The sequence below is a fragment of the Curtobacterium sp. 18060 genome (assembly GCF_902706105.1).
GTDB lineage: Bacteria > Actinomycetota > Actinomycetes > Actinomycetales > Microbacteriaceae > Curtobacterium.
Map to the genome: position 1 here is coordinate 1 of NZ_CACSJV010000011.1, position 55,721 is coordinate 55,721.

Consider the following 55,721-nt stretch of genomic DNA (forward strand, 5'->3'; position numbering starts at 1 on the left):
CGGCTCCCCCGCGCGGTGGAGCCGACCACCCGCCCAAGTCCCGCCGGATGGCGGAGGCGCCCCGTGCCTCCCGGCCAATAGCGTCGACGCAGGCGGCGCAGGCCGTCGCGAGAGGGGTACGACATGCTCACCATCGAAGGGGTGACCAAGCACTTCGGCGACCGCCGGGTGCTCGACGACGTGGGGTTCACGGTCGGCAACGGCCGCCTCACCGGGTTCGTCGGCGGCAACGGCGCCGGCAAGACGACCACCATGCGGATCATGCTCGGCGTGCTGCAGGCCGACGCGGGATCCGTCTCGATCGACGGCACCGCGGTCCGGCCCGCCGACCGCCGCCGCTTCGGCTACATGCCCGAGGAACGCGGGCTGTACCCGAAGATGCCGGTGGCCGAGCAGATCACCTACATGGCCCGGTTGCACGGCGTCGACAAGCGCGCGGCGACCACGCGGACCACCGAGTTGCTCGAACGACTCGAGCTGACCGGCCACGCCGACGACCCCGTCGAGAAGCTGTCGCTCGGCAACCAGCAGCGGGTGCAGATCGCCGCGGCCCTGGCTCACGACCCCGAGGTGCTGGTGCTCGACGAGCCGTTCTCGGGCCTCGACCCGATGGCCGTCGACACGGTGCTGGGCGTCCTGCGCGAGACCGCGGCGCGCGGGGTCCCGGTGCTGTTCTCGAGCCACCAGCTCGACGTCGTCGAACGGCTCTGCGACGACGTCGTCGTGATCGCGGGCGGCACCATCCGTGCTGCCGGCCCGCAGGACGAACTCCGCAAGCAGGCCGGGCCCGCCGCCTGGGAGCTGCTGGTCGACGGCGACGTCGCCTGGCTCCGCGACGAGCCCGGTGTGACGGTCCGCGAGTTCGACGGCGGCTACGCCGTCTTCGAGGCCGACCCGTCCACCGCCCAACACGTCCTGCAGCGGGCCGTCCAGCAGGGCACCGTCGGGTCGTTCGCCCCGCGGGTCCCGCGGCTCAGCGAGGTCTTCCGGGAGGTCATCCGATGAACGACTCCTTCGTGCAGGCCGTGCGGCTCGTCTCCGCACGCGAGATCCAGGCACGCATCCGCAGCAAGGCCTTCGTGGTCTCCGCCCTCATCCTGATCGGTATGGTCGTCGCGTCCATCGTGGTCGGCGGCATCGTCGGCAAGGCCACCGCCGACGACACCACGCCGGTCGCCGTGGTCGACAGCGTCTCGCTGCCCACCACGAGCGGGCTCGACGTCACGAAGTCCGGTTCCGTCGCCGACGCGGAACGGCTCGTGCAGAACGGCGACGTCGACGCGGCGATCGTGCCGTCCGACGACCCGCTCGGCTACAAGGTCGTCGGCCTCGACGAGGCCCCGACCGACGTCGTCTCCGCGCTGAGCGTCACACCGCGGATCGAACTGCTCGACCCGGACGCGCTGCCCGGCGGACTCGTCTACCTCATCGCCATCGCGTTCGGCGTCGTGTACTTCGCCTCGGCCGTGACCTTCGGCCAGTCGATCGCGCAGAGCGTGGTCGAGGAGAAGTCGACCAGGGTCGTGGAGATCCTGATGTCCGCGATCTCGGCCAGGGCGCTGCTCGCCGGCAAGGTCCTCGGCAACAGCGTGATGGCCTTCGCGCAGATCGTCGCCGTGGCGATCGCCGCGGTCGTCACCCTGGCGGTGACCGGGCAGGACAACATGTTCTCGATGCTCGGCCCGAGCATCCTGTGGTTCGTCGGGTTCTTCGCCGTCGGCTTCGTGCTCATCGCGTCGCTGTTCGCCGCGGCGGCCGTGCTCGTGTCGCGTCAGGAGGACGTCGGCAGCGTCACCACGCCGGTGATGATGCTCGTGATGATCCCGTACATCCTGATCATCGTCGCGTACAACAACCCGACCGTGCTCGGCATCATGTCGTACGTGCCGTTCAGTGCACCGATCGGCATGCCGATGCGGATCTTCCTCGGCACGGCCGAATGGTGGGAGCCGATCCTGTCGCTCCTGATCGTGGTCGCCGCGGTGGTCGTGGTCGTCCTGGTGGGCGCCCGCGTCTACGAGAACGCGCTGCTGCGGACGGGCAGTCGCGTGAAGCTGACGGAGGCGCTGCGCGGCTGACGCCGCCGGCCCGGCAGATCGGACGGGAGGCCCGGATCACGTGAGCAGATCGGCTCACGTGATCCGGGCCTCCCGTCGTCAGTCCGCGCGCACCGAGAAAACGTCGCCCGGCTGGCACCCGAGCTCCTGGCAGAGCCGGGTGAGCGTGGAGAACCGGATCGCGCGTGCCCGGTTGTTCTTCAGCACCGACAGGTTCACCACGGTCACCCCGACCCGGTCGGCGAGCTCGGTCAGCGTCATGCCCCGAGCGGCGAGCAGCTCGTCGAGGTGGCAGACGACCGCGTGACCGTCCTCCTGTTCCGGGGGCATCAGACCAGCCCGGACTGGTCGCGCACCATCCGCTGCGAGGCGGTCAGGGCGAACCGGAAGCAGATGACGACGAGCAGACCGAGGTACACCGGCACGAACTGGTGGTCGACGTCGGGCGTCGGGAGGCGCCCGTCCCAGCCGAGCCCCGACACCACCCAGTTCCACCCCATCCGGCGGACGAACTGGGGCACGAACCCGGCCACCAGCACCGCAGCCGCGAGCCAGTCGAGGATGCGGGTCGTCGACCGATCGAACAGCCCGCCGCGTGAGATCTTCCACGCCACCGCCGCCACCAGGGCGATGAGCGCACTGACGAACAGGACCTCGAGCGCGTCACCGACCCGGATGTACCCGATCGCCCCGGCCGGCACGTCCGCGATCGGGGCCCGGAGCACGAGGTGTTCGGCGGTGACGGTCGCACCACCGGGCGGCTGCGGGACCTCGCTCGTCGCGGTCATCCGGACGGGCACCGACACCGTCCCGGAGCTGAGCGAGCGGACGAGCAGGTCGACGTACCGCCAGACGACGAGCGCGATGCCGATCACGCAGCAAGCGACGTAGGCGAGGTAGGAGTTCCGCCCGCGGGGCGGTTCGTACACGGGTGCGGTCATGGCGTCTTCCCTGTCGATCATCGATACCATCGAATTTCGATACAACGATAAACGATGGGTCAGACCGGTGCAAGACCCGTCCCGCTCCGACCTACAGCAGGCCGAAGACCGCCTGCGCGCCGAGGCTCGTGCCCGCCACGAGCACCCAGAGCGCGATGCCGAGCAGCATCGGACGGAAGCCGGCACGTCGCAGCGCCGCGAAGTCCGTCGAGCACCCGATCGCCGCCAGGGCCACCGTGATGAGGAACGAGGCCGCGGTCGAGAACTCCGGGGCAGCGTCAGCCGGCAGCACCCCGACGGTCCGGAGCAGCACCACCACGAGGAACCCGATCAGGAACCACGGGACCAACCGGAACACGCGGAACCCGCTGCGCGACCCCGTGTCGGGCGCGAGCTGCTCGCGGGAGGCGCGTCGGGCCTCCAGTCCGGCCAGCCCGATGACGATCGGGATGATCATCAGGGTCCGCACCAGCTTCACGACGACCGCCGTGTCGGTCGCCTGGCGACCGTAGACCGTCGCGGTGGCGACGACGGACGACGTGTCGTTCACCGCAGTGCCCGCGAACACGCCGAAGGCGTGCTGGCTGAGGCCGAGGGCGTGGCCGAGCAGGGGGAAGGCGAACACCGCGGCGATGTTGCAGAGGAAGATCGTCGACATCGCGTAGGCGACGTCCGCGCTGACCGCACCGATGACGGGCGTGACGGCCGCGATCGCGGACGCACCGCAGATCCCGGTCCCCACGCCGATCAGGGTGCGGAGGGCGCTCGACACCCGCAGCAGACGGCCGATCCCCCAGGCGGCACCGAGGCACACCACGAGGGTCGTCAGCATGACCGGCAGGGTCTCGCCGCCGATGCGCAGGACCTCGCCGATCGACAGCTGCGCGCCGAGCAGGACCACCGCGAACTGCAGCACACGGCTCGACGAGAACTTCACGCCGGGAGCGAGCACGGCGAGGCTGCCTCCGGTGCGGCGACGGACGAGCCAACCGAGCACCGCGCCGATCAGGACGGCGGGGACGGGTCCGCCCACGACCGGGACGACCGATCCGATCAGGGTCGCGACGAGGCCGATCGCGACGGCGACGGCGACACCGGGTGCGGCGGTGCGGGCGAACTGCATGGGAACAGCATCTCGTGCTCGCGGCCGTCGTGCGGTCCAGCCGGGCAGGATGGTGCGGTGGAGTACTCGGGCGAGCGGTGGGTGCAGCGGCTGCGCGACGGCGAGATGCCGAAGCGGTGGCCGTTCCTGGTCGGCCTCACGATCGTCACGGTGGCCGGCGGGATCGGGGTGTACTTCTCGGCGACCCACCTCGACGGCATCCTGCACTCGGACGCCCGACGCCCCTTCGCCGTGCCGTTGTTCTCGGTGCTGCTGCTCGGGTTCGGGCCCGTGGCCGCGGTGCTGTCCTGGCTGCGCGGGCGGCGCGACCGCGTGGTGCTGGACCGGATCCGCCGGAACGGGACCTCGACGCGCTTCCACCTGCCCGTCCTCCGCTCGGGCCCGTACGCCGCCGACGACTTCCCGGACCCGAGGCCGGAGCTGTGGACGGTCGACGCGGCGGGTCTCCACGCGTGGTCACCCGAGCGCGACGATCCCGTGTTCGACCTGGTGTGGGACGACGTCAGGACGATCGAGCTGGCCTCGACGGACGTCCGCGGACAACGCACCGACACCGGGATCTGGATCGTCACCGAGGCGGTGGGTCGGTTCGTGCTGCTGCCGCGCGCAGTCATCGGGCGGCCGTTCGGCGCGAGCGTGACGAAGATCCACATCCTGATGCAGGTGCTCCGGTCGCTGCGGCGCGAGTTCGATCCGCGCCACGACACCGGGCGCTCCGGTCGAGCCGCGGCCGATCGATGACGACACCCGACGAGCAGTGGGTGCAGCGGCTGCGTGACGGCGAGATGCCGAAGCGGGGGCCGGTCCTGCTCGTGGCCGCGGTGACGACGGCCGCGGGGCTCGGCGTGCTCGTCGCCGAGTTCGCGTCGCCGGATTTCCTGCGCGGTCTCGACAGCGCCCGCACACAGGCCAACTTCGTCCTGTGGCCGCTGTTCGTCGCCGGGTTCGGCCTGCTGCTGGCGGTGGTGACCTGGAGCGCCGGTCGGACCGATCGCCGCACCCTGGCACGGATCCGGGAACGCCACACGCCCCGGTTCCACCTGCCGGTCTCCGCGTCGGGGTTTCGGGCGACCGACGACCTGCCGGGCCCCCGACCCGAGATCTGGACCGTCGACGCGTCCGGTCTGCACGCGTGGGCGCCGTCGCGGGCGGAGCCGGTGTTCGACCTGCCCTGGACCCACATCCGGAAGTTCTCCGTGGCCACGAAGGACGCACGCGGACAACGGGTCGACTTCGGCGTCTGGATCAGCACGACGGTCGGCGAGGACGTCGTGGTGGAGCCACGACCAGCGCTCGGACGCGGGTTCGAGGGCGGCCCGGACAAACTCGCGACGATCGTTCGGGTCCTCCGCGCACTGCAGCGCGAGCTCGGCGGTCGGGGTGCTGCCGCCGATCAGCCCTGAGCGGTCGGGACCTCGCCGGTCATGTCGACGCGCTCGGTGCCGTCGTTCCAGATGTACGTCGCGGTGGTGCGACCGGAGGCGTCAGCGTTCGCCTCGTTCGCCTTCGCGTACGTGTAGGTGACCTTGATCGAGGCGTCGGCCAACCGCTCGATGGCCGGCTCGAACGCGTACTGCTCGGAGGTCGCGGTGCCGAGGTACCGGCCCTGGTGGAAGAGCAGGATCGCGTACGGCGAGCCAGCGGTGCCGAACTCGGGCGCGACGACGGACCAGGACAGTGAGGCGCAGGCGTCGTAGCCGGTGTAGTCGGCGTTCGCGGCGTCCCACTTGGTGTCCTCGAGGCCGGCGGGCGACGGCAGCGCAGCGATCCCGGCGGCTGCTGCCTCGGAGCCGGTCTCGGGACCACAGGTCGGGGTGGGCGTCGGTGTCTGGCTCGGCGTGCTCGTCGGCGTCGGGGTGGCTGCCGTGTCCGTCGGCGCCGCGGTCACGGTCTCGGTGACGGTCGGGGTCGCGTCGCCACCGTCCCCGCCACCGGAGCAGCCGGTCAGCAGGGCGACCACGGCGGCGCCGGTCAGGATCAGGGCAGTCTTCGAGGTACGCACCACTCCACGGTGCACCGGCGGCGGTGTCGGCGCTCGCATCGTTACCGGCCCGTAGTCTGCTGGCATGCGGGGAGAGGGCATCGGGGCATCGGTGGGGACGGTCGACGTCATGGACGACGTGCTCCCCGGCCCGCACGGACCGGTCCCGATCCGGCGCTACCGACCGAAGGCCCCGGCAGCCGCTCCGACCCTGGTCTGGCTGCACGGGGGCGGGTTCTTCCGGGGCGACCTGGACCTGCCCGAGTCGGACGCCGTGGCCCGGGCACTCAGCGCCCGCGGCATCCCGGTGGTCACCGTCGACTACCGCCTCGGTCCGCTGCCCGGCATGCCCTGGATCGGGCGGACGGGCCCCCGAGCACGCCGACGTGCACCGCATGCACGCGACGAGGTCGTGGCGGTGCTCCGCTCACTCGCAGAGGAGTGTCCGGCCCGCACGGACCGGTCCCGATCCGGCGCTACCGACCGAAGGCCCCGGCAGCCGCTCCGACCCTGGTCTGGCTGCACGGGGGCGGGTTCTTCCGGGGCGACCTGGACCTGCCCGAGTCGGACGCCGTGGCCCGGGCACTCAGCGCCCGCGGCATCCCGGTGGTCACCGTCGACTACCGCCTCGGTCCGCTGCCCGGCATGCCCTGGATCGGGCGGACGGGCCCCCGAGCACGCCGACGTGCACCGCATGCACGCGACGAGGTCGTGGCGGTGCTCCGCTCACTCGCAGAGGAGTGTCCGGCCGGCCTGGTGCTCGGTGGCGCGAGCGCTGGAGCGTGCCTCGCCGCCACCGTGATCCCGGCCGGACCCGCGCTGGCCGGCGCCGTGCTCGCGTACGGTTTCTTCCACGCGCGGATACCCCGCGACCCAGCGGTGCAGCGTCTCGTGCGCGGGCACCGGCGGATCACGCACGCTCCACTGTTGCTCGACGCCGCGAACCGCACCTACGCCGGGCCGCTCGGCGCCGGAGCGTTCCCGGCGCCGGAGGACCTCAGCACGTTCCCGCGCACCCTGGTGCTCGACGCCGAGCGGGACACGATGCGCGCATCCGGCGACCGGTTCGCACGGCAACTCGGTGCCGCGGGGGTCGATCTCGAACGGCACGTCCTGCCCGACAGCCGGCACGCGTTCCTCAACCGACCGGGCAGCATCGACTTCGCGGCTGCCGTCGACCTGATCGCTTCGTGGGTGGTCCGACAGCCCGTCTGAGCGTTCGAGCGTGTGCGACCGTCGGACATTCCGGTGACGCCACGACGAACCGGACGTATTCTGCAGTCGGAAGCAACGGCGGTTCCGAACACCCTTCGCCACGTTCACCGTCGTGGCGTCCCGCCTCTGCGACGAAGAGTCCTACCGTGACCGAACACCTCATCGAGTACGTCGCCCGTGACCGCACGGGCATCACCGCCGTCGTGACGACCACCAGCGTCATCGACGTCGACACCGTGATCCAGCACATCCGCTCCGGACACACCGGCTACTACGTGGCCGCCGACTCCTGGAAGCGCACACCGGTCCGGAGCATGTCGTTCATCGGCGGCACCTACCTGTTCGCGAACTGGGACGGCTCGAAGCGGAACATGCTGCACGACCTGGCGTTCCGGTCGCCGGCGGGCGCGGTCCGGACAGAGGAGCCGACGGAGACCCGCTTCGCGCGCTTCCTCAGCGCGGTGTTCGGCCGCCGACTGCCGCAGCCCTGACCCCCGCCTACCCTGCCGCTGCCGCTGCGCACGTCCGTGAGAGCATGACGGGCATGCAGAAGGGGGAGCACATGCTCGCGAAGGACGTGTCCGACAAGCGGTTCCGACCGACCAAGTGGCGGGAGGGCTACGACCAGGGTGAGGTCGATGCGTTCCTCGACCGGATCCAGACCACCCTCGCCGGGTACGAGCAGGGGCGGCCGGTGGATCCGCTCACGCCGGATGACGTGACCGCCGTGCGATTCCAACCGACGAAGTTCCGCGAGGGCTACGACCAGGACCAGGTCGACGACTTCCTCGACGAGGTCGTCATCGCGCTCCGCCAGCACGCGGTGCGCTGAGACCGACACCGACGCAGAACGACATCCCCGTCGTCGTGCGACAACGGGGATGTCGTTCCGGGTCGATCCCGGCAGTCGATCCAGCCCTCAGACCTGCGCGCCCTCCAGCGTCGCCGCGAGCGGGTCGAAGTCCTCGGGCAGCGACGCGATCGGCGCGACGGTCGACTCGACCTCGATGAACGAGCGGGCGGCGATCGACTCCTCGACCGCGACCATGGTGTCGAGCACGTGGTAGCCGACCTCGCCGGTCGCGATGTGCGAGCCGCCGCCACGGATGGCCCGCGCCATGTCGAGCACGCCGAGCCCACGGCCGACGGTGGGCTCCTCGTCGAGCAGCACGTCCCACTCCTGCGAGAAGGGGAACGTCGCGTCCGCGGTCAGCGGTCGCGCGATCCGGATCGGGTGCCCGCCACCGAACGTGTTCGGGTCGGGCAGGACGATCGTGCCCTCGGTCCCGTTGACCTCGAACACGCCGTGCCGGAACAGCGGGGTGTCGAACGACAGCAGCGACTGTGCGTTGCCACCCTGCTCGAACGAGGTCAGGACGGAGACGTGGGTCGGCACCTCGACGGGGAACGAGTCGCCCGCGTTCGGTCCGACGACCAGCTGCCGCGTCGACCGCGACTGAGACCCAGTCGCGACGACGGAGTCGATCGGTCCGAGCAGGTGCACGAGCGCCGTGAAGTAGTACGGGCCGATGTCGAACAGCGGGCCTGCGCCCTTGGCGTAGAGGAACGACGCGTTCGGGTGGAACACGTCCGGCCCCTGCCACTGCATGCTCGTGACCGCGGTGAGCGGGGTACCGATCGCACCGGCCTCGATCGCGCGCTTGGCGGTCTGCCACCCCGGGCCGAGCACGGTGTCGGGCGCGATGCCGAGCTTCAGGCCGAGGGAGTCGGCGAGTTCGACGAGCGACGCGGCCGAGGCACGGTCCACACCGATCGGCTTCTCGCTCCACACGTGCTTGCCGGCACGCAGTGCGTCCATCGAGACGGCGACGTGCGTGGCGGGGAGCGTCAGGTTGATGACGATCTCGACGTCGGGATCGGTGAGCACGGATGCGCCGTCGCCCGAGGCCGCGACACCCCACTTCGAAGCCGACGCCGCGGCGCGCTCCGTGTCGATGTCGCCGATCCGGACGACCTCGACGTCGGGGAACGTCGTGAGGTTCGCCAGGTACTGCTCGCTGATCATGCCGGCGCCGATGAAGCCGATGCCGACGCGTCCGGTGCGGGTCATGCGGACACCTCCGATGCGGACGACGAACCGGCCGGCGCGAGCTGCGCCGCGAGCCACTCGTACGACTGCTGCACACCGTCGAAGACGTCCCCGTCGAACCCGTCGAACTCGATCACGGCGTACTCGAGCACCGTCGCCGCACGGAGGGCCTCGGCGAGCCGGACTTCGCCCTGGCCGGCCGGGGTCTGGTCGGTGGGGATCGTCGCGGTGGAGATGTCGTCGCGCATCGGACCGTCCTTGACGTGCACGGCGACGATGCGGTCGCCGAGCTCCTCGATGAACGCGACGACGTCGATGCCCGCGGCCGATGCCCAGTACAGGTCGAGCTCGAGCACCACGGCCGGGTCGAGCAGCGACGCGAGCACCTGCAGCGCGGGCTGGCCGTCGATCCGCGGCCGGAGCTCGTGGTCGTGGTTGTGGTAGCCGACGCGCAGACCGTGCTCGGCGGCCTCGACGGCAGCGGCGTTCAGTCGTGCGGCGACGCGCTCGACGCCCTCGCGGGTCGTCCACGCGTCGGGCCCGACGAACGGGTCGATGACGATCTCGAGGCCGAGTTCCTTCGCCGCCGCGAAGGTGTCGGCGTGCGACGGGGCGGTCATCACGGTGCCGTCCGGCAGCGGGATGGTCTCCTCGACCAGGAACGCGTGGCCGGTCTTCGCGGTGATGCCGTGGGCGTCGAACGCGGACTTGAGCTGCGCTGCTCGGTCCACGAACGCGAACGCTTCGACGGTGTCGAAGCCGATCTCGGCCAGGCGGCGGACGCCGCCGTCGAGGTCGGGCTCCAGCGCGGCGTTCACCGTGTAGAGCTGCAGGGAGATGGCGGGAGCCATGTCGGGTCCTTTCCGGGGGTGGTGCAGGTGACTGCCTGGAGGCGCGACTCGCGTTGCGGACGCGAGTCGCGCCTCCCGGCGGCTGGATTGGTGCGGTGCCTACCGGACCGACTTGATCGGCAGGATCACGAGGGCGCCGAGGATGACGGCGACGCCGGCACCCCAGAGCATGAGCGTGTAGTTCTGACCACCGCCGATGCCGAGCAGGAACAGGCCGACGGCCGGAGCGAGCGACTGCGGCAGCGCGTTCGCGATGTTGATGACGCCGAGGTCCTTGCCGGGGCGTTCCGGGTCGGGCAGCACGTCGACGATCAGGGCGGTGTCGATGGCAGCGTAGATGCCGAAGGCGAAGCCGAGGACGATCTCGGCGAAGTAGAAGCCGCCGACGGTGTCGACGTGGGCCAGGATCACGAGGCCGACCGCGGTCAGTGCGGTGGAGCCCCAGACGAAGACCTTGCGGCGCTGGACGCGGTCCGACACCCAACCGGAGACGGCGGCGCTGACGAGCAGGGCGACCGTGTAGAGCAGGACGCCGAACGCGACGACCCCGACGGCCTCGGCCTGCGGCAGACCGATGCGGTCCTGCATGTAGAGCAGGCGGTACGTCGTGAACATGAACGTGCCGAACGTGATGAGGAAGCGACCCCACCAGGCGAGTCCGAAGTCGCGGTGCTTGAACGGGTTCGTCCAGAACGAGCTGATCAGGTTGATCCAGCTGAACGGCTTGACCGGCGTCGTCGGCAGGTCGTCGCGTGCCACGAAGCAGTAGACGAGGATCGCGATGATCGCCAGGACACCGGGGGCGATGAAGAGCACCGGGAGGTTGCCGACCAGGTACACGGCCAGGTACAGGCCGGCGAGGATCGCGATGTTCTGCGCGAGGGCGATGACGCTCGAGGCCTTGCCGCGCTGGAACTCCGGCACGTTGTCGGCGAAGCTCGCGGTCAGCGTGGCGAGGACGGCGTTCGCCGTGACCTGCGCGAGGACCCAGGCCAGCGTGAGCTGCAGGACGTTCGGCGAGAACGCGAGCCAGGCGAGCGAACCGACGAAGACGATGACGCCGCCGAGCATCCACGGGCGTCGACGTCCCCACCGGCTGCGGGTGCGGTCGGAGATCGCGCCGAACAGCGGGTTTGCGAACAGTGCACCGAGGGCACCGAACGGCAGGACGGAGCCGACCACGGTCTCGGGGCTCGTGGGGTTGAGCTCGGTCGCCTTGATCGACATGCTCACGAAGACCGGCGTGAGCAGGGCGACGAACAGGCCGAACTGGGCGAAGCTGAGGCCCCAGAGGTAGCCGCGGCCCACACGCATCGTGCTGACGGACTGCGTGATCCCCTCGACCGAGAACGCTCGGGGCGCCGCGGCGTCCGAGGCGGTGGCACCGGCGGCTGCGGTGACCGCCGGCGATGCGGTCCCGGCGATGCCGCGGGTGGGTTCTTCCTTCGACGTCGGTGTCGACATGACTCCTCCTCGAGTCATAGGGGGCTTCGGGGCCCTCGAATACCTAGTGCTGCTAGGTGATCGGGACTGTAGCACCGGAAACCTCCGACCAGAAGTTTTTGTCCCGATTGTTGCGCCGGTACATTGGCACGCGTGACCTCCAACGATGGAATCGGCACCAGGGGCCCCTACGCCAAGGGCGTGCAGCGTCGGCGGGAGATCCTCGACCAGACGCTCGACGTCGTCGCCTCGCGCGGGATCGACGGCACCTCACTGCGCGCCATCGGCGATGCGATCGGGGTCTCGCACGCGGCACTGAAGCACTACTTCTCGTCCCGCGAAGCGCTGCTGGTCGAGGTCCTGCGGGAACGCGATGCTGCCTCGGACCGGGCGCTCGGCGACACGGCCGGGGTCTTCACCCGGCTGGCCTTCGTCGCTGACCGGAACGTCAGCGAGCCGGCACTCGTGACGCTCTACACGACCCTGCTCGGGGCGTCGGTGGAGTCCGGCAACGAGACGGCGCGGGAGTTCTTCGCCGCCCGGTTCGACGAGGCACGGGGGAACCTGGTCGCCCAGCTGCACGACGAGCTCGCGGCGTCGGGGCGGCACTCGGACGCCGACCTCGAGCAGGTGGCGTCGCTCATCATCGCGGCGTTCGACGGGCTGCAGGTGCAGTGGCTGCTGGACCGGAACGTGGACATCGCGGGGACGCTGCGGTTGCTGGAGCGGGTGTTGTAGGGGGGACTCGGAACGACACCGGGTCGACTCGGAACGACGTCCCCGTCGTCGTACGACAACGAGGACGTCGTTCCGAGTCGACGAACGACCCCTACTTCTCGCCGTCCTCTTCCGGGTTGAAGTGCGAGTCGTCCCCGACGTGCCCAGCGGCGAGGCCGTCCGGGTCGTTGGGGATGGTGTTGTCGTCGCCGAGCCCGCCCGGCTTCTCGATGCCCTCGGAGTCGTTCACGGGGGCCTTGGCGTCGTCGTCGTGCGTGTTGCTGCTGTCGGTCATGGTCTGCTCCAGTGCAGTGGTCGAACCGAGGGCGACGCCCCCGGCAGGTGCTGACCTCGGACGCTACGTGCCGCTGCTCGGAATCCACCCACCAGCCGCGTGCCCCGATCGGTCGACAGCGGAGTCGCCGCTCGGTAGATTGTTCAACAACCCGCGACGACAGGGAGTCCCCGTGACGACGATCGACCTGAACAGCGACCTCGGCGAGGGGTTCGGCGCCTGGACGATGGGCGACGACGCCGCGATGCTCGACGTCGTGTCGAGCGCCAACATCGCCTGCGGATTCCACGCCGGCGACCCGACGATCATGCTCGCCACCGCCCGCGCTGCCGCCGAGCGCGGGGTCGCGATCGGTGCGCACGTCGCCTACCGCGACCTCGCCGGCTTCGGCCGCCGTCCGGTGCACGTCACCCCGGACGAACTCCACGCCGACGTCGTGCACCAGCTCGGCGCGATGGCCGCCACCGCGCGGGTCGCCGGCACCGCCGTCACCTACGTCAAGCCCCACGGCGCCCTGTACAACACCGCGTGCGCCGACCCGGTCCAGGCCGAGGCCGTGGTCCGGGCGATCGCCGACGTCGACAGCTCGCTCGCGGTGCTCGCGCTGCCGGGTTCCGAACTCCTGCTCGCTGCCGAACGCCACGGGCTGCGCGCGGTCGCGGAGTCCTTCGCCGACCGCGCCTACGAACCCGACGGCTCCCTGGTGTCCCGCAGCACGCCGGGTTCGGTGCTCCACGATCCGGACGAGGTCGCCGACCGCGTCCTCCGCATGGTCACCGACGGGGTCGCGACCGCCGTCGACGGCTCCGAGCTGCGGGTCAGCGCCGACTCCGTCTGCGTCCACGGCGACTCCCCCGGCGCCGTCGCGATGGCCCGCGCGATCCGAGCCCTGCTGACCGAGCACGGCGTCGCGATCGCGCCGTTCGCACCGTGACCGTCCTCGACCTCCGACCAGCTGGGCGTACCGCCTTGCTCGCCACCTTCGACTCCCTGCCGCAGGTCGCCGCCTTCCGCGCCGGGCTGACCGCGGCTCGGCTGCCCGGCCTCACCGAGGTCGTGTCCGGCGCGCGGACACTGCTGCTCCGCTACGACCCGGCGACGACCGACGCCGCGAGACTCCGCAGTGCGATCGAACGGGTCGTCCCGTCCGCCGACGCCGACGCGGCGAGCGCCGCGGACCCCCTCGTCATCCCGGTGGTCTACGACGGCGAGGACCTCGACCAGGTCGTCGCCCTGACGGGCATGCGCCGCGACCGCGTGATCGCGTGGCACACCGGCCAGCTCTGGACGAGCGCGTTCTGCGGCTTCGCCCCGGGCTTCAGCTACCTCACCGGCACCGAGCCGTCACTCGACCTGCCACGCCGGAGCACGTCGCGCACCGCCGTGCCGAGCGGTGCCGTCGCACTGGCGGGCGAGTTCAGCGCCGTCTACCCGCGCGTCTCCCCCGGCGGCTGGCAGCTCATCGGCCGCACCGACGTGCCGATGTGGGCACTCGACCGGGAACCGCCGGCGCTGGCACCCGCCGGCACCCGGGTCCGGTTCGTCGACGCGGGTGCGGCATGAGCGCGCTGACCGTCCTGCAGGTCGGCTACGGCGCGGCAACGCAGGACCTGGGGCGCCCCGGCTTCAGTGACATGGGCCTCGGCGCGGCGGGCGCCGCCGACCGCGGGTCCGCAGCACTGGCCAACCGGCTGGTCGGCAACCGTCCCGATGCGGCCGTCCTGGAGGCCCTGCTCGGCTCCGTCACGCTGCGGACCGACGCGTACGTGGCCGTCGCCACCGCCGGGGCCGCCTGCCCGGTCGAGATCGAGCGAGCGGACGGCCGGGTCCGCGGTGCGGCCTCGCACGAGGTCCTGATGCTCGCACCGGGTGACACGCTCCGGATCGGTACGGCCACCGCCGGGCTGCGCTCCTACATCGCGGTCCTCGGCGGGTTCGCGGTCGAGCCCGTACTGGGCAGTCGCTCGTGGGACTCGCTCGCACGCCTCGGGCCTCCGCCGTCGTCGCCGGGTGACGTCCTGCCGATCGGCGATGCGCGCGCCTCGTGGCCGATCGTCGACGCCGTGCCGCAACCCGACGAGCACTGGCCGGACGACCCGGTCGTCCTCGACATCACCGCCGGCCCCCGCGACGACTGGTTCACGCCGGACTGGCGCGACACCCTGACCGCTCAGGACTTCACCGTCGGGTCGGACAGCGACCGCGTGGGGGTCCGCACCACGGCTCCGCAGCCACTCGTCCGCGCCGTGACGGTCGAGCTGCCGAGCGAAGGGGTGGAGACCGGTTCGCTGCAGGTCCCGCCGGAGGGCTTCCCGGTGCTGTTCCTCGCCGACCACCCGGTCACCGGCGGCTACCCCGTCGTGGCGGTCCTCACGCCGGAGTCGGTCGACCGTGCCGCGCAGCTCCGCCCGGGCGACGCCATCCGCTTCCGGTTCGTCCACTGACGACCGGCTCGCTGACCGATCCGGAACAGGTCGGCGCCACTGCGGGTTGAGTCGGACACTGCCGACGAAAGGTGCACCACATGTCGATCACCGTCCTGCTCGAGGTCCAGTTCCGGAGCGACGTCCCCGCCGACACCGTCGAGGCGGCGATCCGCGAGACGCTCGCGCAGACCCGGGCCTTCGACGGCTGCGAGTCCCTCGAGGTGCTGGTCGACGACGCCGACCCGACGCGCATGGTCGTCGTCGAGTCCTGGACGAGCGGGGCCGCCCACGACGCCTACGAGGCATGGCGGGCGACCCCGGACGGTGCCGCAGCGATCGGACCGATCGTCGCCGCTCCGCCCGTCGCGCGGACGTTCGCACGGACGATCGCGATCAGCTGACCTGCTGTGGGTCAGCCCGTGTACTCGTAGGTGCTGACCCAGTCGATGTCGAGGTGCCCGGCGGCACCCCAGTTGCCGACCTGGAACATGTACCGGTGCGCGGTCTTCGGCACGTTCGACGTGACCGTCTTGATGACCTTGCCGTCGAGCAGGTACTGCACCGACTTGCCGGGGATCCACTCGACCGAGTAGACGTGCCAGCTCCGCCAGGTCACCCCGGTGCTCATGCTCGTCGAGTTCGCTTCCTGCCCGGCGACCATCGAGTGGTGGTGGAGCATCGGCGACCCCTCGAAGTTCGCCTCCGGATAGTCGATCTCGCCGTCCGACCAGACGTTCGACGACGGCCACAGCATGAACGCTGCACCGTTCCCGTCGCCGCCGGTGGCCTTCGCGCGGACGCTGAACTTGCCGCCCACGTGCGACCACGCGCCGTTCGGGGTCCCGAAGGTCCCCGCGGCTCCGTGCTTGCCGTCGAGCGTGACGTCCATGTAGCCGTTGCGGGCGCTGACCTGCGAGCCCGAGTAGTACGTGCCGCCCGTCCCGTCCGGGTAGGGCTGCCACGAGTTCGCGTAGGTCTTCGCGAACTGGCCGTTCGCCGAGGCCGTCGTGCTGAAGTTCTCGACGAAGGTCTGCTTGAACTTGCCGACGTTGCCGACCGGGGCGGTGACCCCCGCGTAGGCAACGGTTCCCGCTCCGAGCGGTGCCGCCACGACGACGGCTCCGATGAGTGCGGCGATGAGTGCTGTCCGCCTGATCCTGCGGTGCTGCATGTGTCACTCCCTGGTGTGACTGGTGGCACCCGTTCCCCTCGGGCGCCCAGCCGGATCTCGGCTGCGCACCGAGGGTAGGTGCATTCTGCAACCGATGCAGGGGGTTGACAGCAGCACGCCGGACCGGCGACCATGCCCCTCGTTCGAGGGTCAGCGCGCGGCGTGCTCGCGTGCTTCCATGGCGTCCCAGGCGAAGCTCGCGAGCCAGTGCGTGGAGTAGTACTCCTCGCCGACGCTGGCGGCCAGACCCGAGGCCAACAGCCGGTCCGCCGCCTCGTCGAGCAGGCTCGCGAGCCCGTCGTCGTCGAGCTCACCGGCGCGCAGGGCGTCCGCGATGCGCCGGGCCGATCCCGCTCGCGACAGGTCGAGCCCGAACAGGTGCACCTGCTGCGGGTCGTTCTCGTCGCGGACCACCGTCGACTGCAGGATCGCGTCGCCCGACCGCACCTGGGCGAAGAAGCCGTCCGACCACGTCGCGAACTCGGCCGGGGTCAGCACGGCCCGCATCAGGTCGGCTTCGGCCAGCCCGGCGGACAGGAAGTCGTGCCCGCTGCGCTCCCAGGCGAACGGCCACCCGGCGTCCTCGCCGAACCACTCGCGCGCCGCCCGCTCCACCGTCGTGGCGAGCTCGTCGCGGCCGAGCGACCGTGCGGCCTCGAGCACGAGCAGCAGCCCGAACGCCGAGTTCGAGTGCACCCCGTGCCGCACCGGGTGGGCAGCGCCGTCGACCCAGCGGGTGACGAGGTCCTCGAGCACGTCGACGACGGGCGCGAACCCGGGGGCGAGCTGCCGGATGGCCGGCACCTCGGACGCGGAGACCTCGGCGGCGAGCTTCGCGAGCCAGGCCCACCCGTAGGGGCGCTCGTAGTGCGGCGTCGTGTGGAAGTAGGCGGCTTCCGTGGCCAGGTGATCCGCACTCAGGTGGGCCTGCAGGATCGCGGTGAGCCGGGCCTCCAGGTCGGCCGGCAGACCGTGCGCGACCAGACGCGCTGCGAGCCAGTGCATGTGCACGGACGAGTGCCAGTCGTACGACGTGGCGAAGGCGGGGTGCAGCTCGACCGGCAGCGCCCGGTCGTCCGGGCCGGACGTCGTGTGGTGCGCCGCGTACGGGTACTCGCGCGAGGTGTTCTCGGCGACGACGGCCGCGAAGCGGTCGGCCCACGCGGCCCGGGTCAGGTCGAGCGGGGCAGCATCAGAAAGCGACAAGGTACATGACTCCCATGTTGACGACGAGCAGGATGGCGGCGGTCGGGATCTGCGCCTTGATCGGACCGTACTTGTCCCGCATCTCGAGCAGGGCAGCCGGCACCAGGTTGAAGTTCGCGGCCATCGGCGTGACGAGCGTCCCGCAGAACCCGGCGAGCATGCCGATGGCGAAGATCGCGGCCGGGTTGCCGTCGAAGCCCTGCACCAGGACGGGCCAGCCGATGGCGGCCGTCATGATCGGGAAGGCGGCGAACGCGTTGCCCATGATGATCGTGAACAGCGCCATGCCGAGGCAGTAGACGACCACCGCGGCGATCAGGGAACCGCCGGGCAGGATCGACTTGATGATGGTGCCGACGGCGTCGCCGACCCCGGCCTGGGTGAACACGATGCCGAGGGTGGAGAGCATCTGCGGCAGCAGCGCCGCCCACCCGATGGCCTGCAGCAGACGGCCGCCCTCACGGATGGGCGTGGCGATCCCCGGCGGGCGCAGGACGAACACCGCGACGACCACGGCCAGCACCGAGCCGATGCCCAGGCCGGTCAGGGTCGCGCTGCCCTCGGCGAGCAGGGGCGTACCGCCGATCGAGACGAGTGGACCGAGCGTCGCCACGAGGACGGCGACCACGGGCACGACGAGCGCCGGGATGAAGAGCTTGTTGCCGAACCGGGTGGCGAACGCCGCACGCTCGTCCGGGCTGGTCGTCGCGAGGACGCTCGTGCTGGCGGACGGCTTCGTGGCCGCAGCGGTGGGTTCGGCCGGGCCGGCCTCCGCCCCCGTTCCGGCACCCGGGATGCTGGCGACGCGCGTGCGACTGGTGGTCCCGGTGAACCCGAGTCCGGCGAGCGCGACCATCACGAGGACGGCGATGCCGAGCACCCACGACGGCGCGGTCTTCGCGGCGACGAAGGTGCCGTAGAAGAACGAGACCCCGAGGATCCCCCAGAACGCCGCGTTGCCGAGTCGCTTCGCGTGCGAGGTGTCCGTGACGATGAGGACCGCGACCGCGATGAAGAACGCACCGATGAGCCAGTAGAGCCATTCGCTGGTGATCACGCTGCGGCTCCCTGCGTCGGGGCGTCGACGCGTGCGTCGGCGGCCATCTTGTCGAGCGTGCGGTCGAACAGCAGCAGCCGCGTGCCGTGGACCAGGAGCGCGGCGATGCCGGTCGGGATCGCCCACAGCGCCAGGTCGATGGGTTCGAGCGACAGACCGTAGGTGGCGTCGACGAAGGTCGTGATGAGCAGGATCGAGCCGACGGCGACGAAGACGTCCTCGCCGAAGAAGACCCCGACGGTGTCCGACGACGCCGAGTAGCCCTTGATCTTCTCGCGCATCCGTTCGTCGATCCGGCCGTACTTCTTGATCGCCGCGCCCTCGGCCATCGGGTGCACGAGCGGCCGCACGGTTTGCGCCGGCCCACCGATGCTGGTGAGGCCGACCGCGGCCGTGACCTGCCGGATGGCCAGGTACCCGGCAAGCAGACGACCCGTCGTGAGCTTGTCGAGCTTCGCGATCAGGCGCTTGGCCTGGTCCTGCAACCCGTAGCGCTCGATCAGGCCGATGACGGGCAGGACGAGCGCGAAGGTCGTGACGGACCGGCTCGACGCGAAGCCGTCACCGAAGGCGGTGAGGATGCCGACGGGACCGATCCCGCCGATGGCCGCGGTGACGATGCCCGCGACGGTCACGACGAGCAGCGCGTTGATGCGCAACGCGAACCCGATGATGACGACGGCGACGCCGATGAGGACGAACATGCGGGACAGTCTGGACCGCATTGTTCAACAATCGCAAGGGGGCGTTCTGCTCTGTAACACGACGGTCACACGGCGCGGGGTTCGCACCTGCGATGCCCGAGGCCGTGTCAGGATCGGGACATGACCCGAACCGTCAGCGGTGCCGACTCGACGGCCGACCGGCTGCGCACCATGATCGCGGCGGGCGAGTTCTCCCCTGGGGCGCAGCTGTCGGAAGAACGGTTGAGCGACCAGCTCGGCGTGTCGCGGAACACCCTGCGCGAGGCCTTCCGGCTGCTCGCGCGGGACCGGCTGGTCGAGCACGTGTTCAACCGTGGGGTCTTCGTGCGACGCATCTCCGCCGAGGACGTCACGGACCTGTACGCCGCCCGACGGGTGCTCGAGGAAGCCGCGGTCCGCGCGTGCTCACCGACGTCACCGGCCCTCGATGCAGCAGCTGCGGCCGTCACGGCTGCACGGGACGCTGCCGCTGCGGGCGACTGGAGTGCGGTCGGGACCGCCGACATCCGGTTCCACTCCGAGCTCGTGCGGGCGGTCCCGAGCGCGCGGATCCACGGCCTGATGGACGGGCTGCTCGCCGAGATGCGACTGGCCTTCCTGACGACCGACGACCCGGGGTCGTTCCACGCCGAGTTCGTGGACCGGAACGACGCGATCGTCGCGGCGTTGCGCGCCGGCGACCAGGCACGAGCGTCGGCGCTGTTGGCGGACTACCTCGACGATGCGGAGCGGACGCTGCGGGTGGCCGCGGACGCGGCAGGCTGACGGGAGGCCCGGTGCGGGTCCTGCCTGCGCGCTCGGATCGCCTCGACTAGCGCTGGTACCGGCCGAGGCCGCGCTTCCTGTCGCGGAGTGCGACGGCGAGCATGCTGCCGCCGAGCACGAGCCACAGGACGGCCATGATCGTGCGGAAGACACTCGGATCGATGATCGCCAGGACGCTCCAGAGCACCCCGACCGCGAGCCACAGCACGCCGACCCAGACCAACGGCCGCCCGAAGGTCGCGCGGAGGAACCGGTTGTCGCTGCTCATGGGCCGAACCCTACGCCCGGCCGTGCGACACGTCAGCCCCCGACGAGCGCCCTCACCGCGTCGATGACGATCTGCCGACGCCGCGCAGGTGCGACCGCCGCGACCAAGGAGCCGTACTCGGGAGAGGCCGAGCTCCAGAACGCGGCGAGGTGCATCACCAGGCCCAGCAGCACCGCCGGCCGGTAGCTGCGCGGCAGAACCCCGGCGCGCTGGGCGTGCTCGACCGCGGCGACGGCCTCGGCATCGCTGGCGATGACGGCTTCGAGCGCACCGTCACTCCCCCGCTCGAGGCGGTGCCACGTCGCGAGCCGTTCGACCCAAGGACGCCGGACGTACGAGTCGTGCAGGCGGGCAGCCCACTCGGCGAGGTCGTCGGTGTCGACGGGGACCTCGTCGAACATCTCGGCGACGGTCTGGGCGAGGAGCGCGTCGAAGAGCCCCTCCTTGCTGCCGAAGTAGTGGAAGATCTGCGCCTTGTTGCTCGACGACGCCGCGGCGATCCGCTCGATCTTGGCGCCGACGAGCCCAGCTGCGGCGAACTCGTCGCGTGCTGCGAGCAGGAGTCGTGCGCGCATCGCGTCGGCGGCTGGGGGCGTGAAGCGTGCCATGCAGACAACCGTATCGACCGAGTCGGCACCGCGAAGCCGGACGGCCGCGATGCCGGGCCGGTCAGGCGCGATGCCCTGAAGCACAGCAGCGAACACGACGCGCTGGTGACGTTGCACATTTCACCGGTTACCGGCAGGTTGGTGTTCATTCGGCGAGGGACGCCGATCAGGAGGGAAGACCCATGACGTCAACTACCGCCTCAGCGAGCAAGCTCGCAGTCGTTGGACTACTAGCAGCCGGACTGTGCGCACCGATGCTGGCCGCCCCGCCAGCTCAGGCAGCGACAGGAGCTCCATCGTCATCGGTCGCCTCGATCGTCCAGGATCTCGACCTTCAGGCCGTCGATGTCGAACGGGGATTAGCGCTCATCGAGAGCATTCCGGAAGCTGTACTGCTGAACGGCCAGTCTGCGTACGAGGAATGGGTAGCTGGTAACCCGACGATGCAGCGAGCGGCTCGGGCGAGCATCCTCGAGTGCACGGGCGCGATCGCCCTCATGATTGCATCGACGGCATTCCCAGTCGCCAAGATCTTGAAGATCAAACGTTTGATCAACTCACTCGGCGGTGTCACAAAGGCAGTCCGAATCATGTGGGGCGCTTCGTTCAGCTGGGAGAAGATCCGAGCCCTCGGCGGGGCCGCGGCCGCACTTGGTGCAGAGCTCCTCGGGGTCGCGGCCGTGAAGCGAGGGTGCTTCCGATGAGTCGCTGGACGCCAGCACTGATCATCCTCGGTGGAATCGCGTTGACCGCCTGCGCATGGCTCACGCTCGACCTGCTCTACTCGTGCATGGCCGCGCTCGCGACGATCACGTACGCCACCTTCGCACCGGGCATCGTGGGAAACACGCCGATCCCGCGAGGGTCAGCGCCTGACCCCAGCCAGGTGAAGAGATGGCGCGAAACGCACCCGGGCTCGACCGTGAGCGAAGCAATCGCAGCCGTCACGAAGCGCTAAGGAGTCGGCTCGGAGGCCTGTCGGGACAGCGCCTCCGAGCCCCTCCCAGTGCCGCTGGCTCCGCGCACCATGGCTGCCGGCGCGCGACCAGCGATGCATTCGTGCGCGAGAGAGTCGGTTTGCCGCGCGGAGAACGGCGCCGCGCACGAATCCCCCGGAAATGGGCAAGAATGCGTCCCCCGATCCTCCCTAGGCTCATGACAAGCGCACCACCACGCCGCAGATCCGCGGCCGGCCCAATGACGGGAGGTTCGACATGTCACAGTTCGTCCAGGAGTTCACGCAGGGCGCCATCGTCGGAGAACCCGAGGTCGTCGAGGACCGCACGTCGGTGCGCGAGGTCGCCGAGCATCCCGCGTGGAAGCGGCTGAAAGCCGCTGTCGTGTCGTTCCGTGCGCTGCAGGCGGCCGACGGCTCTGTCCCCGACCACGCGGACCACGCGACCGCTTCCGAGTACCTGGCCACGATCCTCCCGGCCATTGCCGAACTGGCCCCGTTCTTCCCGCACGATGCGGCGTACCTCGCTGCACTGCAGCGCGATTTCGCGCGCTGGGAACGCGACGGTTTCGGCGTTCCCGACTTCCTCGACGCACTGAACGAATTCCAGCCGCAACAGCACCGCGTCGACGGACTCGGCCACCTGGTCGTCTTCCCGATGGTGACGCAGAACGGGAGTTCCTCGCGGTTCGTCGAAGCCGTCCTGGTCGAGGTCATCTGGCCGGAGTTCATCGCGGAACTCGAAGCGGGCGACTACAGCAACACGCTCTTCGTCGCGTTGCGGTTCGTCGACTTCACGCCCGGGTACGACACGAATTCTGCGGTGCTGTTCCCCGAGACGGTCGCGATGCGCGAGATCCCGACGTTCACGTGGGGTGCGATCTTCCAGGACCGCGAAGCCGCTCGCTACCGCCGAGTCGTCCGTGCCGCTGCGGAGATCACCAAACTGGAGTTGCCGGACGACGCTGCAGCAATGCTCGACGACCAGGAGCTGACGGAACAGGTCTTCGTGATGTGGGACATCATCCACGACCGATCGCACATGCGCGGGGACCTGCCGTTCGACCCGTTCATGATCAAGCAGCGGATGCCGTTCTTCCTCTACTCGCTGGAAGAACTCCGCTGCGACCTGACGGCGTTCCGGGAATCCGTGCGGCTCGAGCGTGCACTTTCTGCTGTGCCGGACGCGGACCTCGACGAGGCGCAACGCGCAATCCGCGACCACGCCCGCATGGTGCAGTACGCCGTCGTCTTCGACCGCATCTTCCGGTTCGCGATCACCGGCAGCCGCGTCCGGAACTACGACGGGCTCGGCGGGCAACTGTTGTTCGCGTGGATGCACCAGCACGATGTCCTGCACTGGACGGACACGCAGCTCACCATCGACTGGGATGCCGTTCCCGACGTGATCATCGCGCTCAGTGATCAGATCAACGAGTTGTACCGGCGGTCGATCGACCGGCCGAAATCGGCGCACTGGCTCGCTGCGTACGAGATGCTGACCCGGACGCTCACGCCGCACCCGGCCTCGAGATGGGCGCGGGGACTGCCGGAGGAAACGCTCGCCGGAATGCCCAAGGGCTACACCGACGCCGTACTCGACGACGAATTCCCGCTGTCGATGTTCTACGAGGCGCTGAACAAGAAGATGGCTGCGGTCATCGCTTCGACGGCCGGCATCACCGGCTCGTCGTCGGTTGCTCCGTCCGCTGTTCCGTCCGTTCCGGACGTCGCCGCGTGAGCGCTGGCTTCCTGTCCGGTCGCACGGTGCTGGTCGCGGGCGCGACCAGCACCAGCGGCGCGGCGGTCGCGCGCGCACTCACCTCCGCCGGGGCGGCCGTCGTCGCGGTCGGCACCAGACCAGACGCACTGGAGGCCCTTCTCGCTTCCGTCCCGGGCGTCACGACCCACACGTGCGACCTCGCAGACCTCGGCGCGGTCACCGCGCTCGCGGCTGCGGTCCACGAGACGGCGGGTTCGGTCGACGGGCTGGTCCACCTGGTCGGTGGGTGGCGCGGGGGCGGCGGCATCGCCGGCCAGTCGGACGACGACTGGGACTTCTTCGACCGGGCGTTCCGCACCCTGCGGAACACCACACGCGTGTTCTACGACGATCTGGTGGCGTCCCCGGCCGGACGGCTCGCGTTCGTCTCGTCCACCGCCGTCGACTCCCCCACCGCGGGTGCCGCGAACTACGCGGCTGCCAAGGCCGCCTCGGACGCGTGGGTCCGTGCCGTGGCCCAGGGCTTCCGGAAGGACGCACCGGACTCGGCGGCAGCCACCGTGTTCGTCGTCGGCGCCCTCGCCGGTCTCGAGGAGCGGCTCGGCGACGAGGTCGTGCGGCTCTGGACGGCACCGCCGGCCGACGTGAACGGCGCCCGTCTCCCGCTCTCGGCCGCTCCAGCTGCGGCCTCGAACCTAGGATGAACCAGTGACCCTTCGACTCCACGACCTGGACCTGCGGGGCTTCGCCTCGGACAACTACGCCGGTGTCCACCCCGAGATCCTCGACGCCATCGCCGCGGCCAACGACGGCCACCAGATCGCCTACGGCGAGGACGTCTACACGGCCCGTCTCAACGAGGTGATCGGCGACCACTTCGGTTCACAGGCGCAGGCGTTCCCGGTGTTCAACGGGACCGGCGCGAACGTCGTCGGGCTGCAGTCGATGCTGCCGCGGTGGGGCGCCGTCGTGTGCACCACGACCGCGCACATCCACACCGACGAAGCAGGCGCTCCCGAGCGCATCGGCGGGATCAAGCTGCTGCCGGTCGAGACCCCCGACGGCAAGCTCACCCCCGAGCTCATCGACAAGGAGGCCTGGGGCTGGGGCGACGAGCACCGCGCCCAGCCGCTCGTCGTCTCGATCACGCAGACCACCGAGCTCGGCACCGCCTACACGGTGGACGAGATCCGGGCGATCGCGGACCACGTCCACCCGCTCGGCATGACGCTGCACATGGACGGCGCTCGCATCTCCAACGCCGCTGCGACCCTCGGCCTGCCCCTGCGCGACTTCACCACCGATGCCGGCGTGGACGTGCTGAGCTTCGGCGGCACGAAGAACGGCATGCTCTACGGCGAGGCGATCGTCGTGCTCAATCCCGCGGCGTCAGAGGGGCTGCACTACCTGCGCAAGATGAACATGCAGCTGTCGTCGAAGATGCGGTTCGTCTCCGCGCAGCTCATCGCGCTGCTGTCCGACGACCTGTACCTGCGCTCCGCCGGGCACGCCAACGCCATGGCCGCCCGACTCCGCGGCGCACTCGAGGCCCGGATCGCCGACGGCAGCATCCAGGGCGTCGCGTTCAGCCAGGAGACCCAGGCGAACGGGGTGTTCGCGACGCTGCCCGCGGGGGTGGCCGAGCGGCTGCGCAAGCACTTCCGGTTCTACGACTGGGACGCCAGCCGCAACGAGGTGCGGTGGATGTGCGCCTACGACACGTCGGAGCAGGACATCGACGACTTCGTGGCGGCGTTGACGCGGGAGCTCGACGCGGCCTGACGAGCAAAGCCCTCACGGTCGGTCAAGCGGGCGATGTGGGCTGCCCCAGGCCGGCGGAGTTGTCGACAAGCGCTCCGCTGATGTGTTCGCGGACGAACCACGCCGCCGCCGCAGTCGGCGTGGTCGCCTCGAATATACCGATCTCACTCTCCCCCGCCACTACAGACGGCAGCACCGCCAGATCTCCATGCCCCAATCCGAGAATCACCTCGACGCCGCGATCTCGGACGCCACACACGGCACGATGAAGGGCACTACGGTCCGCGTCGTGCACGTTAGGTTCGCGATGACCGTCGCCGTAGAGGCCCCCTCCGCGATGGCAGAGCACGACGTCTGTCTGTGCAAGGCGAAGGGGATCTCCGGCGAGTTCCAGAAGAGCTTCCGTGAACGACTGGAGCGGTGCATCGCCATTGGTCGGTCCGGTCTGCATCCGAGAAACGATCACTCGCCCGTCAGCCTGCTCGAGAATTCGGTCGACCTCGCTCCTCGTGACCCCGAATCTGGTGGTCAGGACGAGAACACGAATCGGATCGGCTCCAAGGTCCACGGCCCCCCAATCGTCGGGATTCCGGTGCGCCCAGTCAGTGGACGCCGGCCGCGATCCGACCCGCGCTGCCACGACGTCTGCCACGCGCCCCGGGCGACTCCGATCGTTCGACAGCCGACGCGCCCATGCTTCAGTTGTCGCCGTTGACCACATGATGAGATCGTCCGAGAACTGCGGATCCCAATTCCTGTCGTTACCGAGCCGAAAGCGAAGCCGACGGAGCACGATCGCCCGTTCAGGACTCTCGGCAACCTCCTTCGGCAAGAGGAGGCGATGTAGATGCAAGTCGGTGGAGTGCGCCGGCTCGTATTTCCGGCCGTGCCAGCTGTCGGGCAGCATCATTGCTTCGACCTGCACGCTCGGCGCCATAGCGCCGTCCATGACGTCCGTGAGTGCCGACGCCACCATCTCCTCGTGATCCGAGACTGTCTTCATCGCGGCTGCCGAGTAGAACCCGAGTAGAACGCTGAGCTTCCCGCGATATTGAATGTGATCGGCCGCCTCCGTCACCCGGTGCCCGAGCGGCTCAGCTTCCAAGAGCGCTTCTGCGACCCGACGGTCGAGCGGGCCCGCCTTGTTCGCAGTCAGTCGCATCGCTGCCTCCACCACTGCGCTCGCTATCGAGCGATGGCTCTGGACACTGTGGGTCGGATCCTGCACGTCGTCCAAACTCCCATACACGAAGCTCATCGTGCCTCGACACGTCGGAGCAGGCCAACGGCTGTAACCCAACGTAAGATCTCGTGTGATCTCCGAGCACCCCGAACCCAGCGGCATCCTCCCCGAGGACCTCGACGCCACACTCCGGGTGCTCGAGCAGATGAGCGACATCGACGAGACGCACCCCGACTTCGTGCGGGTGCGTCAGGCCACGGCGAAGATGTTCAAGGCCGTGAAGCGTGCGCACCGACTCGAGAAGCGCGCGGTCATCGCCGAGGCCGATCGCCTCGTGATCGCCGCCACCGCGACCGGAGCCGCCGACCGGATCGACGACGAGACCCGCGGGGTCCCGATCAGCACCTCGACGACGGCGTCCACCGCCGGCACCCTGCTGAAGTCCCGCCCCTGCTACATGTGCAAGCAGCAGTACACGGTCGTGGACGCGTTCTACCACCAGCTGTGCCCCTCGTGCGCGGCGATGAGCCACGCGAAGCGTGATGCCCGGACGGACCTGACCGGCAAGCGGGCGCTGCTGACCGGTGGCCGCGCGAAGATCGGCATGTACATCGCGCTCCGCCTGCTGCGCGACGGCGCCCACACGACCATCACGACGCGGTTCCCCCGCGACGCCGTGCGCCGGTTCACGAGCCTGCCGGACTCCGCCGACTGGATCTCGCGCCTCAAGGTCGTCGGCATCGACCTGCGTGACCCGGCCCAGGTCATCGGTCTCGCCGAGGACGTCGCCGCTGCTGGCCCCCTCGACATCCTGATCAACAACGCGACGCAGACGGTCCGCCGGTCGCCCGGCGCGTACCAGCCCCTCGTCGACGCCGAACTCGCGCCGCTGCCGGACGGCCCGCTGCCCGAGCTCGTGACCTTCGGGCACACGAACGACCAGCACCCGCAGGCGCTCGCCCGCTCGGTGACGGCGCACCCGATCCTCGCGGCCGCCGCAGCCCGGGCCGACGAACTGACCGAGCAGGCCATGGCTCCGGGGTCGAGCTCGCTCGAGCGTCTGGCCATGGGCACCGCGATCGACGCCGGTGGTCTCGTGCCCGACCTGCACGACGTGAACTCGTGGACGCAGGCCGTCGACGAGGTCGACCCGCTCGAGATGCTCGAGGTCCAGCTCGCGAACACCACCGCGCCGTTCATCCTGATCTCGAAGCTCCGCCCCGCGATGGCGGCGAGCGAGGCGCACCGCACCTACGTGGTGAACGTCAGCGCGATGGAAGGGGTGTTCGGCCGCGCCTACAAGGGGCCGGGACACCCGCACACGAACATGGCGAAGGCTGCCGTGAACATGCTCACCCGCACGAGTGCGCAGGAGATGTTCGAGACCGACCGCATCCTGATGACGAGCGTCGACACCGGGTGGATCACCGACGAGCGACCGCACCCGACGAAGGTCCGGCTGGCCGAAGAAGGCTTCCACGCGCCGCTCGACCTCGTCGACGGGGCTGCCCGCGTGTACGACCCGATCGTGCGGGGCGAGGCGGGCGAGGACGTGTTCGGTGTGTTCCTGAAGGACTACAAGCCGAGTTCGTGGTGAGGTCCACGGCCCGTCCGCCGCTCAGTCGCCCTCGTGCGCAGCCAGGGTGGCGAGTACGAGCTTCGTGATCCGACGCTGCCCCTCGTCGTTGGGGTGGATGCCGTCCGTCGAGTAGATCCCCGTCCCGGAAGTGTCGGCCTCGGGGAAGGTGTCAGCCATGCTGACGTACGCGGCGCCGCCCTTCGCCGCGGCACGCTTGATCTCTGCGAGGTAGCTCGACCACGGCTCAGCCATGCCGTCCGTCATGCTCGAGGCCGGGGTGAACTCGCCGATCACGAGCAGCGAGGGCTTCGTGGGCAGCGCCGCGAGCGTCTCGAGGAACGCCACGTACTGGGCGCCGAGCTCGTCGGGTGTGAGATTCGCCGCGTCGTTGCCACCCAACGTGATGGTGATGAGGTCCGGAGCAGCACGACGCATCGCCGTCAGGAAGCCCTCCTGGTCATCGGTGAAGGTCGCGATCGTCGAGCCCGAGTGCGCGGAGTCGTAGCGGTGGATCCCCTTGTCCCGGTCACCGTCGTAGATCGTGAACCCCAGCAGTGAGAACGGCGCGACGGCGGTGACGGTCACCGTGTGCTCCCCGCTCGACAGTCCGTCCACCGTCGTGATCGTCCCGGTACTGGCAGTCCCGGTGGTGGCGACGGTCGTCGGTGCGGCTCCGTCGACGCTGTAGGTGAAGTCGCCGGACCCGGGGTAGCGCGCCCACCAGATGTCGATCCCGGTGCCCGTGAAGCCGTAGCTCCGCGAGGCGCCCGCCTGCATGCCGACCGATCGGTAGCCGAGGTCGGGGGTGGTGATGTCGAACTGGCTCTCCCCCGTGCGCGCCGCCGCCCAGTCACCCCAGGTCGAGTCCGGTGCGTACACGGCGAACTGCGCCGGCAGGTACCCGGCCCCTCCGGTGACCCCGTCCGTCGGGTGCTCCGTGCGCAGCTGGTCGAGCGTGAGGTCCATCCACCGGGTGGAGCGTGACGAGGCGCCCTGCCCCTCGGTGATCGAGTCCCCCAGGGCGACCCAGTTCGCGGGCGCCTCGGTCCGGTCGGCCACGGCGGCGTTCCAGGTCGCGAGCGGCTCGGCGACCTCCGGGGGCTTTTCCGCGGAGCACCCCGTCGCGACGATCGACACGAGTGCGACGACCAGGCCGGCGACGAGCCGGGGTGCCCCGCGACGCCGACCGCGATCGGTGGTGCGCTCGTGGCCGTTCACGTTGTCTCCCCTGGGTGGGATGTGGTCCGCGACCGGGCGCCGGGTCGGGCAATGCTAACCGCGCAACCCTGGTGAACTACCGTCGTCTCCGTGCCCTCCTCCACCGGGACTCCGGACCCGACTGCCGGTCCAGCGACCGCGCCGCACTCCGTCAGACGGACCATCGCGGTCGGTCTGGCGATCGCCGTGTCGGCAGCAGCGCTGGTCGGCATCGATGCGGTCGCCGGATCAGCGGACACCGCGGCGTCGCCGGTGACGGTCACCAAGGTCACCGCAGCGTCCACCGTCACCTCGACCGGCAGCGCCGTCCGGACCACCCTGAAGGTCACGAACACCACCTCGGTGCGGAAGCCGGCTTCGTCGGCCTGGCTCTCCCTGTCGACCGGCACGAAGAAGTACTCGCTCGGCCGGGTCGCGGTGCAGCCACTCGCCCCGGGCTCGAGCACGACGGTCAGCGCGGTCCGCACGACGCCTTCCCGTGCCGCGGCCGGGAAGTACTCGGTGCTCGCCTGCGTGGGTGCGTACTCCGGGCAGCACTGCCGTACGTCCGCTTCGACCGTCACCACCAAGCCGACGCCCCGCCCACGTCCGCAGACCGGCGTGATGCTCGACGTCGCTCGCGCCTACTACCCCGTGGCACTGATCAAGCGGTACATCGACCTGCTCGCCGACGACGGCGGCCGCTTCCTGCACCTGCACCTCACCGATGACCAGAACGTCGGGATCGAGAGCAAGGTCCTCGGTCAGACCCTCGCGAACGCGGATCTCGACCACGGCGTCTACACGAGCCGCGTGACCGGTCGTCCGTTCCTCAGCGCAGCGCAGGCACGCACGATCGCCGACTACGCGGCGAAGCGGCGCATCGCGATCGTGCCCGAGATCGACACCCCCGGCCACATGGCTGCCGCCTTCGCCCTGCTCGAGGCGGAGCGCGGCACGAAGTGGGTCGACCGCATCCGCTCGGGCGAAAGCGAGCTCGATCCGTCGGCGCCCGGCAGTCTCGCGCTGGCAACCGAGCTGTACGCCGAGGTGCAGCGGACGTTCCCGTCCAGTCGCACCGTGCACATCGGTGGAGACGAATGGGGCGGCGACGTCACCGCCGCCCAACGCGTCGCGTGGATGAACGCGATGGCGGCCGCGCTCGGCAACCGCGAGGTGTGGGCCTGGAACGACGGGATCGATCGCGCCGCGGTCGGGCGACTGGATCCGCGCATCCACGTCACGTACTGGAGCTTCGACGGCGACACCGAGGACGCAGCGGAGCGTCGCGAACGCCGGGCGCGACGGGCCAGTGCGGTCGACCTGCAGCAGGCCGGGATCGACCTGCTCAACTACAACTCGTACTACCTGTACGAGGTGCCGACCGACCTCGACCCGGCCGACAGCGAGTACACCGTCGCCGATCTCCGCGAGCACTGGTCGCTCCGGACGTGGGACGGCGACTCCGGAGCACGTCTCGCTGCTCCGATGTCGGGCGCGGCCGTCGCGATCTGGGGCGAGGACCTCGAGCGTCCACCTGCTGACGCGCTCCTGCGGTGGAGCGCGCCGCACGTGACGGCGATGATCGAGACCGCATCCTCCTGACGGACGCGTGACGGGCCTCCAGGCCGACCGCCGGAACCGCCGGAACCGCCGCCTGCCTACCCGAGCGGCTCGACGCCGTAACTGGTGACCACCGCGCGCAACTCGTCCAGGTAGGTCTGCGCCTGCACGGTGAGGGGAACCGAGGCGTGCGCGATCCAGCCGATCTCGATGCGTTCGTCGACGTCGAGGGGGATGGCGACGATCTCGGGGTCGAGGTCGTCGCTGATGAGCCCGGTGGAGATCGTGTACCCGCCGAGGCCGATCATGAGGTTGAAGATCGTCGCCCGGTCCGAGACGCGGATCTCCCGCTTGCTCGACATCGTCGACAGGATCTCCTCGGCCAGGTAGAAGGAGTTGTTCGCGCCCTGGTCGAACGTCAGCCGAGGCAGGTCGGCGAGGTCCTCGAGGGTCGCGCGCTCCCGTGACGCGATGGGGTTCCGCCGGGCCACGAAGATGTGGGGCTGGGCGACGAACAGCGGCGTGAAGACGACCCCTGCGTCCCGTAGCAGCTTGCCGAGCACCTGCTTGTTGAAGTCGTTGCGGTAGAGGATGCCCACTTCGCTGCGCAGGGTGCGGACGTCCTCGATGATGTCCCAGGTGCGTGTCTCACGAAGCGAGAACTCGTACTCGTCTGCAGCGGCGCCCTCGACCATGCGGACGAAGGCCTCCACGGCGAACGAGTAGTGCTGGGAGGACACCCCGAGCAGCCGACGCGACCGCTGCCGGCCGACGTAGCGCTGCTCGAGCAGGGAGACCTGCTCGATGACCTGCCGGGCGTACCCGAGGAACTCGACGCCGTCGACGGTGAGCACGACTCCCCTGGCCGAGCGGACGAAGAGGGGACGCCCGATCCGGGTCTCGAGGTCCTTCATCGCCGCGGACATCGTCGGCTGCGACACGTAGAGCAGATCGGCGGCGGCGCTGATCGAGCCCTCGGTCGCGACCTCGATGAAGTACCGGAGCTGCTGCAGGGTGATGTCGTTCTGGACCCGAGCCATAGGCCGAGGCTATACCGCCGCATAGCGTCTCGGTATTACCTGATGGCCCGCGGTTCCCGTCATGATCAAGGAACCCCTTCCCCAGTGCCCTCGGGCGCTCGACGAACAGATTGCCGACCATGGCGAACGACCTCACCTTCAGCATCACCCGGACCCGCTTCGACGAGGACTACTCCCCCGCCGACAGCTCCCGGCTGACCACGAACTTCGCCAACCTGGCGCGCGGCGAGCACCGTCAGCAGAACCTCCGTGCTGCGCTGGCGATGATCGACGGGCGCGCGAACGACCTCTTGGCTGCCGGGGACCGCTACCGCCTGGAGCTCGACATCGTTTCGGCCTCGCTGCAGTTCTCCGACGGTGGAGCGGACGCCGAGTTCCCGCTGCTCGAGATGCTCGACGTCACGATCGTCGACCAGCACACCGGCGAGCACCACCACGGCATCCTCGGCAACAACTTCTCGTCGTACCTGCGCGACTACGACTTCTCGGTGTTGCTGCCGTCATCGCCGGGCTTGCCGTCTGACTTCGGGGCGCTGCACGGGGCGCTCTTCCAGCGCTTCCTGGAGTCGTCCGCGTTCCGCTCGGAGTTCGGTGCCGAGCCCGTCGTCTGCATCAGCGTCTCGACGAGCCAGACCTACCGCCGGACCGGGTACGTCCACCCCGTCCTCGGCGCCGAGTACGACCACGAGCACTCCTCGCTCACCGACGACTACTTCGGCCGGATGGGCATGCGGGTCCGGTACTTCCAGCCCGCCGGAGCATCGGCCCCGCTCGCGTTCTACACGCGCGGCGACCTGACCGGGGACTACACGGACCTCCAGCTCATCGGGACGATCGCCACCATGGAGACGTTCCAGAAGATCTACCGCCCGGAGATCTACGCGGCGAACACCCCGGCCGGGAGCACCTACCGCCCCACGCTCGACCACGCCGACTTCACGCCCACCCCGGTCACCTACGACCGTGAGGAGCGCAGCCGCCTCGGGATCACCCAGGGTCGGTGGACCGAGGAGCACCTCGTGACGCCGCACCACGCGCTCCTCTCGCGTTTCGCTGCCGACTCCGTCCCCGCCCGCTGACCGTCTGGACCTTCACCTCCATGAGTTCTCTCCTCCCCACCTCGATCGTCGGCAGCCTGCCGAAGCCGTCCTGGCTCGCCGAGCCCGAAAAGCTCTGGTCCCCCTGGAACCTGCAGGGCGCAGCACTCACCGAGGGCAAGCAGGACGCACTCCGCTCCGCCGTCCACGAGCAGGAGCGCCGCGGCATCGACATCGTCAGCGACGGCGAGCAGACCCGCCAGCACTTCGTCACGACGTTCATCGAGCACCTGGACGGTGTCGACCTCGAGCGCAAGGAGACCGTCCGGATCCGTGACCGGTACGACGCAGCCGTGCCGACCGTCGTCGGCGCCGTGAGCCGCCGGGCGCCCGTGTTCGTGGACGACGCTCGCTTCCTGCGCGCGCAGACCGACCGGCCGATCAAGTGGGCGCTCCCCGGGCCGATGACCATGATCGACACCCTCTCCGACCAGCACTACAAGAGCCGCGAGAAGCTGGCGTGGGAGTTCGCCACGATCCTCAACCAGGAAGCGCGCGAGCTCCAGGACGCTGGCGTCGACATCATCCAGTTCGACGAGCCCGCCTTCACCGTCTTCCACGACGAGGTGCAGGACTGGGGCGTCGCCGCGCTCGAACGCGCGACCGAGGGCCTGCACGCCGAGACCGCCGTGCACATCTGTTACGGCTACGGCATCGAGGCCAACAACAAGTGGAAGGAGACGCTCGGGGCCGAGTGGCGGCAGTACGAGCAGTCGTTCCCGCTCCTGCAGCAGTCGTCGATCGACATCGTGTCGCTGGAGTGCATCCACTCACACGTGCCGCTCGAGCTCGTCGAACTCATCCGCGGGAAGAAGGTCATGCTCGGCGCGATCGACGTCGCCACCGAGACCGTGGAGACGCCGGACGAGGTCGCGGAGGTGCTGCGTCGGGCGCTCGAGTTCGTCGACGCCGACAAGCTCATCCCGAGCTCCAACTGCGGGATGGCTCCCCTGGCACGGGGTGCCGCGCTGGACAAGCTCGGTGCGCTGTCCGCTGGGGCAGACATCGTGCGAGCTGAGCTCGTCGGCACGGCGGTCCCGTCAGCGCGCTGACCACTGCGAGACACGGCGGCGGCATTCTTCCGGAAGGAGGAGGGCCGCCGTTCGCGTTGCGCCCGCCGCGTGCGCGGCTCTCGATCCGGTCTGGAGGCGCGGCTTCCGTCCGGCTGACAGGTTGCGTTGGCAACGCCCGCGCCCTCTACTGCCCCTCGACCCCGGTCACTGCCTCAGCGATCCGCTTTCAGTCCCTCGCGGGGGAAGCAGCCAGTACGGAACAACGGCCCACACGGGCGCCGCCGCGAGAAGCCACCAAGCCGTCGGACTCAACGTCGAAGACGCCAATCCAACGACGATCAGCCAGCTCATCGCGAGTGCCGCGACGAACCCCGCGGTGACCGCGCATGAGATGCGCCCTCTGCGCCGGTCTCGAGCGAAGGCGGACCCGACAGCCGCCACGAGGAACAGCGCCTGTATCGCCGCGAGCAGGATCGCGGTTCCCAACGGTGTTCCGTACCCGCTCGGGCTGCCGTCGGGGCCGAACGACGTGGCGATCCGTTCGGGTAGCCGATCCCACCAGGCGCTGGTCACCACGACCTCGACGACGACGGGGAACGCAGCAGCGATGGCAGCGAAGATCCCCTCTCGCCTGCGTCGGCCGCGGGTGTTGGCCATCGGTGCGTTCATCAGCCGTTGCATGTCTCCCGCGCTTCCCGCTCGATGAGCGCCGTGGCGATCGTGTCGGCCGCATGCGGAGCCTTCGCGAGCGTGTGGACCACGGCGGTGACTCCTGCCGCGTTGGCGATGACCGCTCCTGCCGCTCGCACCTCCCCGTTGATCCAGGTCGATGCCCCTTCCCGCTGCCAGCTCACCGTGCGGGAGTGCCCAGCGCCGGGCTCGAGCGCCCAATCGGCGTAGCGACAAAGGTCGTCGAACGTGGACCAGACGCCGCCAGCCGCCGCGAACGACGATTCTCCGAGCGCCCACGGCTTGATCGCGCGACCGAAGAGCTTCGACACCACGCGGTCTGCTGGAGCAGGCACGAGCGCCGCCGAGCTGATCCCCGCCGGGTCTAAGACTTGCTGGCGCACAGCGGCGAACCAGTCGCCGTGCACCTCGTCGAGCACTGCGCCGAGGAGCGCGTACCCCAGGTTCGAGTACAGAAACTGCCCTCGGGGTGCGACCGGCACTGCGACCGCTTGTTCCAGCGGCACCCCGACGGCCTCTCGGTACGGGTCGCCGAACAGGCGGTCGCGCATCGTGGCCGGAAGCCGCGGCAAACCCGAGGTGTGGTGCACGAGGTCAGTAACCGTCATCTCGGAATCGGGCACCCTGGGGAGGTAGTACACGACCGGCCGCTCGACCTCGAGTGTGAGCCAGGCCGTCGTGCCCACGAGTCCCTTCGTGATGCTCCCCCACTCCAGCATCGACGCAGTGGCGTAGGGCCCACGGGGCTCGCGGACGGTTCGCCAGCCGTCAGCTGTGCGAAGACTCGCACGCCAGAGCCCGGAGCTCTCAAGCGGATTCCGCACCAGGTGTCCCTCCTTGAAAGCGGGTCGAGATGCGGGCCAATGCACCGTTCCACAACGACCGAGCTCGGCGGTGAAGACTCACGACGTGGGCATTCACGAAGAGGAGGTCGTACGCGGCCATCACGATGGCGAACGACGTCAGACCCATGAGCAAGGCAATCGCCAGGTGGAATGTGAGCATTGCCGTGACAGCCACAGGCCTCCCCGCGCGGAAGAAGACGAGCACGGGGAAGAACACTGACGTCAGGACAGTGGCGTAGGCGCTGATGACCATCAGCCAGTCCGACTGCACGAGCAACGGCGTGAGCTCTGGGAGAAAGAACTCTGGGACGTTGAGGATGTAGTACAGCGCAGTGCCGTCTTGCCAGAGTTCACCTTGCACCTTGTACAACCCGGCCATGAGATAGACGACAGTCACCTGGGTCACCAGGAGCAGGAGCCCCGTGTTGTTGAGGACGGACGCGATCGGGCCCCCCTCCGGCCTTCGCCGTCCTTTGAGGATGGTGAAGGCCGAATAGCACCTGGTCAGCAAGAGGAAGAGCACTGCTGTCGCGGCTAGGGCGTCACCACCGTCCATGAAAGCCGGGTTCGCCATGTAGAGCGACCAGAGGAGCACGTAGTGGGCCGCGAGGACCGGACGGCCACCCACACCGAGCGTGACAAGCAACGCGACCACCAGGCCGATGTGGAAGATGACCTCGAAGAACACCGCCGAATCCGACGCGGCGTAGAGGCTCCAGGTCCCGATACCGGCCGTGTAATCGCGGATGCCTTCGAGCCCGTAGACACCGTCCGGGCCAAAGAACTCAAGTCGCCCTGCGTACTGCCGGATGTAGAACGCCGTCGACACCACCCCGACGACCGCCCTAAGCAGGCTCAGGGCGGTCGTCGCACGAGGCGCATCCACCATCCAGTCGGCAACGACGCTGACTCGGGAACCGAGCGCGCGGATCACAAGGGAATCCATTCGGAGTCCGTGATGCGAGGCTCTGCGCGTGCTGACCCTTCATCGCGCTTCGACCACGGCGCGAGCGACTGGACGACGTATCGGAGTTGCACAGCGGACGGCCCGTCAGCAACGCCGAGTGCCGATGGGCACGGGATCTGTAGCGCCGCGTAGCGAGCCAGAACCCGCTCCGCCCGTCGCTGCGCGCCGACGTCGGAGGGCGCAAGGTCCTCCTTGCCCCTGGCCTCAAGCCGCTTGCTGATGTCGTCTTGCGCAAAGCGCTCGACGAGCGCATTGCTGACGATCCGGCTCTCGCGATCCGGGAAGAACCTCGACGATTGGGTCCGCGCGATGGCGGACGACGAGATGTCGGTCCAATGCGTCACCTCGTTTTGGCACCGGACGCGAGCAACCACACCGCGCTCATCACTGATGGGATCCGGCGCGAAGAGCTGCCAGTTCTGAGAGAGGTGCGGATTCAGCAGGGACACCACCGGGCCAACATCGAACTTGATCGGCGTGACCGGACCAGCCAGCACGAGTGCGCACGCGCCGAACGTTCCGGCGACTGCCACTCCCGCAGCTGCGAGCAAGGTCTTGTGCATAGTTCTCCCGGAGGGAGGGACCCGCCCACTGGGACGGGCCCCTCCTACTCGTCAGCGATCGAAGTAGGCGGACTCGAGCTGTGCCGAGGGCTGCGGTGTGTCCGCGGCGAAACCGAGGATGCTCGCGAGACGCGCGACGTTCCCCGCCGCCTGCGGTGCGCTGGCCGCCTTGAACCCTGCTGCCAGAGCCTTCGCGACGCCGACCACCCCGCGCTGCTCTGGCTCAGAGGTCATCGACGGGGCCCCCTGGTTCGCGACGACCTCTGCCATCGCACTCGACTTTTCATAGGACGCCTGAGCAGCCTGCGCCGGCGTAGCGAGCAGGAGCGTGCTGCCGACCAGGATGGCTGCGGCCGAACCCGCGAGCTTCGTTTTGAACTTCATCTTCGAACTCCAATCTGTTGTGTGGAGTACCTGTGTACCAGTTTCGGACCAAGCGATCTAGCTTGCGGGTGCGATGCCATCTGGGCACATTCGGTCAACGTTCCGAAGGGAAGGCCGCCGGGGTCCACATCTTCTAGCTCGACAAGCCCGCCTTCACCGTCTTCCACGACGAGGTTCAGGACTCGGGCGTGGCACCGCTGGCACGGAGACGGCGCTCGGGAAGCTCGGCGCAGGCCCGCGGATACGGACATCGTGCCGGGCGAGCTCGCCAGCGTCGCCGTGCCGGTATCGCGCGAGCGGCCCGGCCGCACAGGACGGCTCGCCTCGGCAACAGGGCGGGCTGCCCTTCGTGTCGCGTCCGGCAGGCGATCAGGTCTCGGTCCGCCCCGGAGGCACGGCTCGGCTCCGGCGGGCAGATCGCGTCGGCGGGGACTCACCCATCGCCTGCCTGACCGTCGGTCAGCCCGAGTTCGTCATTCCTGGCTGTCGAGGCTCATTTTGTCGAAGTCCCCCGCGATGCACTGCGAGCTGCCGTCGATCGTGTACCCGCGGGGATCCGCACGGAAGTCGGAGGAGCTCACCGGACCACCCCTGCCCCGGACGCCGAGGATCGGGTCCTCGCCGCCGGTCTGGTACCGCTCGGTCGTGACCCCGAGCTCCTTCCAGTGCTGTTCCACCGCCTTGACGTCGGCCTTTGGATCAGCGCTGGCAGCGCGGACCTTGGCGTAGACGTACTGGACGCCGCCGGTCCCGAGGCCGAGTCCGCACTTCCCCAGCCGTGGACCGTCGTTGGGTTCCCAACCGTCACCGACAACGTCCGTCGAACCCTCGACGAACGTGACGATCGACTGCTTCGCCCGCTCCGGGGTCTTCCCGAGCCCGGAGCTGCAGCCGGCGAGGACGGCGACCGCGAGCAGTACCGCTCCTACAGACGGGAGGACGATGACGGCTTTCCGTCGAGGTACTTTCATCTGGGAACTCCACTCAGATTGCGCTGTGTCTGCGACGTTCGCACAATCATCTCGTGAGCCGTTCGGGCTGGCCGGTCGTGGCATAGCCCACGTTCTGGAGCGACTGCGTGTCCTCGTCGAGGTAACCGCCGCCGTACCAGGTATGGACTCCATGGTCGTGGACGGGGTTGAGACCCGATGCTCCGTCGGAGCCGAAACTCGTGGCACCAAATCCTGGGGCGGTCGGATCCTGCTTGTGATCCGAACTGAAGTCCCGGCCGACTGCGGCCCATTCGTCGCCGCCCCAGTGTTCGATGAGCGGCTTGGCCACCTCTGCTTGCCCCGCGTCCACCGCATCCGCGTCGATTTCGTCCGCCCCATGGATGCTGTCCGGTATCCCCGCCGATGCCGTTCGTGTCGCGTCCGCCGCGTGCGCCACTCTCGATCCGGCCTGGAGGCACGGCCGCGGTTGCGCCGACGAGGCACGTTGGCACCGGGGTGCCGACCACGACAGTGTGTCTCTCCGTCACCATCGGCGCACGGGTCCTGACCGCCGGCCTGGAGGACGGCGTCTGCGAAGCGTCAGACTCGAGGGCGTTGACTACGTTCATGATCACCAAGGGCGTCATCCACCAGGTCGAGAGTGCGACTGTCCGGGATCGCAACGGCGTGTCAGTCGGCAAGGTCGTGCAGGTGTTCCCCTCCGACGAGGACGGCAGTGCGGCCTACGTCTGTGTCGCAACCGGACTGCTCGGGCGTCACCAGGCGCTCGTCCCCGCCGACGACGCCACGTTCGACGGCACGGACGTGCACGTCGGGTACACGAAGGACGCGATCAAGGGCGCTCCGTCCCTCGGAGCAGGACGCACCTTGTCCCTCGCCGAGGCGAACGCCGTCCGTAAACACTTCGGGCGGTCCCCCACCGGCGCTGCGACCGGAGACATGGGCGACCCACGCGAGAACCTCGACCAGGCCGGGACAGGTCTTGCGGGCGCGGACGACACCGAAGGCGCAGGGACGACCCCGCCGGCCTGAACGTCACCGGAGTGAACGACGCCGAGACCACGGCTTTCGCCCACACCAAGCAAGGCAGCGGCCGGTCCTCTGGCGGGTGCGTGCTCCCTCGTTGATGCGCGCTGCTCTGAGCGTCGCCGACGCGGGTTTCTCGGAAGAGCATGCCCGTCTTCGTCCGACGAGCTCCGCGGCCATCGCACACGCGCAGCACTGCGAAGGCGCTGCTGCGAAGCCCCACCTCGTCGCTGCGCAGTCACGTGTCATGGGAAGTGACCCCCCGACACACATCGACACAACCCTTCTCGCGGGCGTTCGGCGATGCCACAGTCTCGCCATTGCGCACATCTGGTCGGGCTGTCCGCCCACACCAGACGAATCGACACCACACGGCGCCACACCACGCGACAGGCAGCAACCCAGACCACGAAGGAGTCCTCGTGACCATCAGCAACCAGACCGCCGACCGCACGATCGACGAGGGCGCCGACGACGAGCTCCTCGCCCGTTTCCGTCCGATCATCGACCGCATCGCTGCCGGCGCGTCCGAGCGCGAACGCGACCACCGCCTCCCGTTCGAGGAGATCCGCGAACTCGCCGCCGCAGGATTCGGCGCCGTCCGCGTCCCCGTCGCCCACGGCGGAGCCGGGGCGACCCTGCCCCAGCTGTTCCGCCTGCTGACCGAACTCGCCACCGCTGACAGCAACATCCCCCAGGCGCTCCGCGGTCACTTCGCGCTGGTGGAAGACCAGCTGGTCGCACGGACCGGGGAACGCGAGGGGTGGCTGGACCGCTTCGGCCGCGGTGAGATCGCCGGCAACTCGTGGACAGAAGTCGGGTCAGTGCAGGTCGGCGACGTGATCACGAAGGTGACCCCGCAGCAGGACGGGACGTTCCGGATCACCGGGCAGAAGTACTACTCGACCGGCAGCATCTTCGCCGACTGGATCGACACCTACGCCGAACGGACGGACACCGGCGAGCGGGTCATCGCGATCGTCGACGCGCACCAGCCCGGGGTCACTCACACCGACGACTGGGACGGGTTCGGGCAGCGCACCACCGGCTCCGGCACCAGCACCTTCGACGACGCCGTCGTGCAGGCCGACGCGGTGATCCCCTTCGACGAGCGGTTCAAGTACCAGACGGCGTTCTACCAGGGCGTGCTGTTGAGCGTCCTCGCCGGGTCCGTCCTCGCAGGCGAACGGGAGATCGCGCGCGAGGTCCGCAACCGCACCCGCGTCTTCTCACACGGCAACGCCGACACGTTCGCGTCCGACCCGCAGATCCTGCAGGTCGTCGGCGAAGTGTCGGCGGCCGGGTTCGCCGCCACCGCCATCGTCGACCGGGCCGCCGCAGCCCTGCAGGGTGCGTACGAGGGAGCCGGGCTCGACACCGCCGAGGACGAGCGCCGCAACGGCCGCGCCGAACTCGCGACCGCGCAGGCGCAGGTGGCGCTGACCACCCTGGCGACGACGGCGACCTCGCACCTGTTCGACGCGCTCGCGGCGTCCGGGGTGAGCACGACGAAGAACCTCGACCGGCACTGGCGGAACGCTCGCACCGCCGGCAGCCACAACCCGTGGGTGTTCAAGGCACGGATCATCGGTGACCACTCGGTCAACGGTGCCGAACCGCCCCGCGTCTGGGCGATCGGTGCGACCCGCACCTCGTGACGCCCGTCGAAGCCGGGACGGCTTCCGCGTGACCGCTGCTGCGACGTGCCTGCCCCGCCGCCCGGCCGCCGTGCGCGTACAGTCCCTGGCAACGCACGGCTGGCCGACCATCGGGGAACGCGATGCGACTGATCACGGGGACGACACTGGCCGTTGCGCTGGCAGCAGGCGCGCTGATCGGCCTCGCGCCACCAGCGACTGCGGCCGGATCCGGAACGATCACCGTGCAGCTCGCAACGCCGGACGGCACCGCGATCCGGCTGGCGGACGTCGAACTCGCAGCGATCGGCACCGACGTCGTCGTCGGGAACGCCACGACCGACGATGACGGCGCCGCGACGTTCACCGGCATCCCCGCACCGGACACCGTCACGGTGACGACGCAGCAACTCCCGCCGCACGGAACCGAGACCTACGCCCCCGGAATCCGCTCGGGCATCGCGGTCCGCGGCGGTTCGACAGTCGCGGTCACCGTGCCGCTCGTGATCGGTGCCACCGTGCAGGGCGGCGTGGTCGGCCCCACGGGACCCGCCGCCGACCGCCTGATGTACGCCTGGAACGAGGACACCTCGCAGGTGTTCACAACAACCTCGGACAGCACAGGCCAGTACCGGTTCGTCGGGTTGAGCACCGGGAAGTACCGCATCGAGGCGTACGCCAGCGGAACGGCGTCGCCCGCCGTCTGGAAGACCCGGGTGTACCAGCAGCGAGGAACGCTCCCGGCTTCCCAAGTCACGTTGTCACGGCACTACGCACACAGCGACTACGACCTTGTCGTCTACGCGGCTTCGGCGTCCCGCACCCCGTCGGCGCAGCTGAGCGGCGCGACCGTCACGGTGACGAACGCGACGACCGGTGCGTCGTTCTCGACCCGGTTCTCGACGCTGCTCGACAGCGAGCAGACCGCGCAGTTCCAGATCCCCTCCGGGCAGTACGTGGTGGAACTCCGGACCGTGGCGACGACCGCAACGACCGCGCAGACGATGTGGCTCGGCCGTCCGGGAGGCGTGTACCGGTACGTGGCAGACCGGGCGCAAGCCGTCCCGGTGAAGGTCGTTTACGGCGGGTTCAACGGTTGGGGTGGCGCGGTACCGGAGACGGTGTCGCGCTGAGTGGTCGGGCGCAGTTGACTGCGCGACTGCACGCGATCACGTGAGAAACGACGGACGGGAGGCGCGGCGCCAGCTGGCACCGCCTCGCTGTACACGCCGAGCGAGTACTGCCCGTTCGGCCGGACGCTCCAGGTCACCCCGGCCCGGACCTCGTGGTCCGTCCCGACCTTCGCGCTGCGCGACCGCCATCCTTCTTCATCGAAGTAGCGCTGCCTCAGTTCGAGGTTCTGCTCCGCGCCGGTCGCGCCGTCCGGTGCCTCGCCGAACGCGGCGTCGCCGGCCGGCAGCGGGCGGACGTCTCCACCGTTCCAGTACCAGGCGCCGTCCGAGATCTGCTGCTGCGCGGCGGCGAGGACCGCCTGCCCGTGCTCGTACCGCTCGCCGGCCGAGTCAAACTCGTCCTTCAACGACAGATTCGCGACCTGTGCCTGCGTCTTGCCGGCCGCGTCTCGCGTGTCCTCTCCGGTCACCGTCGTCTCCTCTGCCGGCGCCGCCCGAGGCGCATCCGGTCGTCGCGAGCTCCACGGCCGCGAGCATGGTCACGACGGCGCCGCGCAGACGTGTGCGAGTCAGGACGGTCATGGCCCCATTTTCCCGTCTGCGACGATCTGCGCGAGCGAGTCGAGTGCTTCGGGACAGTGACCGGACGGGCTGCGTGAGAGGCTTCCGGTCAGTCCGATGACGAACGGACGAAGAGGTAGTCGGGACGCGGCACATCGAGTGATCCGACGTAGAAACCGAGTCCGCCGTTGGTCGAGTAACCCTGGCGCACGAAGCGGTCATCGAAGTAGAACCGAATGCCGGTCGAGTCCCCGTCGGCCACCTTCCAGCGTCCGGAGAAGCTCGCCGAGTCCCCGCCGCCCGCGCAGCCCGGAGGGCTCGTCGCAGCGTTCCTGGTCCGGCACGCGAGGTCGATCGGGATGTTGCGCGCCGTGAACGTTCGATCCGCCGACACGGTGAACTCCGCCGCTCCGTCGCCGTCCGCACCCTCGAGCACCCAAGTGCCGGCGTAGTCCTGCGGCTCGGGCTGTGCCGTGACGGCGCAACCGGTCAACAACATCGCCAGCACCGCGATCGAGGTCGCGACGCCCGCCAGGTGTCTAGTCACAACTTCACCTTCTCCGTCCACGTGAACCGCTCCGTCACCCGCGAGAACGGACCGTGGTCTCCAGCGGCTCGGTTCAACGCGTCGTAGTCGAGCCCGGGAATCCGCAGGGCGGAGCCGAGCGTGGTCTCGTTCGTCGCCGTGTACTCGACCACGGTGGTTCCGTCGTCGCCCTTCGACACGACCTTCGCGTCAACGTCGTACGTCCCGAGGGCCAAGAGCGTGCGATCCCGTTCAGACGCCACCGGCCAGGTGACAACCGTGCGGATGTCCCGGAGGAGGTTCTGGTTCGTCAACGACGCGGGTCCCGCCTGGTAGCCGTACCCGGTCGCGACGCCCGTGTCCTTCAGATCGTCGAGGATGTCCCTGCGCTGGTCACCCGGCAGCTCGTTCCTCACGACCTGCGTCATCTTGCTGTCCGATCCGTAGAGCAACGTCCGAGGTGACGTGCCCGTCGCCCACCCGAAGAGCATCTCACCCTGCCCACTCGTCAGGACGGTCCCGGCGTAGAAGTCCGCTGCCATGCCGACAGGGATACCGACCAGCGGGAGCGGACTGAGCGCGCCGAGGACGACGCCTGGGCCCGGCATGCGTGGGTCGAGGAGCGACATGCCGAGCAGCCATGACAAGGCGTGCGAGGCGTGCAGGTCCCCGTCCATCGAGAAGGCGCCGTTGTTCGACAAGTGGTACGAGATCCCGAGCAAGCCCTGTCGGCCGGCTCCGTACGCCGCGAGTTCCGCGTCCGTGATCGGTCGGAGTCCGGTCGGGTCGGTCTGGTTGACCGGGTCGTTGCCAGAGAAGGCGTACGGGTTGTCGGCCCAGGCCGCACCCGCCACCGGGGGCAGGGGATCTGGGGACAGGAACGACCGTACCGACGGATCGTACGCTCGTGCTCCGCTCAGCTCGAGTCCACCGACCAGGACGGTGCCGGTCGGACTGACCTCGATGCCGTCCGGGAGGCGCGGTGACGTCGCGACGTCGGTCGAGAACCACGGGTCGTGTAGCTGCGCGGAGCGAGAACGACGCCACCCCGAGGTGATCCAGCTCCCGTCGACGCCGAGCATCCCGGGCGCGGTGACGATCGGAACGTCACCGATCGCCAGCAGGGTGGGCACGGGTGCCGTCGGATCCCAGCAAAGCGTCGTGCCGTTGACCTCGGCGAGTTCACCGAGAGCGTTGACCCACAGGTCGGAGCGCTTCACGCCCACCCCGTCTGCACGCACGACTGTGCGGAGCTGACCGAGCTCGTCCCACACGTACGTGGTGGTGCCGTCGTCGGTTGCGGCGAGGACACGCCTGCCTGAGCTGTCGTACTCGAACCGGACGACCGCGGTCCCGTCGCCTCGGCTTTCGGTTTGCAGGAGCGCTCCGGTGGCGTCGTGCAGGTACGAGGTGTTCACGAATGCGTCTCGCTCCTCGACCATCCGGCCGGAGCGATCGTAGGTCCAGGTCGACGCGGTCGTCCCGGTCGCGGCAACCAACTGCGACGCCTCGTCGTACTCGTACGTCACGGTCATCCCGTCCGGATCGCGCACGGCAGCGACGCGCCCTCGGCTGTCGCGCTCGAGCGTGGTCTTCCGCCCGTCTGACACATGCCCGACGACGAAGCCATCGCGGTACTGCCACGACTGACCCACGGACCCGGCGACGACCTCGGTCAGCCGGCCGTCACCGTCGTACCGGAACGAGGCGTCGGGGAAGTCGGGCCGCCTCATGCCGGTCAGGATGCCTGCACGACCACGGTCGTACTCGGTCCTGACGCCGTCCGGCGTGGTTATCGCGCGCTGGTTGCCAGCGGCGTCGTACTCCCATCCGGTCGTCATGCTCCGCCCGGCACGAGTCGTCGTGCGCCGGAGTAGTTCGTGCCGGGCGCCGTACTCCAGCCGGTGCTCGGTCTGCTCGCCGTCGGGGTGAGTCCTGTCGGTGATCGTGATCGATCGGCCGGACTCGTCCCGCGCGACTGCCGCAACGAGTCGGCCGTCCTGACGGACCTCGGTCAGCCGCCCTGCTGGGTCGTGGGTCCACGTGGTCGTGTGGCCATCGGGATTCGTGCGGGCCGTCGGTCGGCCGGCTGCGTCCCGAGTCCACGTCACGGCGCGGCTCATCGGGTCGGTCGTCGACGCCATGTCACCGAGCCCGGTCCAGGTGTTCAGCGTGCGCCCGCCGGAGGGCCCGACCATCTGCGTGACCCGCCCGAGGACGTCCCGGTGGAAGGTCGTGGAGTGCCCGAGCGCGTCGTCGACCGCGACCGCCTGCCCGGCAATGTCCCGGGTGATCGTCCGGCGACCGTTCGGTGAGTCGTCGACAGTGACCAGACGCCCGGCAGGGTCGTGACCGTACCGCGTCGTCCCGATGCCGGGCACTCGTTCCGCAACCAGCCGTGAACAGGCGTCGTATTCGAACGTGGTGACGGCACCCGAGGGCTCGATGCGTTCCACAATCCGCGAGTCCGCATCGTATCCGAGCATCGTCCTGCCACCGTCTGCATCGGTCCACGCCGAGAGCCGACCGCAGACATCGTACTCGATGGTCGTACGGTCACCGAGCGGAGACGTACCGGCGACTACGCGGCCCGCGAGGTCGAGGTCCAAGAACGGTACTGCCGCAGGACGATCTGTCTGCTCGACGACAGAGCGGACGCCTGCGGGATCGATCCGTGCCGTCGGGCGCCCGACGGCGTCATACTCCCGGAGCCATCGCCCACCTGCCGGATCCGTCACCTCGCGCAGTCGCGAGAGCGCGTCGTGGAGCATCTTCCAGTGAGTACCGTCCGGCAGGAGGATCTCGTGCAGGTTGCCCAGATTGTCGTACCGAACGTCGCTCGCCCGTCCGAGCGGATCCGTGGCGCGCGTGACGCTGCCCCCGGTTCCGTACTCGTATGTTGTCTGCCCGCCCACCGGATCGGCGACCGAGATGACACGACCCCCCGCGTCGCGTTCGAACGTCCACACGGAACCGTCTGGGGCTTCACAGGACGTCACGAGGCCGGCGGCGTCACGTTCGAAGCGCGTCCGGTGTCCCAGGGGAGTGGTGGTCGTGATCACTTGACCAACGTGGTCCCGCGTGTACAGGGTCGTCCCGCCCAGCGCGTCCGTGACAGCGACGAGGTCACCCGAAACGTCGTACTCGTACATCAGCACGACGCCCTCAGGGTCCTCGACGCGGACGAGCAGGTCATCGACCCAGTTCATCGTGAAGCGAGCGCCTCGTTCGTCGACGACGAGCGAGGGGTACGTCGCCGAGGGGTCGGCGTACGTGAACGAGACGCTTCGACCGTCGCGCTCGATGCGATGCACGCGGTCGTGATCGTCGTGGGCGACGACCGTGTCGGTCCCGTCCGCTGCGACGGTGCGGGTGAGGCGCCCGCGGTCGTCGTACTCGTGCACCGCGACTGATCCGTCACGAGCGGTCGAGGCCACGAGGTTCCCGTGCTCGTCGTGGCTCAACGACTGTCGTCGACCATCCGCGTCGGTGATTGCGACCACGCGACCGTGGCGATCGGATGTCCACGTGTTCGACTGTGTGCCGTCCTCATCGGCGACGGACGTGACCCGTCCGGGAAGGTACGCGAACCGGATCGTGCGGCCTTGCGGAGTCGTCTGCAGGAGCACACGACCGTGCTGGTCGTAGATGTTCGCACACTCGACGACGCCGTCCGCCGCCGTCACCCGCTCGATGCGACCGCCGTCCTCCCATGTGTACGTCCGCGTTCCGCCGGGACCCGTCACCGACCTGAGTGCACCGTCGTCGGCGTAGTCGTACGTGACCGTGCGTCCGTCGGAGGAGCGCGCCGAACGGACCAGCCCGTCGCGGTGAAGGAAGTCGATGAACCGCCCGCGTCGGTGCTGGAGCCGCACGAGCCTGTCGTCGCCGTCCCGCACGGCCTTGGTGGTCGCCGCGGTCCCGGTACCGGCGGCGATCCACACCCCTCGGGATGTGAACGACCACCAGGAGCCGGCGTTGTCACGGACGACGAGGACCACCTCACGGTCAACCGTCGAACCCGCCGTCGGGTCGGGTTCTGGTGCCAGCCACAGGTTCTCTCCGACGGCACGAACCGCGATGTCGCCCCGGGTCGGGAAAGTGCTCCGTCGGCCGTCATCGTGCACCAACTCAACATGGTCGGCGAGGACCTCGAGGCGCTTGTCGAGGACTGAGGACCACCCGCGACCGAAAGAACCAGCGACGAGGTCGAACGAGTTGTACAACCGCGTGAGCTCGAAGCCCTCAGCGCCTCCGGCGAAGGAGAGGTCACGCTCCAGCTCGACGAAGTTGCCGGTCGCCGTGTTCACGGGGTCGGCTGCGAAGCCACTGGTGGGGACCGCGCCGAGCAACGACGGGGCGCCGAAGTCGAGGTCGGTCCGCGTCCTGCCCACCCCCGCCGCCAGTAGCGCGGCCAGGAGCGAAGTGTCGTTCAGCGAGACGACGTCTCCGCTCGCCCCGGCTGCTTCGAAGGCAGCTGCGATCGTGTTCGCCCAGTCCACGTCGCCTTCATTTGCGGTCGACCAGGCCCGGAAGCCCGCGAGGAGCGTCGACAGGTCAACTCGGCCGAAGTCGCACCCCTGGGTGAAGGCCGCCAGGGCAGCCGCGATCCGCCCCGGGAGCGCCTGCAGGCTGCCGTTCAGTGAGGCGGATCCGGAGGCGAACGCCCGGAGGCGGTCTGGTCGCGCGGACGAGACACTTCCCCCGGTTCCCGGACCGGCACCCGGCGTCGGCGTGCTCCTGGTACGCGCCGTGTAGCTCGTACTCGGGAAGGCCGGAACGTCGACCTTGCCACTGCTCGGCGGGGGTTCTTCACCGAAAATCTGGTCCCAAGTACTGTCGACGAGGTCAGTCCGGCGGGCCATCACGCGGTCGCGCCAGGCCCGGGCCTCGCGCCGGCGGGTGTTCTCCGCCCGCGCGGCATCGCTGAGCGCACGGATGCCGCTCGCGACCTCGCCGAGCTTCGTGGTGAGCTCGCGCGCGTCCTCCTGGGCGATCTGCGCGTTCGACCGGAAGGTCTCCGCGAAACCGCCTGCGAAGTCGGTGCCGGCCAGCGTGACGAGCGCCGCGCGCGACGGCGATTGGAGCTCCACCGTAGTCTTCGCCAGGTCGCACTGTCGTGCGAGGTCGTCGGCCGCGGAGAAGTCGTACGTCAGGTCCGGCAGTGCGTACGCGGTCAGGTCTGTCGTTCCAGTCACCGTTGTGTCCCCCCATGGAAAGCGGTGTTGTCTCAGTCGAACCTAACGCAGGCTCGTCGCCCGTGTCGCTGGTCCCCCACGGAGCCAGCCCGAGCGAGCGAGCGAGCGGACCAAGCATCTCTCTGGCCTGCTACCGCACACACGAATCGGCCCGCTCCGACATCGAATCACCAGGACAGGGCCTGCTCCGCCCAGGCGCATCAGATCTGCGGGCGCAGTCAACGTCGCCTGCGGGCGGGCCCCGGATGACAGCGCCGTCCAATCGCCCCGAGGGGAACTCGGACTCGACCGAGGGTGCATTCGATGGACGACCAGAACGCACGGCCCAAGGAGGTCGCCGCCCTCGTCGAGTCCGCGCCGACCACCGCCACCCGCTGACCGGACACGTCAGTGCGGTCCGGCGAACGACGACGCCCCGCCGGCAGAAGCCAGCGGGGCGTCCCCACGAGTCAGAGCGAGATCAGAAGTCCCAGTCCTCGTCCTCGGTCTTCTCCGCCTTGCCGATGACGTACGACGACCCCGACCCCGAGAAGAAGTCGTGGTTCTCGTCCGCGTTCGGCGACAGGGCCGACAGGATCGCCGGGTTCACGTCCGTCGTCTCCTTGGGGAACATCGGCTCGTAGCCCAGGTTCATCAGCGCCTTGTTGGCGTTGTAGTGCAGGAACTTCTTGACGTCCTCGGTCAGCCCGACCTGGTCGTAGAGGTCCTGCGTGTACTGCACCTCGTTCTCGTAGAGCTCGAACAGCAGGTTGAACGTGTAGTCCTTGATCTCCTGCTTGCGCTCTTCGGAAGCGCCCTCGAGGCCCTTCTGGAACTTGTACCCGATGTAGTACCCATGGACGGCTTCGTCGCGGATGATCAGGCGGATCAGGTCGGCCGTGTTGGTGAGCTTGGCGCGCGAGGACCAGTACATCGGCAGGTAGAAGCCGGAGTAGAACAGGAACGACTCGAGCAGCGTCGAGGCGACCTTGCGCTTCAGGGGGTCGTCACCGGTGTAGTAGTCGAGGACGATCTGGGCCTTCTTCTGCAGGTTCACGTTCTCGGTGGACCAGCGGAAGGCGTCGTCGATCTCGGGCGTCGAGGCCAGCGTCGAGAAGATCGACGAGTAGCTCTTCGCGTGCACCGACTCCATGAACGCGATGTTCGTGTAGACGGCTTCTTCGTGCGGGGTGATCGCGTCGGGGATCAGGCTGATCGCGCCGACGGTGCCCTGGATGGTGTCGAGCAGCGTCAGGCCGGTGAAGACCCGCATCGTGAGCTGCTGCTCCGCCGGCGTCAGCGTGTTCCACGACTGCACGTCGTTCGACAGCGGCACCTTCTCGGGCAGCCAGAAGTTGTTGACCAGCCGGTTCCAGACCTCGACGTCCTTGTCGTCCTGGATGCGGTTCCAGTTGATGGCACTGACCGAACTGATCAGCGGGATGGACTTGCCCGTGGCGTGGACCGGGTCGGTGAGGGTCATGGGATTGTCTTCCGGATTCGAGATGGTGATCTGATGACGGACTGGAGGCGCGGGGCGGGGCCCGCCCCGCGCCTCCAGGAAGAGAGCAGCAGCTCTACAGCATGCAGCTGACGCAGCCCTCGACCTCGGTGCCCTCGAGGGCGAGCTGGCGCAGACGGATGTAGTAGATCGTCTTGATGCCCTTGCGCCATGCGTAGATCTGGGCCTTGTTGATGTCACGCGTGGTGGCGGTGTCCTTGAAGAACAGCGTCAGGGACAGGCCCTGGTCCACGTGCTGCGTCGCCGCGGCGTACGTGTCGATGATCTTCTCGGCACCGATCTCGTACGCGTCCTGGTAGTAGTCCAGGTTGTCGTTCGTCATGAACGGCGCCGGGTAGTAGACGCGGCCGAGCTTGCCTTCCTTGCGGATCTCGATCTTCGACGCGATCGGGTGGATCGACGACGTCGAGTGGTTGATGTACGAGATCGAACCGGTCGGCGGGACTGCCTGCAGGTTCTGGTTGTAGATGCCGTGCTCCTGGACCGAGGCCTTCAGTGCGGCCCAGTCCTCCTGCGTCGGGATCGTGATGTTCGCGTTGTCGAACAGCGAGGCGACACGAGCGGTCGCGGGGGTCCACGCCTGGTCGGTGTACTTGTCGAAGAACTCACCCGACGCGTACTTCGAGTCGCGGAACCCGTCGAAGGTCTCGCCGGTCTCGATGGCGATGTTGTTCGAGGCGCGCAGGGCGTGGAACAGCACCGTGTAGAAGTAGATGTTCGTGAAGTCGATGCCCTCTTCGGAGCCGTAGTAGACGCGCTCACGAGCGAGGTAGCCGTGCAGGTTCATCTGGCCGAGGCCGATGGCGTGCGACTTGTCGTTGCCGTCCTCGACGGAACGCACCGAGGTGATGTGCGACATCTGCGAGACCGAGGTCAGGCCGCGGATGGCCGTCTCGATGGTCTTGCCGAAGTCGGGCGAGTCCATCGTCAGCGCGATGTTCAGCGAGCCGAGGTTGCAGGAGATGTCCTTGCCGATCTCCTTGTAGGACAGGTCCTCGTTGAAGGTCGTCGGGGTGTTGACCTGCAGGATCTCGGAGCACAGGTTGGACATGTTGATCCGACCCTTGATCGGGTTGGCCTTGTTCACCGTGTCCTCGAACACGATGTACGGGTAGCCGGACTCGAACTGGATCTCGGCGATGGTCGTGAAGAAGTCACGCGCCTTGATCTTCGTCTTCTTGATGCGCGAGTCGTCGACCATCGCGCGGTAGTTCTCGGAGATCGGGACGTCGCCGAAGGGGACGCCGTAGACCTTCTCGACGTCGTACGGCGAGAACAGGTACATGTCCTCGTTGTTCTTCGCGAGCTCGAACGTGATGTCCGGCACGACGACGCCGAGGGACAGCGTCTTGATGCGGATCTTCTCGTCGGCGTTCTCGCGCTTGGTGTCGAGGAACTTCATGATGTCCGGGTGGTGGGCGCTGAGGTAGACCGCGCCGGCACCCTGACGCGCACCGAGCTGGTTCGCGTAGGAGAAGGAGTCTTCCAGCAGCTTCATCACGGGGATGATGCCCGAGGACTGGTTCTCGATCTGCTTGATCGGGGCGCCGGCCTCACGGATGTTGGAGAGGAGCAGGGCCACGCCGCCGCCGCGCTTCGAGAGCTGCAGCGACGAGTTGATCCCGCGCGAGATCGACTCCATGTTGTCTTCGATGCGCAGCAGGAAGCAGGAGACGAGTTCGCCGCGCTGGGCCTTCGCCGTGTTGAGGAACGTCGGGGTGGCGGGCTGGAAGCGGCCGGCGACGATCTCTTCGACGAGGTCGATCGCGAGCTGCTCGTTGCCCTGGGCCAGGCCGAGGGCGGTCATGACGACGCGGTCCTCGAAGCGCTCGAGGTAGCGCTTGCCGTCGAACGTCTTGAGCGTGTAGCTCGTGTAGTACTTGAACGCGCCGAGGAACGTCTGGAACCGGAACTTCTTCGAGTACGCCAGGTCGTTGAGTCGCTGGATGAAGTCCAGCGAGTACATGTCGATCGTCGCTTTTTCGTAGTACTCGTTCTCGACCAGGTAGTCGAGCCGCTCCTTCAGGTTGTGGAAGAAGACGGTGTTCTGGTTGACGTGCTGCAGGAAGAACTGCTTGGCGGCCTCACGATCCTTGTCGAACTGGATGTTCCCGTCCGCGTCGTAGAGGTTGAGCATCGCGTTGAGGGAGTGGTAGTCCATCCCCGTCTGCGGCGACGTCAGATCGACGTCTGCAACTGCTGCGTCCAAAATGCATCCAATCCTGTGTTGACCGCCGACACGTCGTCAGGGGTCCCGAAGAGTTCAAACCGGTAGAGAAGGGGGACGTTGCACTTCCGCGCGATGACGTCCCCGGCCAGGCCGTAGGCCTCGCCGAAGTTCGTGTTGCCGCCGACGACCACACCGCGGATGAGCGAGCGGTTGTGCGCGTCGTTGAGGAACTTGATGACCTGCTTGGGGACCGCACCATCGCCGTTGCCGCCACCGTAGGTGGGCAGGAACAGGACGTAGGGCTCGTCCACGTGGAGGAAGGGTTCGCTCGGGTAGAGCGGGATCCGGTCCGCGTCGCGGCCGAGCTTCTCGACGAAGCGCGCGGTGTACCCGGACACGCTCGAGAAGTAGACCAATCGGCTCATGGCGCGCTCCTCGGTGGAAGGTGCGGACAGACGGACCGGGGGTGTCCTGTGGGCGGCGATCCGGGCCTCCTGAGCGGGTCCGGGGTGACCGTCCACAGGACGGGAGGCGACTACGCCAGTTCGGCGCTGAGCGTCGCGATCTTGTCGGGGCGGAAGCCCGACCAGTGGTCGTCGTCCGTGACGACGACGGGGGCCTGCATGTAGCCCAGGCTCTTGACGTGTTCGAGGGCTGCCTCGTCGGTGGAGACGTCGTGCACTTCGTACTCGATGCCCTTGTTGTCGAGGGCCCGGTACGTCGCTGTGCACTGGACGCAGGACGGCTTGGTGTAGACGGTGACGGCCATGTTCTCCCCTGGTTTCTGGGCCTGATTCCAGGTCCGAAGTTCGTGTGCGGTGCTGAGGACGACGCTACTACATGTTGTGCCCGGCGGACCCGTCGACCACAAGAGAAAGTGTTACACGCCTGTAGTTTCCACAACCCGATCCACAGACTGTGGATTCCCGGAGGCCCGGTTTTCCGCCACTCTCGCACCCACCACCGACACTCTCCACAAGCTGTGGACGGAAGTTCTCGACACCTCCCGTCGGCGTGTCTGAGAACGGTGTCGACGAGGACCTCCTCCACACCTCCCCCGGACGGGTGACACCCCGATCCGTCCGGTCCGTACACTCGTCTCGTGAGCACGTACGGCCCCCTCCTGAAGACCCCCGGCGTGGGTCGTGTCATCGCTGCACAGCTCACCGCGCGCTTCCCGTTCGGGATGCTCTCGCTGGCCTACCTGCTGCACGTCGAGCACGTCTTCCACTCCTACGGCGCCGCCGGCCTGGTGCTCGCGACGACGAGTGTCGGGCAGGCGCTGGCCGGCCCGCTCACCAGCCGTTGGATGGGCAGCTGGGGCATGCGCCCCGTCCTCATCCTGACGAGCATCGTCGCGCTCGTCAGCATGGGGGTCATCGGGTTCGTCCTCATGCCGCTCTGGGGCTACGTGGTGGTCGGGTTCCTCGGCGGTCTCGCGGTTCCGCCCGTGCAGCCGGCGGTCCGCACCATCTACCCCAAGATGGTGACCTCGTCGCAGCTCACCCCCTTGTTCTCGCTCGACGCCAGCGCCCAAGAACTGATCTGGGTCGCCGGCCCGGTCATCACCACCTTCGTCGCGACCCAGGTCGGCACGGTCGAGGCGATCGTCGTCGCCATGGTCTTCCTGGTGGTCGGCGGCATCTGGTTCATCGCCTCACCCGAGCTCGGCCGCGTCCGCATCCCCCGCTCGAAGCGCGCGTTCGGCGTGGTGCTGAAACGACCGTCGGTCGTCGTCGCCACCCTGACCGGTCTGCTGCTCATCGGGGCGTGCGCCGCGGTCGAGGCCAGCGTCACGAGCGTCTTCGGCGAGGGCAGCCCGAACGCCGGCATCGTCCTGGCCGTCTTCGCGGTCGGGTCCCTGTTCGGCGGCCTGGCCTTCGGCCACCGTCCGATCTCCCCCAACACCCTGTGGACGCGCATGGCGATCGTCTTCGTCGGTCTCGCGCTCGCCCTGGGCGGCACGAACTTCTGGTGGCTCTGCCTCGCCCTCGTGATCGCGGGCATCGGCATCGCGCCGGCACTCGCGGTGATGTTCGGTTCGGTCTCCGCCACCGTCAAGTTCTCCGACACTGCCGAGGCCTACGGCTGGATGGGGACCGGTCAGCTCATCGGTGCCGCCGGCGGGTCCGCGGTCGCCGGCTTCCTGATCGACAGCAGTGGCCCGGTGGGCGGCTTCACGGTCGGTGCGGTCATGGCCGGGGTGGGCGTCGTCGTCGCGCTCGGCGCCAAGCGCTGGCTGCCCGACCTGCGCGGCCGTGACGCCAGCCCCATCCCCGACACCGAGCCGGTGGTCCTGCCGACCTGAGCGCGCGGCGCGCGGCGCGGGCTTTCGGCGGCGTACTTGGTCGAATCGGGCGTACCTGGTCGAAAGTTCTGACCAGGTACGCCCGATTGCATTTACCATCGCGGCCGACATGGGAAGGAACGTGCTTCCCACGAGCGGCTCGCGTTCTCCACAGATGGCCGGGAGGCCCGGCGCGCGCCCGCCACGCACCGGCAGGATGGGTGCATGGTCAGTTCACTTCCCCTGCGTGACGGCGCCGCGATCCCCGCGATCGGGTTCGGCGTCTACAAGGTCGACGACACCGAGGCCGAGACGGCGGTCGGTCTCGCGCTCGACGCCGGCTACCGCCACGTCGACACGGCCGAGATGTACGGCAACGAGACCGGCGTCGGCAAGGCGATCCGGGCCTCCGGGCTCGACCGTGACGACGTCTTCGTGACGACCAAGGTGTGGAACGACCACCAGGGGCGCGACGCGACCCTGCGTGCGTTCGACGGCAGCCTCGAGCGGCTGGGGCTCGACGCGGTCGACCTGTACCTGATCCACTGGCCGGCCGCGGCGAACGACCGCTACGTCGACACCTGGCGCGCACTCGTCGAGCTGCGCGACTCCGGCCGGGCGCGGAGCATCGGCGTCTCGAACTTCCAGGTGCCGCACCTGCAGCGGCTCATCGACGAGACGGGCGAGGTCCCGGCGCTCAACCAGGTCGAGCGGCACCCGTGGCTCCCGCAGCGCGAGCTCATGGAGTTCCACCAGCAGCACGACATCGTCACCGGAGCGTGGTCACCACTCGGTCGCGGTCGGCTGATCGACGAACCGGTCCTCACCGGCATCGCTGACGCACACGGGGTGAGCGTCGCGCAGGTCCTCGTGCGGTGGAACATGCAGCAGGGGGTCGTGGTGCTGCCGAAGTCGGTGACGCCGTCGCGGATCCGGTCGAACCTCGACGTCGACGGTTTCGTGCTCAGCGACGACGACCTCGCGGCGATCGCGACGCTCGAGTCCGGGCAGCGGACGGGCTCACACCCCGACTCGGTGTCGTGACGGTAGCGCCGTCGTGACGTGGTGCTCGCGTGACGGCGTAGGTTCTTCGGGGTGAACGATCCTCAGCAGACCGCACGTGAGCACCTCGGGCCCGACGAGCACCTGTACTGGGCCGGCACGAGCGACCCGGCGAAGCTCTTCACGGGGCGGGACGGCTTCCTCGTCCCGTTCTCCCTGTTCTGGACCGGCTTCGTCCTGTTCGCAGTGGCCGACGTCGTGCGGAACGGGTACCTCGGCGTGGGCGCGA

General features: G+C 69.0%; 58 protein-coding genes and 3 pseudogenes (1 of these 61 running past the window's edge). 30 read left to right on the forward strand and 31 right to left on the reverse strand.

Annotation, left to right across the window (positions count from 1 at the left end):
• Positions 1–123 precede the first annotated feature (123 nt).
• Positions 124–1,005 (forward strand): ABC transporter ATP-binding protein, encoded by an 882-nt coding sequence (locus GVL05_RS07665; RefSeq protein WP_123939333.1) that lies wholly within the window; start codon positions 124–126, stop codon positions 1,003–1,005.
• Entirely contained in the window at positions 1,002–2,078 is a 1,077-nt protein-coding gene (locus tag GVL05_RS07670) for an ABC transporter permease (RefSeq protein ID WP_132099822.1), read from the forward strand. Before GVL05_RS07665 ends, GVL05_RS07670 begins: the two co-directional genes overlap by 4 nt.
• A gap of 78 nt (positions 2,079–2,156) precedes the next feature.
• Here GVL05_RS07670 and GVL05_RS07675 read toward each other — a convergent pair whose 3' ends face one another.
• From GVL05_RS07675 to GVL05_RS07685, 3 genes are all read right to left on the reverse strand, one after another.
• Positions 2,157–2,387, reverse strand: a complete 231-nt coding sequence (locus GVL05_RS07675) for a helix-turn-helix transcriptional regulator (RefSeq protein ID WP_123291745.1) — start codon at positions 2,385–2,387, stop codon at positions 2,157–2,159.
• Positions 2,387–3,019 carry a hypothetical protein gene (locus GVL05_RS07680; RefSeq protein ID WP_159572624.1) on the reverse strand — a complete coding sequence of 211 codons (633 nt, stop codon included), beginning with the start codon at positions 3,017–3,019 and terminating at the stop codon, positions 2,387–2,389. The genes GVL05_RS07675 and GVL05_RS07680 overlap by 1 nt, the downstream gene beginning before the upstream one ends.
• Positions 3,020–3,089: 70 nt before the next feature.
• A complete protein-coding gene (locus tag GVL05_RS07685; protein ID WP_159572626.1) occupies positions 3,090–4,121 on the reverse strand; it encodes a YeiH family protein in 1,032 nt (343 codons plus the stop codon).
• Positions 4,122–4,178: 57 nt separating this feature from the next.
• Between GVL05_RS07685 and GVL05_RS07690 the strand changes: the two genes are divergently transcribed.
• Together GVL05_RS07690 and GVL05_RS07695 are read left to right on the forward strand one after the other, a co-directional pair.
• Positions 4,179–4,862, forward strand: a complete 684-nt coding sequence (locus GVL05_RS07690) for a hypothetical protein (protein WP_159572628.1) — start codon at positions 4,179–4,181, stop codon at positions 4,860–4,862.
• On the forward strand, positions 4,859–5,524 hold the full coding sequence (locus GVL05_RS07695) for a hypothetical protein (RefSeq protein ID WP_123291741.1): 666 nt from the start codon (positions 4,859–4,861) through the stop codon (positions 5,522–5,524). The genes GVL05_RS07690 and GVL05_RS07695 overlap by 4 nt, the downstream gene beginning before the upstream one ends.
• On the opposite strand, the gene GVL05_RS07700 is transcribed toward GVL05_RS07695, so the two are convergent.
• Positions 5,515–6,123, reverse strand: coding sequence for an LppP/LprE family lipoprotein (locus tag GVL05_RS07700; protein WP_159572630.1), 609 nt, complete (start codon positions 6,121–6,123; stop codon positions 5,515–5,517). The two genes, GVL05_RS07695 and GVL05_RS07700, sit on opposite strands and share 10 nt — an antisense overlap.
• A 109-nt stretch (positions 6,124–6,232) precedes the next feature.
• Between GVL05_RS07700 and GVL05_RS20150 the strand changes: the two are divergent.
• The 5 genes and pseudogenes from GVL05_RS20150 to GVL05_RS19985 form a co-directional block, all read left to right on the forward strand.
• A pseudogene (locus tag GVL05_RS20150) lies at positions 6,233–6,382 on the forward strand (alpha/beta hydrolase); the annotation flags it as partial.
• 161 nt (positions 6,383–6,543) lie between these two features.
• Complete coding sequence (locus GVL05_RS07710; protein WP_235035901.1) at positions 6,544–7,317, forward strand: alpha/beta hydrolase; 774 nt, start codon at positions 6,544–6,546, stop codon at positions 7,315–7,317.
• 146 nt (positions 7,318–7,463) lie between these two features.
• Positions 7,464–7,808, forward strand: a complete 345-nt coding sequence (locus tag GVL05_RS07715; protein WP_159572632.1) for a hypothetical protein — start codon at positions 7,464–7,466, stop codon at positions 7,806–7,808.
• Between the two features lie 71 nt (positions 7,809–7,879).
• A pseudogene (locus GVL05_RS19980) lies at positions 7,880–7,975 on the forward strand (DivIVA domain-containing protein); the annotation flags it as partial.
• 36 nt (positions 7,976–8,011) lie between these two features.
• Positions 8,012–8,134 (forward strand): annotated as a pseudogene (locus tag GVL05_RS19985) (DivIVA domain-containing protein); the annotation flags it as partial.
• A 102-nt stretch (positions 8,135–8,236) separates the two neighbouring features.
• Here GVL05_RS19985 and GVL05_RS07725 read toward each other — a convergent pair.
• The 3 genes from GVL05_RS07725 to GVL05_RS07735 form a co-directional block, all read right to left on the reverse strand.
• Positions 8,237–9,388, reverse strand: coding sequence for a Gfo/Idh/MocA family protein (locus GVL05_RS07725; RefSeq protein WP_159572634.1), 1,152 nt, complete (start codon positions 9,386–9,388; stop codon positions 8,237–8,239).
• Positions 9,385–10,218 (reverse strand): sugar phosphate isomerase/epimerase, encoded by an 834-nt coding sequence (locus GVL05_RS07730; RefSeq protein ID WP_159572636.1) that lies wholly within the window; start codon positions 10,216–10,218, stop codon positions 9,385–9,387. The genes GVL05_RS07725 and GVL05_RS07730 overlap by 4 nt, the downstream gene beginning before the upstream one ends.
• A gap of 99 nt (positions 10,219–10,317) precedes the next feature.
• On the reverse strand, positions 10,318–11,682 hold the full coding sequence (locus GVL05_RS07735) for an MFS transporter (RefSeq protein ID WP_123939344.1): 1,365 nt from the start codon (positions 11,680–11,682) through the stop codon (positions 10,318–10,320).
• Positions 11,683–11,814: 132 nt separating this feature from the next.
• Between GVL05_RS07735 and GVL05_RS07740 the strand changes: the two genes are divergently transcribed.
• Positions 11,815–12,399, forward strand: coding sequence for a TetR/AcrR family transcriptional regulator (locus tag GVL05_RS07740; RefSeq protein ID WP_123291735.1), 585 nt, complete (start codon positions 11,815–11,817; stop codon positions 12,397–12,399).
• Positions 12,400–12,490: 91 nt separating this feature from the next.
• Here the strand turns inward: GVL05_RS07740 and GVL05_RS07745 are convergent, their stop codons facing one another.
• Positions 12,491–12,673, reverse strand: a complete 183-nt coding sequence (locus tag GVL05_RS07745; protein WP_123673659.1) for a hypothetical protein — start codon at positions 12,671–12,673, stop codon at positions 12,491–12,493.
• A 172-nt stretch (positions 12,674–12,845) separates the two neighbouring features.
• Between GVL05_RS07745 and GVL05_RS07750 the strand changes: the two genes are divergently transcribed.
• From GVL05_RS07750 to GVL05_RS07765, 4 genes are all read left to right on the forward strand, one after another.
• Positions 12,846–13,607, forward strand: a complete 762-nt coding sequence (locus tag GVL05_RS07750) for a LamB/YcsF family protein (protein WP_159572638.1) — start codon at positions 12,846–12,848, stop codon at positions 13,605–13,607.
• The gene (locus GVL05_RS07755) at positions 13,604–14,236 is read left to right on the forward strand and encodes an allophanate hydrolase subunit 1 (RefSeq protein ID WP_159572640.1); all 633 of its coding nucleotides are present in this window, start codon (positions 13,604–13,606) and stop codon (positions 14,234–14,236) included. Before GVL05_RS07750 ends, GVL05_RS07755 begins: the two co-directional genes overlap by 4 nt.
• Complete coding sequence (locus tag GVL05_RS07760; RefSeq protein WP_159572642.1) at positions 14,233–15,117, forward strand: biotin-dependent carboxyltransferase family protein; 885 nt, start codon at positions 14,233–14,235, stop codon at positions 15,115–15,117. Before GVL05_RS07755 ends, GVL05_RS07760 begins: the two co-directional genes overlap by 4 nt.
• Positions 15,118–15,197: 80 nt before the next feature.
• Positions 15,198–15,500 (forward strand): putative quinol monooxygenase, encoded by a 303-nt coding sequence (locus GVL05_RS07765; RefSeq protein ID WP_111086660.1) that lies wholly within the window; start codon positions 15,198–15,200, stop codon positions 15,498–15,500.
• A gap of 11 nt (positions 15,501–15,511) precedes the next feature.
• Here GVL05_RS07765 and GVL05_RS07770 read toward each other — a convergent pair whose 3' ends face one another.
• From GVL05_RS07770 to GVL05_RS07785, 4 genes are all read right to left on the reverse strand, one after another.
• Positions 15,512–16,270, reverse strand: a complete 759-nt coding sequence (locus GVL05_RS07770) for a glycoside hydrolase family 16 protein (protein ID WP_131880326.1) — start codon at positions 16,268–16,270, stop codon at positions 15,512–15,514.
• Between the two features lie 150 nt (positions 16,271–16,420).
• Positions 16,421–17,476, reverse strand: a complete 1,056-nt coding sequence (locus tag GVL05_RS07775; protein ID WP_159572644.1) for a DUF2891 family protein — start codon at positions 17,474–17,476, stop codon at positions 16,421–16,423.
• Positions 17,463–18,533 carry a DUF979 domain-containing protein gene (locus GVL05_RS07780; RefSeq protein ID WP_159572646.1) on the reverse strand — a complete coding sequence of 357 codons (1,071 nt, stop codon included), beginning with the start codon at positions 18,531–18,533 and terminating at the stop codon, positions 17,463–17,465. The genes GVL05_RS07775 and GVL05_RS07780 overlap by 14 nt, the downstream gene beginning before the upstream one ends.
• Positions 18,530–19,237, reverse strand: coding sequence for a DUF969 domain-containing protein (locus GVL05_RS07785; RefSeq protein WP_123291728.1), 708 nt, complete (start codon positions 19,235–19,237; stop codon positions 18,530–18,532). Before GVL05_RS07785 ends, GVL05_RS07780 begins: the two co-directional genes overlap by 4 nt.
• A 120-nt stretch (positions 19,238–19,357) precedes the next feature.
• On the opposite strand from GVL05_RS07785, the gene GVL05_RS07790 reads away from it, so the two are divergent.
• On the forward strand, positions 19,358–20,002 hold the full coding sequence (locus GVL05_RS07790; RefSeq protein ID WP_159572648.1) for a GntR family transcriptional regulator: 645 nt from the start codon (positions 19,358–19,360) through the stop codon (positions 20,000–20,002).
• Between the two features lie 46 nt (positions 20,003–20,048).
• Here the strand turns inward: GVL05_RS07790 and GVL05_RS07795 are convergent, their stop codons facing one another.
• Entirely contained in the window at positions 20,049–20,270 is a 222-nt protein-coding gene (locus GVL05_RS07795; protein ID WP_159572650.1) for a hypothetical protein, read from the reverse strand.
• A 32-nt stretch (positions 20,271–20,302) separates the two neighbouring features.
• Positions 20,303–20,878, reverse strand: coding sequence for a TetR family transcriptional regulator (locus GVL05_RS07800; RefSeq protein ID WP_159572652.1), 576 nt, complete (start codon positions 20,876–20,878; stop codon positions 20,303–20,305).
• 182 nt (positions 20,879–21,060) lie between these two features.
• On the opposite strand from GVL05_RS07800, the gene GVL05_RS07805 reads away from it, so the two are divergent.
• The 5 genes from GVL05_RS07805 to GVL05_RS07825 all read left to right on the forward strand — a co-directional run bounded on the left by GVL05_RS07805 (position 21,061) and on the right by GVL05_RS07825 (position 25,338).
• Positions 21,061–21,582 (forward strand): hypothetical protein, encoded by a 522-nt coding sequence (locus GVL05_RS07805; protein WP_134194784.1) that lies wholly within the window; start codon positions 21,061–21,063, stop codon positions 21,580–21,582.
• Positions 21,579–21,836 (forward strand): hypothetical protein, encoded by a 258-nt coding sequence (locus tag GVL05_RS07810; RefSeq protein WP_148061833.1) that lies wholly within the window; start codon positions 21,579–21,581, stop codon positions 21,834–21,836. Before GVL05_RS07805 ends, GVL05_RS07810 begins: the two co-directional genes overlap by 4 nt.
• A gap of 256 nt (positions 21,837–22,092) precedes the next feature.
• Positions 22,093–23,574 carry a DUF6421 family protein gene (locus GVL05_RS07815; protein ID WP_159572654.1) on the forward strand — a complete coding sequence of 494 codons (1,482 nt, stop codon included), beginning with the start codon at positions 22,093–22,095 and terminating at the stop codon, positions 23,572–23,574.
• Complete coding sequence (locus tag GVL05_RS07820; protein WP_235035902.1) at positions 23,571–24,260, forward strand: SDR family oxidoreductase; 690 nt, start codon at positions 23,571–23,573, stop codon at positions 24,258–24,260. Before GVL05_RS07815 ends, GVL05_RS07820 begins: the two co-directional genes overlap by 4 nt.
• A 4-nt stretch (positions 24,261–24,264) precedes the next feature.
• Positions 24,265–25,338, forward strand: a complete 1,074-nt coding sequence (locus tag GVL05_RS07825; RefSeq protein WP_159572656.1) for a low specificity L-threonine aldolase — start codon at positions 24,265–24,267, stop codon at positions 25,336–25,338.
• 22 nt (positions 25,339–25,360) lie between these two features.
• On the opposite strand, the gene GVL05_RS07830 is transcribed toward GVL05_RS07825, so the two are convergent.
• A complete protein-coding gene (locus GVL05_RS07830) occupies positions 25,361–26,575 on the reverse strand; it encodes a hypothetical protein (protein ID WP_159572658.1) in 1,215 nt (404 codons plus the stop codon).
• 55 nt (positions 26,576–26,630) lie between these two features.
• Between GVL05_RS07830 and GVL05_RS07835 the strand changes: the two genes are divergently transcribed.
• Positions 26,631–28,097: an SDR family NAD(P)-dependent oxidoreductase gene (locus GVL05_RS07835; RefSeq protein ID WP_131847126.1), complete on the forward strand. Its 1,467-nt coding sequence runs from the start codon at positions 26,631–26,633 to the stop codon at positions 28,095–28,097.
• A gap of 21 nt (positions 28,098–28,118) precedes the next feature.
• Here GVL05_RS07835 and GVL05_RS07840 read toward each other — a convergent pair whose 3' ends face one another.
• Positions 28,119–29,297, reverse strand: a complete 1,179-nt coding sequence (locus GVL05_RS07840; RefSeq protein ID WP_159572660.1) for a GDSL-type esterase/lipase family protein — start codon at positions 29,295–29,297, stop codon at positions 28,119–28,121.
• 90 nt (positions 29,298–29,387) lie between these two features.
• On the opposite strand from GVL05_RS07840, the gene GVL05_RS07845 reads away from it, so the two are divergent.
• The gene (locus GVL05_RS07845) at positions 29,388–30,881 is read left to right on the forward strand and encodes a family 20 glycosylhydrolase (protein ID WP_159572662.1); all 1,494 of its coding nucleotides are present in this window, start codon (positions 29,388–29,390) and stop codon (positions 30,879–30,881) included.
• A 56-nt stretch (positions 30,882–30,937) separates the two neighbouring features.
• Here the strand turns inward: GVL05_RS07845 and GVL05_RS07850 are convergent, their stop codons facing one another.
• Entirely contained in the window at positions 30,938–31,879 is a 942-nt protein-coding gene (locus GVL05_RS07850) for a LysR family transcriptional regulator (RefSeq protein ID WP_159572664.1), read from the reverse strand.
• A gap of 119 nt (positions 31,880–31,998) precedes the next feature.
• On the opposite strand from GVL05_RS07850, the gene GVL05_RS07855 reads away from it, so the two are divergent.
• Complete coding sequence (locus tag GVL05_RS07855; RefSeq protein ID WP_159572666.1) at positions 31,999–32,958, forward strand: putative oxygenase MesX; 960 nt, start codon at positions 31,999–32,001, stop codon at positions 32,956–32,958.
• Between the two features lie 20 nt (positions 32,959–32,978).
• Positions 32,979–34,028: a methionine synthase gene (locus GVL05_RS07860; protein ID WP_159572668.1), complete on the forward strand. Its 1,050-nt coding sequence runs from the start codon at positions 32,979–32,981 to the stop codon at positions 34,026–34,028.
• A 165-nt stretch (positions 34,029–34,193) separates the two neighbouring features.
• Here the strand turns inward: GVL05_RS07860 and GVL05_RS07865 are convergent, their stop codons facing one another.
• The 7 genes from GVL05_RS07865 to GVL05_RS07895 form a co-directional block, all read right to left on the reverse strand.
• On the reverse strand, positions 34,194–34,646 hold the full coding sequence (locus GVL05_RS07865) for a DUF1648 domain-containing protein (RefSeq protein ID WP_159572670.1): 453 nt from the start codon (positions 34,644–34,646) through the stop codon (positions 34,194–34,196).
• 11 nt (positions 34,647–34,657) lie between these two features.
• Entirely contained in the window at positions 34,658–35,548 is an 891-nt protein-coding gene (locus GVL05_RS07870; protein ID WP_327785635.1) for a serine hydrolase domain-containing protein, read from the reverse strand.
• Positions 35,487–36,458 (reverse strand): HTTM domain-containing protein, encoded by a 972-nt coding sequence (locus GVL05_RS07875; protein ID WP_159572674.1) that lies wholly within the window; start codon positions 36,456–36,458, stop codon positions 35,487–35,489. Before GVL05_RS07875 ends, GVL05_RS07870 begins: the two co-directional genes overlap by 62 nt.
• Positions 36,455–37,054, reverse strand: coding sequence for a DUF5819 family protein (locus GVL05_RS07880; RefSeq protein WP_131847149.1), 600 nt, complete (start codon positions 37,052–37,054; stop codon positions 36,455–36,457). Before GVL05_RS07880 ends, GVL05_RS07875 begins: the two co-directional genes overlap by 4 nt.
• A 51-nt stretch (positions 37,055–37,105) precedes the next feature.
• Entirely contained in the window at positions 37,106–37,438 is a 333-nt protein-coding gene (locus GVL05_RS07885) for a hypothetical protein (RefSeq protein ID WP_123341225.1), read from the reverse strand.
• 473 nt (positions 37,439–37,911) lie between these two features.
• Complete coding sequence (locus GVL05_RS07890) at positions 37,912–38,409, reverse strand: hypothetical protein (RefSeq protein WP_123341226.1); 498 nt, start codon at positions 38,407–38,409, stop codon at positions 37,912–37,914.
• Positions 38,410–38,455: 46 nt separating this feature from the next.
• Positions 38,456–38,827: a hypothetical protein gene (locus GVL05_RS07895; RefSeq protein ID WP_123341227.1), complete on the reverse strand. Its 372-nt coding sequence runs from the start codon at positions 38,825–38,827 to the stop codon at positions 38,456–38,458.
• Positions 38,828–38,997: 170 nt separating this feature from the next.
• Between GVL05_RS07895 and GVL05_RS07900 the strand changes: the two genes are divergently transcribed.
• The 3 genes from GVL05_RS07900 to GVL05_RS07910 all read left to right on the forward strand — a co-directional run bounded on the left by GVL05_RS07900 (position 38,998) and on the right by GVL05_RS07910 (position 42,187).
• Positions 38,998–39,423 carry a hypothetical protein gene (locus GVL05_RS07900; protein ID WP_123341228.1) on the forward strand — a complete coding sequence of 142 codons (426 nt, stop codon included), beginning with the start codon at positions 38,998–39,000 and terminating at the stop codon, positions 39,421–39,423.
• Positions 39,424–39,839: 416 nt separating this feature from the next.
• Entirely contained in the window at positions 39,840–41,075 is a 1,236-nt protein-coding gene (locus tag GVL05_RS07905) for an acyl-CoA dehydrogenase family protein (protein ID WP_159572676.1), read from the forward strand.
• 224 nt (positions 41,076–41,299) lie between these two features.
• Positions 41,300–42,187: a carboxypeptidase-like regulatory domain-containing protein gene (locus GVL05_RS07910; RefSeq protein ID WP_159572678.1), complete on the forward strand. Its 888-nt coding sequence runs from the start codon at positions 41,300–41,302 to the stop codon at positions 42,185–42,187.
• Here GVL05_RS07910 and GVL05_RS07915 read toward each other — a convergent pair.
• From GVL05_RS07915 to nrdH, 7 genes are all read right to left on the reverse strand, one after another.
• Entirely contained in the window at positions 42,133–42,657 is a 525-nt protein-coding gene (locus tag GVL05_RS07915; RefSeq protein WP_123341231.1) for a hypothetical protein, read from the reverse strand. The two genes, GVL05_RS07910 and GVL05_RS07915, sit on opposite strands and share 55 nt — an antisense overlap.
• Before the next feature lie 200 nt (positions 42,658–42,857).
• On the reverse strand, positions 42,858–43,295 hold the full coding sequence (locus GVL05_RS07920) for a hypothetical protein (protein WP_131847151.1): 438 nt from the start codon (positions 43,293–43,295) through the stop codon (positions 42,858–42,860).
• On the reverse strand, positions 43,292–48,472 hold the full coding sequence (locus GVL05_RS07925; RefSeq protein WP_159572680.1) for a DUF6531 domain-containing protein: 5,181 nt from the start codon (positions 48,470–48,472) through the stop codon (positions 43,292–43,294). Before GVL05_RS07925 ends, GVL05_RS07920 begins: the two co-directional genes overlap by 4 nt.
• 460 nt (positions 48,473–48,932) lie before the next feature.
• Entirely contained in the window at positions 48,933–49,934 is a 1,002-nt protein-coding gene (gene nrdF, locus GVL05_RS07930) for a class 1b ribonucleoside-diphosphate reductase subunit beta (protein ID WP_111086559.1), read from the reverse strand.
• Positions 49,935–50,028: 94 nt separating this feature from the next.
• On the reverse strand, positions 50,029–52,134 hold the full coding sequence (gene nrdE, locus GVL05_RS07935) for a class 1b ribonucleoside-diphosphate reductase subunit alpha (protein ID WP_134194811.1): 2,106 nt from the start codon (positions 52,132–52,134) through the stop codon (positions 50,029–50,031).
• A gap of 17 nt (positions 52,135–52,151) precedes the next feature.
• The gene (nrdI, locus tag GVL05_RS07940) at positions 52,152–52,568 is read right to left on the reverse strand and encodes a class Ib ribonucleoside-diphosphate reductase assembly flavoprotein NrdI (protein WP_131921385.1); all 417 of its coding nucleotides are present in this window, start codon (positions 52,566–52,568) and stop codon (positions 52,152–52,154) included.
• Positions 52,569–52,678: 110 nt separating this feature from the next.
• Entirely contained in the window at positions 52,679–52,912 is a 234-nt protein-coding gene (nrdH, locus tag GVL05_RS07945; protein WP_017886897.1) for a glutaredoxin-like protein NrdH, read from the reverse strand.
• 333 nt (positions 52,913–53,245) lie between these two features.
• On the opposite strand from nrdH, the gene GVL05_RS07950 reads away from it, so the two are divergent.
• The 3 genes from GVL05_RS07950 to GVL05_RS07960 all read left to right on the forward strand — a co-directional run.
• Positions 53,246–54,451 (forward strand): MFS transporter, encoded by a 1,206-nt coding sequence (locus GVL05_RS07950; RefSeq protein ID WP_123294955.1) that lies wholly within the window; start codon positions 53,246–53,248, stop codon positions 54,449–54,451.
• 204 nt (positions 54,452–54,655) lie between these two features.
• The gene (locus tag GVL05_RS07955; protein ID WP_159572682.1) at positions 54,656–55,474 is read left to right on the forward strand and encodes an aldo/keto reductase; all 819 of its coding nucleotides are present in this window, start codon (positions 54,656–54,658) and stop codon (positions 55,472–55,474) included.
• Positions 55,475–55,525: 51 nt separating this feature from the next.
• Positions 55,526–55,721, forward strand: the beginning of a protein-coding gene (locus tag GVL05_RS07960; RefSeq protein WP_159572684.1) for a hypothetical protein. It continues 377 nt past the right edge of the window; the window shows 196 of its 573 coding nt (coding positions 1–196); it begins with the start codon at positions 55,526–55,528; its stop codon lies beyond the right edge, outside the window.

What these genes read in the sequence shown, in the direction of transcription:
- GVL05_RS07665 (WP_123939333.1), top strand. Translation starts at nt 124, where the DNA reads ATGCTCACCATCGAAGGGGTGACCAAGCACTTCGGCGACCGCCGGGTG.
- GVL05_RS07670 (WP_132099822.1), top strand. Translation starts at nt 1,002, where the DNA reads ATGAACGACTCCTTCGTGCAGGCCGTGCGGCTCGTCTCCGCACGCGAG.
- GVL05_RS07675 (WP_123291745.1), bottom strand. Translation starts at nt 2,387, where the DNA reads ATGCCCCCGGAACAGGAGGACGGTCACGCGGTCGTCTGCCACCTCGAC.
- GVL05_RS07680 (WP_159572624.1), bottom strand. Translation starts at nt 3,019, where the DNA reads ATGATCGACAGGGAAGACGCCATGACCGCACCCGTGTACGAACCGCCC.
- GVL05_RS07685 (WP_159572626.1), bottom strand. Translation starts at nt 4,121, where the DNA reads ATGCAGTTCGCCCGCACCGCCGCACCCGGTGTCGCCGTCGCCGTCGCG.
- GVL05_RS07695 (WP_123291741.1), top strand. Translation starts at nt 4,859, where the DNA reads ATGACGACACCCGACGAGCAGTGGGTGCAGCGGCTGCGTGACGGCGAG.
- GVL05_RS07725 (WP_159572634.1), bottom strand. Translation starts at nt 9,388, where the DNA reads ATGACCCGCACCGGACGCGTCGGCATCGGCTTCATCGGCGCCGGCATG.
- GVL05_RS07730 (WP_159572636.1), bottom strand. Translation starts at nt 10,218, where the DNA reads ATGGCTCCCGCCATCTCCCTGCAGCTCTACACGGTGAACGCCGCGCTG.
- GVL05_RS07735 (WP_123939344.1), bottom strand. Translation starts at nt 11,682, where the DNA reads ATGTCGACACCGACGTCGAAGGAAGAACCCACCCGCGGCATCGCCGGG.
- GVL05_RS07745 (WP_123673659.1), bottom strand. Translation starts at nt 12,673, where the DNA reads ATGACCGACAGCAGCAACACGCACGACGACGACGCCAAGGCCCCCGTG.
- GVL05_RS07760 (WP_159572642.1), top strand. Translation starts at nt 14,233, where the DNA reads ATGAGCGCGCTGACCGTCCTGCAGGTCGGCTACGGCGCGGCAACGCAG.
- GVL05_RS07765 (WP_111086660.1), top strand. Translation starts at nt 15,198, where the DNA reads ATGTCGATCACCGTCCTGCTCGAGGTCCAGTTCCGGAGCGACGTCCCC.
- GVL05_RS07770 (WP_131880326.1), bottom strand. Translation starts at nt 16,270, where the DNA reads ATGCAGCACCGCAGGATCAGGCGGACAGCACTCATCGCCGCACTCATC.
- GVL05_RS07785 (WP_123291728.1), bottom strand. Translation starts at nt 19,237, where the DNA reads ATGTTCGTCCTCATCGGCGTCGCCGTCGTCATCATCGGGTTCGCGTTG.
- GVL05_RS07790 (WP_159572648.1), top strand. Translation starts at nt 19,358, where the DNA reads ATGACCCGAACCGTCAGCGGTGCCGACTCGACGGCCGACCGGCTGCGC.
- GVL05_RS07795 (WP_159572650.1), bottom strand. Translation starts at nt 20,270, where the DNA reads ATGAGCAGCGACAACCGGTTCCTCCGCGCGACCTTCGGGCGGCCGTTG.
- GVL05_RS07800 (WP_159572652.1), bottom strand. Translation starts at nt 20,878, where the DNA reads ATGGCACGCTTCACGCCCCCAGCCGCCGACGCGATGCGCGCACGACTC.
- GVL05_RS07805 (WP_134194784.1), top strand. Translation starts at nt 21,061, where the DNA reads ATGACGTCAACTACCGCCTCAGCGAGCAAGCTCGCAGTCGTTGGACTA.
- GVL05_RS07810 (WP_148061833.1), top strand. Translation starts at nt 21,579, where the DNA reads ATGAGTCGCTGGACGCCAGCACTGATCATCCTCGGTGGAATCGCGTTG.
- GVL05_RS07815 (WP_159572654.1), top strand. Translation starts at nt 22,093, where the DNA reads ATGTCACAGTTCGTCCAGGAGTTCACGCAGGGCGCCATCGTCGGAGAA.
- GVL05_RS07830 (WP_159572658.1), bottom strand. Translation starts at nt 26,575, where the DNA reads ATGAGCTTCGTGTATGGGAGTTTGGACGACGTGCAGGATCCGACCCAC.
- GVL05_RS07850 (WP_159572664.1), bottom strand. Translation starts at nt 31,879, where the DNA reads ATGGCTCGGGTCCAGAACGACATCACCCTGCAGCAGCTCCGGTACTTC.
- GVL05_RS07855 (WP_159572666.1), top strand. Translation starts at nt 31,999, where the DNA reads ATGGCGAACGACCTCACCTTCAGCATCACCCGGACCCGCTTCGACGAG.
- GVL05_RS07860 (WP_159572668.1), top strand. Translation starts at nt 32,979, where the DNA reads ATGAGTTCTCTCCTCCCCACCTCGATCGTCGGCAGCCTGCCGAAGCCG.
- GVL05_RS07865 (WP_159572670.1), bottom strand. Translation starts at nt 34,646, where the DNA reads ATGGCCAACACCCGCGGCCGACGCAGGCGAGAGGGGATCTTCGCTGCC.
- GVL05_RS07880 (WP_131847149.1), bottom strand. Translation starts at nt 37,054, where the DNA reads ATGCACAAGACCTTGCTCGCAGCTGCGGGAGTGGCAGTCGCCGGAACG.
- GVL05_RS07885 (WP_123341225.1), bottom strand. Translation starts at nt 37,438, where the DNA reads ATGAAGTTCAAAACGAAGCTCGCGGGTTCGGCCGCAGCCATCCTGGTC.
- GVL05_RS07890 (WP_123341226.1), bottom strand. Translation starts at nt 38,409, where the DNA reads ATGAAAGTACCTCGACGGAAAGCCGTCATCGTCCTCCCGTCTGTAGGA.
- GVL05_RS07900 (WP_123341228.1), top strand. Translation starts at nt 38,998, where the DNA reads ATGATCACCAAGGGCGTCATCCACCAGGTCGAGAGTGCGACTGTCCGG.
- nrdF (WP_111086559.1), bottom strand. Translation starts at nt 49,934, where the DNA reads ATGACCCTCACCGACCCGGTCCACGCCACGGGCAAGTCCATCCCGCTG.
- nrdE (WP_134194811.1), bottom strand. Translation starts at nt 52,134, where the DNA reads ATGGACTACCACTCCCTCAACGCGATGCTCAACCTCTACGACGCGGAC.
- nrdI (WP_131921385.1), bottom strand. Translation starts at nt 52,568, where the DNA reads ATGAGCCGATTGGTCTACTTCTCGAGCGTGTCCGGGTACACCGCGCGC.
- nrdH (WP_017886897.1), bottom strand. Translation starts at nt 52,912, where the DNA reads ATGGCCGTCACCGTCTACACCAAGCCGTCCTGCGTCCAGTGCACAGCG.
- GVL05_RS07955 (WP_159572682.1), top strand. Translation starts at nt 54,656, where the DNA reads ATGGTCAGTTCACTTCCCCTGCGTGACGGCGCCGCGATCCCCGCGATC.